Below are 57,671 nucleotides of genomic sequence, written 5' to 3'. Positions count from 1 at the left end.
GGCGGCCGAGCAACTGGCCGCCGGGGACCGCTCGCTGGTGTACACGTACTACTCGGAGCTGGACGGCGCCGGGCACCGCTACGGCGTCGCCTCCGACACCTGGCGCGGCCAGCTCATGACCGTCGACCGGCTCGTCCAGCGCCTCGCCGAGCAGCTGCCCCCGCGCAGCGCCCTCTACGTCACCGCCGACCACGGCATGGTCGACGTGCCGTTCGACGAGCAGCACCGCATCGACTTCGACGAGGACTGGGAGCTGCGCGCCGGCGTGGCCCTGCTGGGCGGCGAGGGCCGGGCCCGGCACGTGTACGCGGTCCCCGGCGCCGAGAGCGACGTCCTGACCGTCTGGCGCGAGGTGCTCGGCGAGCAGTTCTGGGTGGCCTCGCGGGACGAGGCGATCGCGGCCGGCTGGTTCGGCCCGCAGGTCGACGAGCGCGTGTACCCGCGGATCGGGGACGTGATCGCCGCCGCGCACGACGACGTCCTGATCATCGCCTCCGAGCGGGAGCCCAAGGAGTCGGCGCTGGTCGGCAACCACGGCTCGATGACCCCTGCCGAGCAGCTCGTCCCGCTGCTCGAAGTACGCTCCTGAAGCGCTCCACCCTCCCGACGACTCACCGAAAGGTGCTCAACCCCTCATGCCCGAGCTGGTGTTCTTCTCCGGAACGATGGACTGCGGGAAGTCGACGCTGGCTCTGCAGATCGAGCACAACCGCTCCGCGCGCGGACTGGCCGGCATGATCTTCACCCGGGACGACCGGGCGGGCGAGGGCAAGCTGTCCTCCCGGCTGGGCCTGGTCACCGACGCGGTGGAGGTCGAGGACGGCCAGGACCTGTACGCCTACCTCGTGGACCACCTGTCGCAGGGCGGCCGGGCCGACTACGTGATCGCGGACGAGGCGCAGTTCCTCGCGCCCGAGCAGATCGACCAGCTCGCGCGCGTGGTGGACGATCTCGGTCTGGACGTGTTCGCCTTCGGCATCACCACCGACTTCCGCTCCAAGCTGTTCCCGGGCTCGCAGCGGCTGGTGGAGCTGGCCGACCGGATCGAGGTGCTCCAGGTGGAGGCGCTGTGCTGGTGCGGCGCCCGGGCCACGCACAACGCCCGCACGATAGGCGGTGAGATGGTGGTCGAGGGCGCCCAGGTGGTCGTCGGCGACGTCAACCAGTCCGCGGGCGAGATCGGCTACGAGGTGCTGTGCCGCCGCCACCACCGGCGCCGGATGACCGCCGCGTCGGCCCGTGCGGCGGCCCTGTCCCCGGACGTCCTGCCCGTCCCGGCCTCCTAGAGGCCTCTCAGCGCGGGTCCTGGACCACCGAGAACTCGGCGCCCTCCGGGTCCGCCACCGTCGCCACCCGCCCGTGCGGGCTGTCGTGGGCCGGCCGGAGGATCCGCCCGCCCAGCCCGGTGACCTGCCGCAGCGTCGCACCGATGTCGGCGACCTCGAAGTACGTCCGCCAGTACGGCCCCCGGTCCCGGGGCAGGACGTGGCCCACACCGTGGAGCCCGGCCACCGGCCGGCCGTCCAGGCGCAGGGTCAGGTAGTCGAAGTCGGCGGAGACCACCGGCTCCTCCTCGTAACCGAACACGCTCGTGTAGAACTTGGCGACGCTCTCCGTCTCGAAGGTGACCAGTTCGTTCCAGACGGGCGTGCCGGGCACGCCGCTGATCGCCGTGCCGAAGTGCGCGGAGCCCTGCCAGATCCCGAACACCGCACCGGAGGGATCGGCGGCGATCGCCATCCGCCCGGCCTCGGCGGCGTCGAGCGGGCCGACGGCCACCGTGCCGCCGCACAGCCGTACCGTGTCGGCGGTCCGGTCCACGTCGTCCGAGGCGAGGTACGGCGTCCAGGCGACCGGCAGCCGGCGGTCCGGCGGCAGCTGGCCCATGCCCGCCACCTCCCGCCCGTCCAGCAGCGCCCGCACGTACGGGCCGAGCTGCTGCGGGCCCGGCCGGAACTCCCAGCCGAACAGCTCACCGTAGAACTCCTCGGTGGCGTCCAGCCCGTGCACCATCAGGCTCACCCAGTTGGGCGTGCCGGGCGCGCGCCGCGCGTGCGGACCGGCCGACTCCCGTGCCTCGGTCATCGATCACTCTCTCCCCGGCCCCTCGCGGTGGCCGTGTCGCTTCCGCTCCCCGGAAGGGGTGTCCACGCCGCCGGCGCGTACGCCCGTGCCGGTGCCCGCATCCTCCGGCGGTGCCGCGGGGCCGTACCGCGCCACTCGGCCGTCACTCCGGGAGGATGCCCGATCTGCCGTCTTTCGCCGCTTCCTGACGATGGCCGACGGGTGCCCGTCGGATGTACAGCCCGTGCTCGGTCCAGTACGCCCGGTGATCGAGCGTGTCCGGCCGAGCAGAGTAGCCGGACCTGGACGCCGCGGCCACCCCTGGCGTATGGATGGACGCCATGACAGCCATCATCACCGCATCCGATCTTGCACACGAGCTGACCGGGGACAACCCGCCCACGCTGCTGGACGTGCGCTGGCAGCTGAGCGTGGCGAAGGCGGCGGGCGCGCCGGCCTTCGACGGCCGGGCCGCGTACGCGGCCGGGCACATCCCCGGCGCGGTCTTCGTCGACCTGGACCGGGAGCTGGCCGCCGCGCCCGGCGCGCGGGGCCGGCATCCGCTGCCCGACCTGGCGGAGTTCGGTGCGGCGATGCGCCGCGCCGGCGTGTCGGCGGGGCGGCCGGTCGTCGTGTACGACGGCGGGCAGGGCTGGGCCGCCGCGCGCGCGTGGTGGCTGCTGCGCTGGACGGGTCACCCGGACGTGCGGGTGCTCGACGGCGGGTTGCCGTCCTGGCGGGGCGAGCTGTCCGTGCAGACTCCGGAGCCGGCCGAGGGCGACTTCGCACCGGCGCCCGGGACCGGCCTGCTGGACGCGGACGACGCCGCGGCGCTGGCCCGTACGGGTGTGCTGCTCGACGCCCGCGCGGGGGAGCGGTACCGCGGTGAGGTGGAGCCGATCGACCGGGTCGGCGGCCATATCCCGGGCGCGGTGTCGGCGCCGACGACGGAGAACGTGGGCCCCGACGGCCGCTTCCTGCCCGCGGCGGAGCTGAGGGACCGTTTCAAGGCCCTGGGGGTGTCCGAGGACACCGAGGTGGGCGTGTACTGCGGTTCGGGCGTCTCCGCCGCCCACGAGGTGCTCGCGCTGGCGGTGGCGGGCATCCCGGCGGCCCTGTACGTGGGTTCGTGGTCGGAGTGGTCCTCGGACCCGGCGCGACCGGTGGCCGTGGGGGCGGATCCGCAGTAGCGGACGGTCCGAAGAGGGGGCACGCGCGCGTGCCCCCTCCCGTATCCGTACGGCGGCCTACTCCTGCTTCTTGCGGCGGGTGCCGAACACGATCTCGTCCCAGCTCGGCACGGCGGCCCGGCGGCCGGGGCGGACGCCGTCGGCCTCGGCCTGCCGGTCGGTCGCGCCGACGAGCCGGTCGCGGTGGCTGCTGACGGAGCGCGGCATGAGGACGTCCGCGTAGGCGGAGCCGGCGGACGCGGCCGGCGCCGGCGGCTCCTCGGCGGCGGGCTCGTCGTCGGGGTCCTCCGAGGGCTCCGCCGGTCGTTCCGGGACCACCAGGTCGCCCCGGAAGCTCGGTACGGCCTCCAACAGGCTGGTCAGCGAGTCGCGCTCACTCGTGCCGTCCTCGTCCGGTTCCGACGACTGCGCGGGCAGGCCGGGCCGGTCGCGGTCGACCCGTTCGAGCGCGCGGTCCATCGAGCGCTCGCGCGGCAGCCGGGCGATGCGCGGGACGAACGGGAAGCTCGGCTCCGGCACGGCGAGGTCGTCGGACTCGCCGATCAGCGAGCGCGCCTCCTCGTCCACGGCCTGCACGAGCCGCCGGGGCGGGTCGTACGTCCAGCTCGCCGAGTGCGGTTCGCCCGCGACCCGGTAGACGAGGAGCACCTCCCAGGTGCCGTCGTCGCGGCGCCAGGAGTCCCACTGCACGGTGTCCTTCTCGGCGCCGCGCAGCAGCAGCCGCTCCTGCACGGTCTCGCCGAGCAGCGGGCCGGAGTTCTCGCCGGGGCGGCGGACCGGGGTCTTGCGGGCCCGCTCGGCCATGAAGGCGCGCTCGGCGAGCACCGGGCCCTCGAACCGCCGTACCCGGTCGACGGGGATGCCGGCGAGCTGGGCGACCTCTTCCGCGGTGGCACCGGCCCGTATCCGCGCCTGGATGTCACGCGGGCGGAGATGGCTCTCGACCTCGATCTCGATCTGGCCGAGACGGGGACGGTCGCCGCGCACGGCGGCGCGCAGGCGTTCGTCGATCGGAAGCGTGTACTCCGTAGAGTCGGCAGCCTTCAGCACCAGCCGTGTGCCGTCATTCGAGACGGCCACGACACGCAGTTCGGGCATGGGGACCTCCCGGGTGGTGCCTGCCGACGTCACGTGCGTCGCTGCTTCCGCTAGTCGAGTGTGGCCTGCCCGGGTGCAGCCTGCCACAACCTTGCCGAGTTGCCCGGCGTGTCGGGCGCGGGCCCGGGACCGCCGTTATGGCACGGTTACCTGTTCGCAACGCTAAGTGACCAACTCCGTCACCCTGTGCAACTAGCCCCCTCCCGGCGATCCTGCAAGGTCGCGGGCACCCTGGTGGGAGACCGGACCCAGGGCTCGCAACAGTACTCCATTCGGACCACGTGCGTGGATCGGCGCGCCGCCCAACTTCTGGCAAGGGCGGGGACTTGGCCCTCCGCAACCGGTTTTACCGATCATGAACGTGGCCGACTTCACGCAATCACCAGAAACGGAACCAAAGGTTTCGCCCGCCTACGCCCCCAGCACCCTCCGCAGGTAGGCGTTCTGGAACACCCGGTCCGGGTCCAGACGGTCCCGCAGTGCGGTGAACTCGCCGAAGCGCGGGTACGCCCGGGCGAAGTACTCGGCGTCCCGCGTGTGCACCTTGCCCCAGTGCGGGCGCCCCTCGTGCGCGGTGAAGATGCGCTCGGCGGCGGTGAAGTACGCCTGATAGGGCGTGCCCCGGAACATGTGCACGGCGATGTAGGCGCTGTCCCGGCCGGAGGCGGTGGACAGGGTGATGTCGTCGGCCGGGGCGGTGCGCACCTCGACCGGGAAGCCGACCCGCAGACCGGAGCGGTCGACCATGGCCTTCAGTTCGCGCAGCGTGGCGACGAGCGCCGCGCGCGGGACGGCGTACTCCATCTCCACGAAGCGCACCCGGCGCGGCGAGGTGAAGACCTTGTACGGGATGTCCGTGTACGTGCGCGCGGACAGGGCCCTGCTGGACAGGCGCGCGATCGCCGGAACGGTCGCGGGGGCCGCCCGGCCGACCCACTGGGCCACCTGGAAGACGCCGTTGGAGAGGAACTCGTCCTCGAACCATCCGGCGACCTGCCCCACCGGCTGCGCGGGGCCGGCGCTGCGGTTGTTGCGCTTGGTGTTGGTGCTGCCGGTGTGCGGGAACCAGTAGAACTCGAAGTGCTCGTTCTCGGCCCACAGTTGGTCGAACTCGGCGAGGACCCGCTCGAAGGGCATGGGCTCCTCGCGCGCGGTGAGCAGGAAGAGCGGCTCCACGGCGAAGGTGAGGGCGGTGACGATCCCCAGGGCGCCGAGGCCGATGCGGGCCGCGGCGAACACCTCCGGGTTCTCCTTCTCGGAGCAGGTGAGCAGCGAGCCGTCGGCCGTGACGAGTTCCAGGCCCTTGATCTGCGCGGCGATGGAGGCGGACGTGCGGCCCGTGCCGTGCGTGCCGGTGCTGGTGGCCCCCGAGACGGTCTGCTCCATGATGTCGCCCATGTTGGTGAGCGAGAGGCCCTCGCGCGCGAGGGCGGCGTTGAGTCTCTTGAGCGGGGTGCCCGCCTCCACCGTGACCGTCATGGACGCCCGGTCGATGGTGCGTATACCGGTCAACAGGTGAGGGCGTATCAACACGCCGTCGGTGGCGGCGATCGAGGTGAAGGAGTGCCCGGTCCCGACCGCCTTCACCGTCAGGCCGTCCTCCCGCGCCCGGCGCACCGCCGCGGCCAGCTCCTCCACCGAGGCCGGCGCGACCTGCCGGGCGGGCCGGGCGGAGACGTTCCCGCCCCAGTTACGCCAGGTGCCGTTCTTCCCGCTCGCTGTGCTGCTCAACGGTGCCTCCCCGACCCGCGGCCGGCCTGCGCAGCCGGCGGTACCCGAGGAAACCGACCGCGACCGCGACGGCTCCGGACACGGCCGGAACCCCGTACCCGGCCCGTGCTCCGGCCGCGTCGATCACCCAGCCGGCCACGGAGGAGCCGGCCGCGATGCCGACGGCGAGGCCGGTGCTCACCCAGGTCATGCCTTCGGTGAGCTGCGCGCGCGGTACGTGCTCTTCGATGAGGGACATCGTCGTGATCATCGTCGGTGCGATGGACAGCCCCGCAACGAACAGCGCCACGGCCAGAAGCGGCAGGTTTCCGACCAGTAGGAGGGGGATCATACTCACGGCCATCCCCGCCACGCCCAGCAGCCAACGGCGTTCCGGCGCACCGCTGAAGCGCAGCAGTCCGAAGACCACGCCGGCCACGCAGGAGCCGGCCGCGTACAGCGCCAGGACCACGCTTGCGGCGCCCTTGTGGCCGCGCTCGTCGGCGAAGGCGACGGTGACCACGTCCACGGCACCGAAGATCGCGCCGGTCGCCATGAAGGTGGCCACCAGCACCTGGAGTCCCCGCGCGCGCAGGGCGCTGCCGCCGCCGTGCCGCTCGCGCGGGTGCGGCGCGGGCTCGGTGGCGCGCTGGGCGGTCAGCCAGAAGACGCCGGCCGCTAGGAAGCAGGCGGCCAGCAGCGGACCCGCCTCCGGGAACCAGGCCGTGGACAGGCCGATGGAGATGATCGGCCCGAAGATGAAGCAGACCTCGTCCACGACCGACTCGAACGAGTAGGCGGTGTGCAGCTTCGGGGTGCCCCGGTACAGCGCCGCCCAGCGGGCCCGGATCATCGCGCCCAGACTCGGCACCGTGCCGATGCCGGCCGCGCAGACGAACAGCACCCAGTCCGGCCCCCGCAGGTGGGCGGCGAGCAGCAGCCCGGCCGCCGCGGCCAGCGCCACCAGGGTCGCGGGGCGCAGCACCCGGCGCTGCCCGTGCCGGTCCACGAGCCGGGAGATCTGCGGGCCCACCGCGGCGGCGGACAGCGCCATGGCGGCCGACAGGGCGCCCGCGAGGCCGTACCGCCCGGTGAGCTGGGAGACCATCGTGACCACGCCGATGCCCATCATCGACAGCGGCATCCGGCCGATGAGTCCCGCGGCGGAGAAGGCCTTGGTGCCCGGCTCGGCGAACAGGGCTCTGTAGGGGCTGGGCACGTGGTCTCCGGAGCGACTCGGTAAGGCGCGATTGCGGCTGATACAGCTTACGAGTTAGGGCACCCTAATTGCACCCGGTGCGACACCCGAAGAAACCGGTATGAACCATCTGGAATCCGATTCCTCGCCCCGCTGTTTCCGCGCTGTCGGTGCCGGGTGGCAGGATCGACTCATGCCAGACGCGCTCGATGCCACCCCGTACGACGCCCTCCTCCTGCTCTCCTTCGGCGGCCCCGAAGGCCCGGACGACGTGGTCCCGTTCCTGGAGAACGTCACGCGGGGGCGCGGCATCCCCAAGGAACGCCTCAAGGAAGTCGGGCAGCACTACTTCCTGTTCGGCGGGGTCAGCCCCATCAACGACCAGAACCGCGCCCTGCTGGACGCCCTGCGCAAGGACTTCGCCGACCACGGGCTGAACCTGCCGGTCTACTGGGGCAACCGCAACTGGGCGCCGTACCTGACCGACACCCTGCGCGAGATGGTCGCCGACGGCCGCCGCCGCGTCCTCGTCCTCACCACCAGCGCCTACGCCTCCTACTCGGGCTGCCGCCAGTACCGGGAGAACCTCGCCGACGCGCTGGCCGCCCTGGAGGCCGAGGGCCTGGAGCTGCCGCGGATCGACAAGCTGCGGCACTACTTCAACCACCCCGGCTTCGTCGAGCCCATGACCGACGGCGTGCTGCGGGCCCTGGAGGACCTCCCCGAGGACGTCCGCCCGGGCGCCCACCTGGCCTTCACCACCCACTCCATCCCGACCTCCGCGGCCGACACCTCCGGCCCGGTCGAGGCCCACGGCGAGGGCGGTGCCTACGTCGAGCAGCACCTGGACGTGGCCCGGCTGATCGCCGACGCCGTCCGCGAGCGCACCGGCGTCGACCACCCCTGGCGGCTCGTCTACCAGTCCCGCTCCGGCGCCCCGCACATCCCGTGGCTGGAGCCCGACATCTGCGACCACCTGGAGGAGCGGCACGCGGCCGGCGTGCCCGCCGTGGTCATGGCCCCCATCGGCTTCGTCTCCGACCACATGGAGGTCCTCTACGACCTCGACACCGAGGCGAAGGCCAAGGCCGAGGAGCTGGGCCTGCCGGTGCGCCGCTCGGCCACCGTGGGTGCCGACCCGCGGTTCGCCGCGGCCGTCCGCGAGCTGGTCGTCGAGCGGGCCGCCGTGGAGCGCGGCCAGGAGGTCACCCCGTGCGCCCTGGGCGCGCTGGGCCCGAGCCACAACCTCTGCCCGGTCGGCTGCTGCCCCGCCCGTGCGCCCCGCCCGGCCGCCGCCGGTGCCGACAGCCCCTACGCGTGAGGAGACCCGTGACCGACGCCCTGCACCGGGACCTGCTCGCCCTCGCCCGGGAGGCCGCCGGCCGCGCCGGCGCGCTGCTGCGCGACGGCCGCCCCGCCGACCTGGCCGTGGCCAGGACGAAGTCCAGCCCCATCGACGTCGTCACCGAGATGGACATCGCGGCGGAGAAGCTGATCACCGACCTGATCTCCGGGCGGCGCCCGCACGACGGCTTCCTCGGCGAGGAGGGCGCCTCCGTCGAGGGCACGAGCGGCATCCGCTGGGTGATCGACCCGCTCGACGGCACCGTCAACTACCTGTACGGACTGCCGACCTGGGCGGTGTCGGTCGCCGCCGAACAGGACGGCGAGACCGTCGTCGGAGTGGTCGCCGCCCCGATGCGCGGCGAGACGTACCACGCCGTGCGCGGTGGTGGCGCGTGGGCGACCGGCGCATGGGAGGGCGAGCGGGCGCTCGCCTGCCGTCCCGCGCCCCCGCTGGACCAGGCCCTGGTCTCCACCGGATTCAACTACGTCACCGAGGTCCGCACCCACCAGGCCGGGGTGGCCGCCCGGCTCGTCCCGCTGCTGCGGGACATCCGGCGCAGCGGCTCGGCGGCGGTCGACCTGTGCGACGTGGCCTGCGGCCGGCTCGACGGGTACTACGAGCGGGGTCTGCACGCGTGGGACGTCGCGGCCGGGGACCTGATCGCCCGGGAGGCGGGCGCGCTGACCGGCGGGCGGCCCGGAGAGCGCCCCTCGGGGGACCTGACCGTGGCGGGGACGCCCGGGGTGTTCGAGCCCCTCCAGCGGCTGCTGGAGGACTTCGGCGCCTGGCACGACTGACCGGGGCACCGGCGGCCGCACGCACAGGGACCCCGGCGCTGGATTCGCCGGGGTCCCTTCGTGCGTTCGTGCGCTTACGGGCCGATCAGACGCGTGACGCGCCGACCTCCACACCGTGTTCGGCGGCGAGGCGTCGCAGGTCGTCGAGCTCTGCCTGCTCCACCTCGACGAGGAAGTCGTCGCCCTCGTCACGAGCCCGCGACAGGTCGGTCTCGGTCGCCCTTATGCGCTGCAGAAGTCCTGCGGTGAAAGCGTCCATGCTGCGCCCCCTCGTCCAGGGTCGTGGGTCGGTGGCACGGGGGTGTGCCGTAGGAAGGGGCGATCACGTCTCTCGCAGGTGCCCAGCGCTGCCCGGCCGGGCGGCGACGGTGCCGGACACCCACGCCCGCTCTGCCAAGCGGATGGCGTGGTACCGCATGGTGCTGCGGCACATGCAGAGCGTGATCGCGGGGTGTAAAGCCGTCCTCCCCCCGCTCCCTTCCGCGGAAACCTCAACCGGCGCAGAATTTCGCGTATTCCCGCCCCGGCACCCCTTCCCCCGGCCCGGACCCCGCCTTACAGCCGACTTATGGCCGAAAAGGGCAGGATGGGGGTCACACCCACGGACATCCCTGCCCGCACGCGCCCACGCGCGCTACGCGGGTGGACATGAGGAAGGACAAGCGACGTGCGCGTACTCGTCGTCGAGGACGAGCAACTGCTCGCCGATGCGGTGGCCACCGGACTGCGCCGGGAGGCCATGGCCGTCGACGTCGTGTACGACGGTGCGGCCGCCCTGGAACGCATCGGCGTCAACGACTACGACGTGGTCGTCCTCGACCGCGACCTCCCGCTCGTGCACGGCGACGACGTGTGCCGCAGGATCGTCGAACTGGGCATGCCCACGCGCGTGCTGATGCTCACCGCCTCCGGTGACGTCAGCGACCGCGTCGAGGGCCTGGAGATCGGCGCCGACGACTATCTGCCCAAGCCGTTCGCCTTCAGCGAGCTGATCGCCCGGGTGCGCGCCCTCGGCCGCCGCACCAGCGTGCCCCTGCCGCCGGTCCTGGAGCGCGCCGGCATCAAGCTCGACCCCAACCGCCGCGAGGTCTTCCGGGACGGCAAGGAGGTCCAGCTCGCCCCCAAGGAGTTCGCGGTGCTGGAGGTGCTCATGCGCAGCGAGGGGGCCGTGGTCTCGGCGGAGCAGCTGCTGGAGAAGGCCTGGGACGAGAACACCGACCCCTTCACCAACGTGGTGCGGGTGACGGTGATGACCCTGCGCCGCAAGCTGGGCGAGCCGCCCGTCATCGTCACCGTCCCCGGCTCCGGCTACCGGATCTGATCCCCCGTGGCCACGACACCCGCCCCGCCCCAGGCTCCCCCGAAGCCCACCTGGGACCCCAGGAGGCCGCAGCCGCCCTTCCCCTGGCTGCGCCCGACCATCCGCATACGGCTGACGCTGCTGTACGGCGGCATGTTCCTGATCGCCGGCATCCTGCTGCTGTCGATCATCTACCTGCTCGCCGCCCAGGCCATCAGCACCGGCAACCAGCCGCTGTTCAAGATCGTCAGCGGTTCGGCGATCAAGGTCACCAGCGACAACTGCCCCGCGGTCACCGCGATCAACTCCGGTCCGGTGCCGCTGTCGGACTTCAACGACGCGATCGCCCACTGTGTGGACCAGCAGCGCCAGGGGGCCCTGGACAACCTGCTGAGCCGCTCCCTGCTGGCTCTGCTGGGCCTCGCCGTGATCGCCTTCGCGTTCGGCTACGCGATGGCCGGCCGCGTGCTGTCCCCGCTCGGCCGGATCACCCGCACCGCCCGCCAGGTGGCCGGCTCGGACCTGTCCCGCCGGATCGAGCTGGACGGCCCGGACGACGAGCTGAAGGAGCTGGCGGACACCTTCGACGACATGCTGGAGCGGCTGCAGCGGGCCTTCACCGCCCAGCAGCGCTTCGTCGGCAACGCCTCGCACGAGCTGCGCACCCCGCTCGCGATCAACAGAACGCTCCTCGAGGTGCACCTGTCGGATCCGAACGCGCCGGTGGAACTCCAGCAGCTCGGCAAGACGCTGCTCGCCACCAACGAGCGCAGTGAACAGCTGGTCGAGGGGCTGCTGCTGCTCGCCCGCAGTGACAACCAGATCGTCGAGCGCAAGCCGGTCGACCTGGCCGAGGTCGCCACGCAGGCCATCGACCAGGTGCACGCCGAGGCGGAGGCCAAGGGTGTCTCGATCCGCGGTGAGCGCAAGCCGGCCGTGGTGCAGGGCAACGGCGTGCTGCTGGAGAGGATCGCGCTGAACCTCGTCCAGAACGCCGTGCGGTACAACGTTCCGGAGAAGGGCTGGGTCGAGGTGACCACCGAGATCCGGCACGGGCAGGCGGTGCTCACGGTCACGAACACGGGACCGGTGGTCCCGGCGTACGAGATCGACAACCTCTTCGAGCCGTTCCGGCGGCTGCGTACCGAGCGCACCGGCAGTGACAAGGGGGTGGGTCTCGGTCTGTCGATCGTCCGGTCCGTGGCCCGGGCGCACGGCGGACACATCCTGGCCGAGCCCCGCGAGGGCGGTGGTCTGGTGATGCGCGTCACCTTCCCGGTGTGACCGAAAACGACACACGCGGAGGATGTTCGCTTTACGCGGAAATTTTTGACCGCGAGTCGGGGTTCTTCCTGTGTGATCGATCACACGGGCGGAATTCCGGCCATGTACGCACAGTGATCATGACAGAAGGTGGAAAGCCGGGAAAGTCCTGGTTTTCAGGGCTCTTGATCACGGGAAGTACACGGGGAGGCGCCTTTGAGGTGCGGCATTCGGACCGTGTACGGTCCTCACCGCCATCCAAGCCGATCACTCTTGAGGGGTCGGGTTGGGTGTCGATTGAGTAACAGACCTTGATGTGAGGCAAAATCTCCGCCTCAGGTCGGGCACAAGTCCGGCCTCTCACGCGTTACGTGCGCTGGAGACACCGCAGACACCCAGAGGGGGAGAGCGATATGGCAACCGATTACGACACTCCACGCAAGACCGACGACGACGTCGACTCGGACAGTCTTGAAGAGCTGAAGGCCAGGCGGAACGACAAGTCCACCTCGTCGGTGGACGTCGACGAGTTCGAGGCCGCCGAGGGCCTCGAACTGCCCGGCGCCGACCTCTCCAACGAGGAGCTGGCCGTCCGGGTGCTGCCCAAGCAGCAGGACGAGTTCACCTGCATGAGCTGCTTCCTGGTGCACCACCGCAGCCAGCTGGCCCGGGAGAAGAACGGTCAGCCGATCTGCCGCGACTGCGACTGAGGACGGGTCGGCCATGTCCGGCTCGACCCCTCCTCGGAAGCGCCGCTTCCCCCTGTGGAAAGCGGACCAAGGGCCGGTCGACGGCCCGCACGGCACGCGTGACGACGAGCGGGGCTCATCAGGAGCGGGAGCCTCGCTCGGGCCGGCGCCCGACCGGGACGACCTGCCGGCGCCGGCACGGCACCCCGCACCCGTCGCCCGGCGCCGGGCGACGGCGATCCGCGAGAAGGCCCGGGAACTGACCCGGGAAGGCGCCCTCAGGGGCGGCAGCCGGGCCCGCGCGGGGCTGGCGTACCTCGCGGACCGCATCATCGAGATCGCCCCGCGCATCCCCGTACGCGACCTCGCGACCCTGCGCAGGCAGTTCCCCGGGCTCGGACCCGAGGAGATCGCCGACAGACTGGTGGCGGGCGCGGCGGCCGGCACCTCCACGGTCGGAGCCGGGGTCGGAGCGGCGGCGATGCTGCCGGTGCCGCCGGCCATGCCGACCGAGCTGGCCGCCGAGATCACCGGGGTCGCCGCGATCGAGCTGAAGCTGATCGCCGAACTGCACGAGGTCTACGGGGTCCGCCCGCCGGGCGGCCTCAGGGACCGCACCGCCGCGTATCTGTCCTCCTGGTCGGAGGAGCGCGGGATCGACGTGATGAAGCCGTCGACGTACGACACGGCCCTGGGCGGCCGGATGAAGCGCCAACTGCGCCAGCAGATCATGAAGCGGATGGTCCGCAACCTGCCCAACCTGATGCCGTTCATGGTGGGAGCCGCGGTCGGGGCGGTCATGAACCGCCGGGACACCCGAAGACTCGCAGCCCGCGTCCGGGGCGACCTGCGCAGGATCCAGGTGCCCTGGGACTCCCTCCCGGAGCTGCCGCCTCTGGAGAAGCCGGCCGACCCCGTCGCGCCGCGCGAGCTGCCCGGCGAGCTGTAGGGCCTCAGGCGTGCGCCGTCCGCGCCGCCTCGATGGCTGCGGCCAGCCGCTCCGGCTCCCGCGTCGACAGGTACAGGTACGGCGTCGGGTCCTGCGGGTCCGTGACCTCCACCCGCAGCGCCGTAGGGATGTAGGCGCGCAGCAGCAGGAAGGCGCGGGTGTCGGCCTTGTACGTCCGCCAGGCGCGGGCCTCCTCCGCGTCCAGCACCTCCGCCGCGCCCAGCGCGGCCACCGGGATCTTCGCCTCGCCCGCGATCAGGGAGTCGCCCACGACCCGGATGCGCGGGGAACCGTACGCGCTGGCCACCACGGCCGCGGCCGCCGTACCGCCGACCAGGCCGCCGAGCAGCGGCAGGGTGCCGAAGGGCAGCAGGATCAGGGCGAACGAGACGCCCACCAGGAAGCTGATCAGCCACCACGAGCGGGGGGCGGTGAGGCGTTCTTCGTAGGGGCTGGCGGAGAGCTGCATGGAGCCAAGCTTGGCACGGGATCCGTACACCACCGGAGTCGGGGCGCTCGGCGCGAAGCGCTGTCGAGCGGGGCGGTGGTGGGTGACGGGTGGGCGGGTAAGGTCTGCGGCTGTGAGTGGTAGTTCCCCAGCTCTTCAGCCTCCCGCCGACGCGGGCACACCGGTACGGCACCCCGACGCGCCCGCGCCCGGGGAGCTTCTCGGCGCCCACTACGAACACTGTTTCGGATGCGGGCCCGGGCAGCCGCACGGACTGCACCTGGAGGCCCGTGCCGGCGAGGGCGTCTCGCTGACCGCCGAGTTCACGGTGCAGCCCGCCCACCAGGGCGCCCCCGGCCTCGCGCACGGGGGAGTGCTCGCCACCGCCCTGGACGAGACCCTCGGCTCGCTGAACTGGCTGCTGCGGACCATCGCCGTCACCGGGCGGCTGGAGACGGACTTCGTGCGGCCCGTGCCCGTCGGCACCACGCTGTATCTGGAGGCCGAGGTCACGGCCGTCGCCGGGCGGAAGATCTACTCCACCGCCACCGGGCGCCTCGGCGGCCCCGACGGGCCGCTCGCCGTGCGCGCCGACGCCCTCTTCATCGAGGTCAAGGTCGACCACTTCATCGACCACGGCCGCGAGGAGGAGATCCAGGCCGCCATGAGCGACCCCGACCGGATCCGGCGCGCCCGCGCCTTCGAGGTGAACCCGTGAGCCGTGACCCGCTGAACGTGCAGATCCGGCGTGTCGACCCGGACGTACCGCTTCCGGCGTACGAGCATCCCGGGGACGCCGGAGCCGATCTGCGCACCACCGAGGCGTGCGAGCTGAAGCCCGGCGAGCGGGCCGTCCTGCCCACGGGGGTGTCGATCGCCCTGCCCGAGGGGTACGCGGCCTTCGTGCATCCGCGTTCCGGCCTCGCCGCCCGCTGCGGTGTCGCCCTCGTGAATGCCCCGGGGACGGTGGATGCCGGGTACCGTGGGGAGATCAAGGTGATCGTGGTGAACCTCGACCCGCGCGAGAGCGTGCGGTTCGAGTGCTTCGACCGGATTGCCCAACTGGTCGTCCAGCAGGTCGAGAGGGTCCGCTTCCAGGAGGTCGCGGAGCTTCCCGGCTCGGCGCGGGCCGAAGGGGGCTTCGGGTCCACCGGCGGTCATGCCGCGGTGGGCGGCGAGAGCGGCACAAGCGGTCAGGCCGCCGAGGGCGGTCCGACGGGTGGGAATCGATACGCTTCGGTCGTATCCGACCGGGAAGGACAGTGACGTGTTCGGACGTCGCAAGAAGAAGGGTGCCGCCGAGGACGCGGCCGGCGAGGCCGAGCAGGTCGTCGACAGCGTCGACACCGAGGCGGACGAGGAGGAGGCCGGGCACGAGCGCGTCCGGCTGGAGCCCGGGCCCCGGCCCGACGGTCCGTGGGACAGCAGCGAGGTGCGCGACCCGGCCGAGGGTCGCGTGGACCTCGGCGGTCTGTTCGTGCCGGGCGTCGACGGCATGGAGCTGCGGGTCGAGGTCGCCGGTGACGCCATCGTCGCCGCGACCGTCGTGCTGCGCGACAGCGCCATCCAGCTCCAGGCGTTCGCCGCGCCCAAGCGCGAGGGCATCTGGGGCGAGGTCCGCGAGGAGATCGCGTCCGGCATCACCCAGCAGGGTGGCATCGTCGACGAGGTCGAGGGCCCGCTCGGGTGGGAGCTGCGCGCCCAGGTGCCGGTGCAGCTGCCCGACGGCACCGGTGGCTTCCAGGTCGTACGGTTCGTCGGCGTGGACGGCCCGCGCTGGTTCCTGCGCGGTGTGATCTCCGGCCAGGGCGCGGTGCAGCCGCAGGCGGCCGGGCTCCTGGAGCAGATCTTCCGGGACACCGTCGTGGTCCGCGGCGAGGGTCCGATGGCCCCGCGCGACCCGATCGTCCTGAAGCTGCCCAACGACGCGCAGATGGTCCCCGAGGGGGTCCAGCAGGAGGAGGGTTCGCGCTTCTCCGGCGGGATGGGGCAGTTGCAGCGGGGGCCCGAGATCACCGAGGTCCGCTGACGGCTTAGGCAGCGACACACGGGCCGCACCCCTCAGGGGTGCGGCCCGTTTCCTTGCGCGGTGCGCGCCGTCGGGGGTGCCCGGCCGTTGCCGGGTGCGGGTCTGCCGTGGTCGCTCGCGCAGTTCCCCGCGCCCCTTACGGGGCGTGACCCCGACCGGTGGTACTGATGCGCGGTCCACCCGCGAGCGGGAGGAGCGGGTCGCGCTGCCGCTCTCCCTCGTGGGGCTCGCCGGCCACGCGGCACAGCGGCCCGGGGAGCTGTCCGGCGGCCGGCAGCAGTGGGTCGCCATCGCCCGGGCCCTCGCCAACCGGCCGGCGCTGCTCATCGCCGACGAGCCGACCGGCCGGCTCGACGCCGAGACCGGGCACGCCGTCATGGAGCTGCTGCGGGCCGTCGTCCACAGCGAGCAGTCCTCCACGCTCGGCCTCGCTCGCGCGGGGGGACCCCCTCCGCCCTGGTCGCCACGCACGACACACCCTGCTGGACCTGGCCGACCGGGTGCTGGAGCTGCGCGACGGCAAGATCACCGAGCACTGAGCCCCGGTCGGCCGCGCCGCCCGTCAGGGTCGCGTCAAAGTTGCCCGCCGTCGGCACTCCCGTCCAAGGTCACGGTGATCGCCGGCCGTAAGGTCGACGCTGCGCAGGCAACAGGCGCGGGAAGACAATGGGGCCATGGCACGCGGCAAGCTTCGGATCTACCTCGGCGCGGCGCCGGGCGTGGGCAAGACCTACGCCATGCTCGCCGAGGCGCACCGCCGGGTGGAGCGGGGCACCGACTGCGTGGTCGCGTTCGTGGAGCACCACGGCCGGCCGCGCACCGAGGTGCTGCTGCACGGCCTGGAGCAGGTGCCGCGCCGGCAGCTGGAGCACCGCGGGGCCGTCTTCGGCGAGATGGACGTCGAGGCCGTGCTGCGCCGGAGGCCCGCCGTGGCCCTCGTGGACGAGCTGGCCCACGTCAACGTCCCCGGCTCCCGCAACACCAAGCGCTGGCAGGACGTCGAGGAGCTGCTCGCCACCGGCATCGACGTGGTTTCCACCGTCAACATCCAGCACCTGGAGTCACTCGGCGACGTCGTGGAGTCGATCACCGGGGTGCGCCAGCGCGAGACCGTCCCCGACGAGGTCGTCCGCCGGGCCGACCAGATCGAGCTGGTCGACATGTCACCGGAGGCGCTGCGGCGCCGCATGGCGCACGGCAACATCTACCAGCCGGACAAGGTCGACGCGGCCCTGTCCAACTACTTCCGCCCCGGCAACCTCACCGCCCTGCGCGAGCTGGCGCTGCTGTGGGTGGCCGACCGGGTCGACGAGTACCTGAACGCGTACCGCAGCGAGCACCGGGTCTCGAAGATATGGGGCTCCCGGGAGCGGATCGTGGTCGGCCTGACCGGCGGTCCCGAGGGACGCACCCTGATCCGGCGTGCCGCGCGGCTCGCCGAGAAGGGCGCCGGCGGCGAGGTCCTCGCCGTCTACATCGCCCGCAGCGACGGGCTGACCTCGGCCTCCCCGAAGGAACTGGCCGTCCAGCGCACCCTCGTGGAGGACCTCGGCGGCACCTTCCACCACGTCGTCGGCGACGACATCCCGGCCGCCCTGCTCGACTTCGCGCGCGGGGTGAACGCCACCCAGATCGTGCTCGGCTCCTCGCGCCGCAAGGCCTGGCAGTACGTCTTCGGGCCCGGCGTCGGCGCCACGGTGGCCCGGGACTCCGGCCCGGACCTGGACGTGCACATCGTCACCCACGAGGAGGTCGCCAAGGGCCGGGGACTGCCCGTGGCCCGCGGCGGCCGGCTCGGGCGGGCCCGGATCGCCTGGGGCTGGGCGGTGGGCCTCGTCGGCCCGGCGGTCCTCGCGGTGCTGCTGAACACCGTCGACCTCGGCCTCGCCAACGACATGCTGCTGTTCCTGGCCGTCACCGTCGCCGCGGCCCTGCTCGGCGGCCTGCTGCCCGCGCTGGCCTCGGCGGCCTTCGGCTCGCTGCTGCTGAACTACTTCTACACCCCGCCGCTGCACCGGCTGACCGTCGCCGACCCCAAGAACATCGTCGCCATCGCGATCTTCTTCGGGGTCGGCATGTCGGTCGCCTCGGTGGTCGACCTCGCCGCCCGGCGCACCCACCAGGCCGCCCGGCTGCGCGCCGAGTCCGAGATCCTGTCCTTCCTCGCCGGGAACGTCCTGCGCGGCGAGACCAGCCTGGAGGAACTGCTGGAACGGGTCCGGGAGACCTTCGCCATGGAGTCCGCCGCCCTGCTGGAGCGCGAGAGCGACGTGGCGCCCTGGACCTGCGCGGGCCGCGCCGGCCTCGGGCCGCCGCTGGAGCGCCCCGAGGACGCCGACGTCGACATGCCGGTCGGCGACCACATGGCGCTCGCGCTCACCGGCCGGGTGCTGCCCGCCGAGGACCGCCGGGTGCTGGCCGCGTTCGCCGCCCAGGCCGCCGTCGTACTGGACCGCAGGAGGCTCCGCGAGGAGGCCGACCGGGCCCGCGCGCTCGCCGAGGGCAACCGCATCCGCACCGCGCTGCTGGCCGCCGTCAGCCACGACCTGCGCACCCCGCTGGCCGGCATCAAGGCCGCCGTGTCGTCCCTGCGCTCCGAGGACGTGGCCTGGTCCGAGGAGGACCGGGCGGAGCTGCTGGAGGGCATCGAGGAGGGCGCGGACCGGCTCGACCACCTCGTCGGCAACCTGCTCGACATGTCCCGCCTCCAGACGGGTACGGTCACGCCGCTGATCCGCGAGATCGACGTGGACGAGGTCGTACCGATGGCCCTGGGCGGCGTACCCGAGGACAGCGTCTGGCTGGACGTGCCCGAGACGCTGCCGATGGTCGCCGTCGACCCGGGGCTGCTGGAGCGGTCGGTGGCCAACCTGGTGGAGAACGCCGTCAAGTACAGCCCGCGCGGGCGGCGCGTCCTGGTGGCCGCGAGCGCCATCGCCGACCGTGTCGAGGTGCGCGTGGTGGACCGTGGACCGGGCGTGCCGGACGAGGCGAAGGATCGTATCTTCGAGCCGTTCCAGCGGTACGGTGACGCTCCGCGCGGTGCCGGTGTCGGGCTCGGCCTGGCCGTCGCCCGGGGCTTCGCCGAGGCCATGGGCGGCACCCTCACCGCGGAGGACACGCCGGGGGGCGGGCTCACCATGGTGCTCACCCTCCGCGCGGCCGGAGCACGCCCCGAGCCCCTCCCCGCCGGGGCAGGCGGCGCAGAACCAGAAAGGCAGACCCTATGCTGAGCCCGAATGGGGGGACCCCCCGCACCCCCACGAGGGTGCTCGTGGTCGACGACGAGCCGCAGATCGTGCGCGCCCTCGTGATCAACCTCAAGGCGCGCAAGTACGAGGTCGACGCGGCCCCCGACGGCACGACCGCGCTCGAACTCGCCGCCTCCCGCCACCCCGACGTCGTCGTCCTCGACCTGGGTCTGCCCGACATGGACGGCGTCGAGGTGATCAAGGGACTGCGCGGCTGGACCCGGGTGCCGATCCTGGTGCTGTCCGCCCGGCACTCCTCCGACGAGAAGGTCCAGGCGCTGGACGCGGGCGCCGACGACTACGTGACCAAGCCGTTCGGCATGGACGAGTTGCTGGCCCGGCTGCGGGCCGCGGTCCGCCGGGCCGAGCCGGCCGGGCCGGGCGAGGACGACCTGACGACCGTCGAGACCGCGGGCTTCACCGTCGACCTCGCCGCCAAGAAGGTCAACCGCGGCGGCAGGGACGTGCGGCTCACCCCGACCGAGTGGCACCTGCTGGAGGTGCTGGTCCGCAACACCGGCCGGCTGGTCGGCCAGAAGCAGCTGCTGCAGGAGGTCTGGGGGCCGTCGTACGGGACCGAGACCAACTACCTGCGGGTGTACATGGCCCAGTTGCGGCGCAAACTGGAGTCGGACCCCTCGCACCCCCGGCACTTCATCACCGAACCGGGGATGGGCTACCGGTTCGAGAAGTAGGGCCGCCGACCCGGGACCAGCGGGCTTACGGTCCTGTCGGTGGTCCCCGGTACGCTTCAGATATGACTGCTGTTCCTCGTTCCGAAAAGCCGGCCGGCCGGTTCCGGCGCATGCTCGACCGGCTCTCCTCGTCGCAGGAGGACCTGGAGTCCGAGGAGCTGCGCGAGGACGCCGAGACGGCCGGCTGTACGAAGATCGGCGACTGTCGGGACCGGCAGATCGTCACCGTTACTGGTACCTTGCGCACGGTCACCCTGCGACCGCGCGCCGGAGTCCCGGCCCTGGAGGCCGAGCTGTTCGACGGCTCCGCCGCGCTGGACGTGGTCTGGCTCGGCAGGCGCTCCATCGTGGGCATAGAACCGGGGCGCAAGCTCATCGCATCGGGCCGGATCTCGATGAGCCGGGGCCGCCGGGTGCTGTTCAACCCGAAATACGAACTGCGACCCCTCGGACGGGAGTAGCCGGTGACGTCCCTCGACAAGCCGACCGAAGACACCGACCAGACTCAGCCCGACGACGCCCGCGCGGTGACCGAGGCGGCGCTGTTCGAGGCCTTCGGCGGAGTCCGCGGCATGGTCGAGACGGTCCTTCCGGGCCTGCTCTTCGTCACGATCTTCACGGTCGACAAGGACCTGCACCTCTCCGCGATCGCCGCGCTGGCGGTCTCCCTCGTGCTGGTCGTGGTCCGGCTGGCCATGAAGGACACCGTCAAGCACGCCTTCAGCGGTGTCTTCGGTGTGGTCTTCGGCGTGGTGTTCGCGATGTTCACCGGCAATGCCAAGGACTTCTACCTCCCCGGCATGCTCTACACGCTGGGCATGGCGCTGGCCTACATCGTGACGACCCTGGCGGGCGTTCCCCTGATCGGCCTCATCCTCGGCCCGATCTTCAAGGAGAACCTCTCCTGGCGCACCCGCAACCCCGGCCGCAAGAAGGCCTACGCCAAGGCCAGCTGGGCCTGGGGCCTGATCCTGCTCGCCAAGTGCGCGATCCTCTTCCCGCTGTACTGGTGGGCCGACACCGCGCAGCTCGGCTGGGTCCTGGTCACCCTGAAGATCCCGCCGTTCCTGCTGGCGGTCTGGCTGACCTGGGTCTTCCTCGCGAAGGCGCCCGCGCCGATCGACGTCTTCGCGGAGCTGGAGGCCGAGGAGAAGGCCGAGAAGGAGCGCCAGGCCGCGCAGGCCGCGGAGAGCGGCGAGACGACCGGCGGACGGCACCGCCGGGAGGCGTGAGCGGTCCGTCGTACGACGCGGAAAGGGCGCCCCCGGTCAGTCAGGGGCGCCCTTTTCACGTGCGGTCGGTCCTCGCCGGTCAGTCCTCGCGCCGCACCGACAGCAGATCCTCCAGTTGCTCCTCCCGGGCCTGCGCGGCCACGAACAGCAGCTCGTCGCCCGGCTCCAGGGAGTCCTCCTTGGAGGGGGTCAGCACACGGGTGCCTCGGATGATCGTGACCAGGGAGGTGTCCTCGGGCCACTCCACGTCGCCGACCTGGGTGCCGGCCAGGGCCGACTCCTCCGGCAGGGTCAGCTCGACGAGGTTGGCGTCGCCGTGGCTGAAGCGGAGCAGCCGGACCAGGTCGCCGACGCTCACCGCCTCCTCGACCAGGGCGGACATCAGGCGCGGGGTGGAGACGGCGACGTCCACGCCCCAGGCCTCGTTGAACAGCCACTCGTTCTTGGGGTTGTTGACGCGGGCGACGACGCGCGGGACGCCGTACTCCGTCTTCGCGAGCAGCGAGACGACCAGGTTCACCTTGTCGTCGCCGGTCGCGGCGATCACGACGTTGCAGCGCTGCAGCGCCGCCTCGTCCAGGGAGGTGATCTCGCAGGCGTCGGCCAGCAGCCACTCCGCCTGCGGGACGCGCTCGACCGAGATGGCGGTCGGCGCCTTGTCGATCAGCAGGACCTCGTGGCCGTTCTCCAGCAGCTCGCCCGCGATCGAGCGGCCGACCGCGCCGGCCCCGGCAATGGCGACCCTCATCAGTGACCGCCCTCCTCTTCCGGGCCACCGGCGAACGCCGCCTCGACCTTGTCCACGTCGTCCGTACGCATCATCACGTGCACGAGGTCGCCCTCCTGCAGCACCGTCTGCGAGGTGGGCAGGATCGCCTCGCCCAGCCGGGTCAGGAACGCCACCCGGACGCCCGTCTCCTCCTGCAGCTTGCTGATCTTGTGGCCCACCCACTTCGGGGAGGCGTGCACCTCGGCGAGCTGCACCCCGCCGGTGGGGTCGCGCCACAACGGCTCGGCCCCGGACGGAAGCAGCCGGCGCAGCATCTGGTCGGCGGTCCAGCGGACCGTGGCCACCGTCGGGATGCCCAGGCGCTGGTAGACCTCGGCGCGGCGGGGGTCGTAGATGCGGGCGGCCACGTTCTCCACACCGAACATCTCGCGCGCCACGCGCGCGGAGATGATGTTGGAGTTGTCCCCGCTGGAGACCGCGGCGAAGGCGCCGGCCTCCTCGATGCCCGCCTCGCGCAGGGTGTCCTGGTCGAAGCCGACGCCGGTGACCCGGCGGCCCCCGAAGCCCGGGCCCAGCCGGCGGAAGGCGGTGGGGTCCTGGTCGATCACGGCGACCGTGTGTCCCTGTTGCTCCAGGGTCTGGGCGAGAGCGGAACCCACTCTCCCGCAGCCCATGATGACGATGTGCACGACCGTCCTTCCGGTGTCCAAAAGTTACTGCTCAGCATCAGGGTCTCAGACCGACGCCCAAAGCTACACACGGGCGCCACGCGGCCGGCACCCCCGTGCCGGGGCCGGTCGCAGGCGCCGGCGAGTGATACTGCGCACGCTGCACAGGGTCAGGATTCCGAGGCCGCCGAGGGCGAGCAGCGCCCCGATCAGCTCCGCGGTCGCGGGCATGGAACCTCCGAAGTGCGATGACAGGCCGGGTTTGCCATCTAGTCACGGGGGGCACATGGACCACGGATTCCGCAGTTCCATGCGCCCTTGATTTCACTCGGGAGGCATATCCAGCACGCCGGGTGGGCGGGTGCCAGTTCGAAGGCTTACGATCCTCTCTCGTGTCCAAACTGACCGACGTGCCCAAACGGATCCTGATCGGGCGCGCACTGCGCAGTGACCGGCTGGGGGAAACGCTCCTGCCGAAGCGCATCGCACTCCCCGTCTTCGCCTCCGACCCGCTGTCCTCCGTCGCCTACGCGCCGGGGGAGGTCCTGCTGGTCCTCTCCATCGCGGGCGTGTCGGCGTACCACTTCAGCCCCTGGATCGCGGTCGCGGTCGTGGTGCTGATGTTCACCGTGGTCGCCTCCTACCGGCAGAACGTGCACGCCTATCCGAGCGGTGGCGGCGACTACGAGGTCGCGACCACCAACCTCGGCCCCAAGGCCGGCCTCACCGTGGCCAGCGCGCTGCTCGTCGACTACGTCCTCACCGTCGCCGTCTCCATCGCCTCCGGCATCGAGAACCTCGGCTCCGCGATCCCCTTCGTGGTCGAGCACAAGGTGTTCTGCGCCGCCGCCGTGATCGTGCTGCTGACGCTGATGAACCTGCGGGGCGTGAAGGAGTCCGGAAAGCTCTTCGCGATCCCGACGTTCGTCTTCGTCGGCGGCGTCTTCATCATGATCGCGTGGGGCGCCTTCCGCGGCCTCGTCCTCGGCGACACCATGCGGGCCCCGACGGCCGACTACCACATCAAGGCCGAGCACCAGGGCCTCGCCGGCTTCGCGCTGGTCTTCCTGCTGCTGCGCGCCTTCTCCTCCGGCTGTGCGGCCCTCACCGGCGTCGAGGCGATCTCCAACGGCGTCCCGGCCTTCCGCAAGCCCAAGTCCAAGAACGCGGCGACCACCCTGGCGATGATGGGCCTGCTGGCCGTCACCATGTTCTGCGGCATCATCGCGCTCGCCATGGTCACCAAGGTCCGCATGGCCGAGCACCCGGCCAGCGACCTGCTGCGCGGCGGCGTCCCGGTCGGCTCCGGCTACGTCCAGAACCCGGTGATCTCCCAGGTCGCCGAGGCGGTCTTCGGCAAGGGCAGCTTCCTGTTCGTCCTGCTCGCCGCCGCCACCGCGCTGGTGCTGTTCCTGGCCGCCAACACCGCGTACAACGGCTTCCCGCTGCTCGGCTCGATCCTCGCCCAGGACCGCTACCTGCCGCGCCAGCTGCACACCCGCGGCGACCGGCTCGCCTTCTCCAACGGCATCGTGCTGCTCGCGGGCGCCGCGATGCTGCTGGTGTTCATCTACGGCGCGGACTCCACCCGCCTGATCCAGCTGTACATCGTCGGCGTGTTCGTGTCCTTCACGCTCAGCCAGACCGGCATGGTCCGGCACTGGAACCGCCACCTCGCGGCCGAAAAGGACCCGGCCAAGCGCAGCCACATGATCCGCTCCCGCGCGATCAACGCGTTCGGCGCCTTCTTCACCGGCCTGGTGCTCGTCGTCGTCCTGGTCACCAAGTTCACGCACGGCGCCTGGGTGGCCCTGCTCGGCATGTGCATCTTCTACGCGACGATGACCGCGATCCGGAAGCACTACGACCGGGTCGCCGACGAGATCGCCGCGCCCGAGGGCCCGAGCGACGACATGGTCCGCCCGTCCCGCGTGCACTCGGTCGTCCTGATCTCCAAGATCCACCGTCCCACGCTGCGCGCCCTGGCCTACGCCAAGCTGATGCGCTCGGACACCCTGGAGGCGCTGACCGTCAACGTCGACCCGGCCGAGACCAAGGTGCTGCGCGAGGAGTGGGAGCGGCGCGGGATCGACGTACCGCTGAAGGTCCTGGACTCGCCGTACCGCGAGATCACCCGGCCGATCATCGAGTACGTCAAGAGCCTGCGCAAGGAGTCCCCGCGCGACGCGGTCTCCGTGATCATCCCCGAGTACGTGGTCGGCCACTGGTACGAGCACCTGCTGCACAACCAGAGCGCCCTGCGCCTGAAGGGCCGCCTGCTGTTCACGCCGGGTGTCATGGTGACCTCGGTGCCGTACCAGCTGCAGTCCTCCGAGGCGGCCAAGCTGCGGGCCCGCAGGCGGCAGGAGTGGAACGCCCCCGGTGCGGTCCGTCGTGGCCCGGCGGTGGAGCGGCCGAAGGAGCCCTCGGCCAAGGACTGAGGCGGGGCGGGGAGGCCGTAGACTGGTGGGCTGTTGTCGGGCCCGCCGGTGCGGGCCGCCCCCGCTGCCGATCTGGAGTCACCCCACCATGCCCGCAGAACCGAAGAAGTCGCTGGTGGGGGAGGAGTACGAGGTCGAGATCGGCCCCGTCGCCCACGGCGGCCACTGCATCGCCCGTACGGCCGAGGGACAGGTGCTGTTCGTCCGGCACGCGCTGCCCGGCGAGCGGGTGGTGGCCCGGGTGACCGAGGGGGAGGAAGGCGCCCGCTTCCTGCGCGCGGACGCCGTACGGATCCTGGAGGCGTCCAAGGACCGCATCGAGGCCCCCTGCCCGTTCGCCGGCCCCGGCCGCTGCGGCGGCTGCGACTGGCAGCACGCCAAGCCGGGCGCCCAGCGCCGGCTGAAGGCCGACGTCATCGCCGAGCAGCTCCAGCGGCTCGCCGGCCTCACCCCCGAGGAGGCCGGCTGGGACGGCACGGTGGTCCCGGCCGAGGGCGACAAGCTGCCCGCCGGCCAGGTCCCGCAGTGGCGCACCCGCGTCCAGTACGCCGTCGACGCCGAGGGCCACGCCGGTCTGCGCCGGCACCGCTCGCACGAGGTCGAGCGCATCGACCACTGCATGATCGCGGCGGCGGGCGTGAGCGAGCTGGGCATCGAGAAGCGGGACTGGACCGGCATGGCCTCCGTCGACGCGATCGCCGCGACGGGGTCCCAGGACCGCATGGTCATCCTGGAGCCGCGCCCCGGCGCCCGGCTGCCCCTCGTCGAGCTCGACAGGCCCGTCTCCGTCATGCGCGTCGACGAGCGGGACGGCGGCATCCACCGCGTCCACGGCCGCGCGTTCGTGCGCGAGCGCGCCGACGACCGCACCTACCGGGTCGGCAGCGGCGGCTTCTGGCAGGTCCACCCGAAGGCGGCCGACACGCTCGTCACGGCGGTGATGCAGGGCCTCCTGCCCCGCAAGGGCGAGATGGCCCTCGACCTCTACTGCGGCGTCGGCCTCTTCGCCGGCGCCCTCGCCGACCGCCTCGGCGAGCAGGGCGCGGTCCTCGGCATCGAGTCCGGCAAGCGGGCCGTGGAGGACGCCCGGCACAACCTGGCCGACTTCCCGCGGGTCCGCATCGAGCAGGGCAAGGTCGAGTCGGTCCTGCCGCGCACCGGCATCACCGAGGTCGACCTCATCGTCCTCGACCCGCCCCGCGCGGGAGCCGGCCGCAAGACGGTCACCCACCTCGCGTCCCTGGGCGCCCGCCGCATCGCCTACGTCGCCTGCGACCCCGCGGCGCTCGCCCGGGACCTGGGGTACTTCCGGGAGGGCGGGTACCGGGTGCGGACGCTGCGGGCGTTCGATCTGTTCCCGATGACGCATCACGTGGAGTGCGTGGCGATTCTGGAGCCCAGCACAAAGAGCCTGTGACCTGCGGGTTCCTCCGAATGTTCGAGTGCGGCAGGGTGTGCTCGATCTGTTTTTCGAAACCCATCGTGTGGAGCCTGTCGTAGGCTCGCGCCACGTGTCTCACCTGCGGCTCCGTGTAGCGGGGCGCGGGTTGGGAGCCCTTTCCTCGCATTCGCGAGGGCGGTCGGGAAAGCGTCTTGACGCTCGTTCGACGCTGATTCTGGCGGAGCGTCATGGCGCTCGCTCGCCGGCTATCGAACCCAGGTGGAGCATCCCGCTGATGCCTACGGAACCGCTCCGTCGTCTCGGCAGCCAAGGCACAGTGGCCATAGGCGGGGACCCGCCCCGAAACGGTGTCACCTGCCGCCGTGCTCCGTCTCCACCCACGAGCTGTCGAGGAACGGGCTGGGCCTGCCGTGCCAGAAGACATCCACGCTGTCGCGTGCCCGGGTCGCGGCCACGAAGAGCAGGGACCTGGCGCGCTGCATCTCGTGCCGGTAGCGGGTGGGCTCGCGGTTACGCAGCCGGCTCACGTCCTCACGCGGAACGAGCCCGTCCGTCACGCCCGCGATGATCATCCGCTGGTACTCCAGCCCCTTGAACCGGAACATCGTGCCGATGTGCACGCCGACGGAGCCGTTCGGCCCGTCGGAGCGGATCTCGACGGAGTCGATGCCGTGCAGCTTCAGCGTGTACGCCATCTCGGTCGCCATCTGATTGGTCGGGACGCACACCGCGATCCGCTCGTGCGGGACGGCGGTGTCCGGGTCCGCGTCCCACTCCTTGATCAGAGCGGCCACACCCTCCCGCTCGGCTTCCCAGTCCGGGAAGGCGTGTCCGGCCGGGAGGCCGCCGTTGAGCACGGACCGGTAGCCGGCGAGGGTCTCCGTGCCGCCGTCGAGATCGTCGTACGTCATCTCGCCCAAGACCCCCAGGGCCGAGCGTAGGATCTGCCGTGTCGTTCGGTAGCTGAGGGTCAGCTTCGCGGACCGGCCGCGGATGTTGACGCCCAGACTGCCGAGCGTGACCTGGTTCTTGTAGATGCGCTGGTGGGTGTCGCCCACCAGGAACAGGTCGTCCGGCGTACGGGGGGCCATGGCGCGCAGCATCTTCCAGTGGGCGGGGCGCAGGTCCTGGGCCTCGTCCACCACGATGTGGCGGTACCGGTAGCGCAGCCGGCCGCCGGAGCCGTCCTGCAGGTGGATGTTGTCGAGGCCGCCCGCTTCCTCCCGCTGCCGTGCGATGTTTAGGATGCGCTGTTCGCGACCCATCTCCAGGCGTGCCGCACGCTCCGCCACTTGGTCCCAGGTCTGCCGTCCGAGGCGGTCGAGACGCTGGGTGAAGCGTTCGGCGAGCTGCCAGATCTCGGCCCGCTCGCTACGGCCGATGCTCTTGCCGCGCCCGGCCCGCCGGGCGCGGAAGTAGTCGGTGCGGTTGCCGACGGCCTGGCCGAGGATGACCTGCGTCCACTCCTCGTGCAGGAACTCCGGGTCCCAGGTGTCCTCGCCCAGTTCGTCGAGCATGGCCCGCCACTCGCGTACGGCCTGACCGTCGTCGATGGCCTGCTTGCCGTTGCCGGGTTCGGCCTCGCGGACGACGCGCCGACTCAGCCGGGAAGGGCGACTGGAGGGAATTATCCGCAACTGGTGGAGGGATGCCTATAGGGAGACCAACCAGACGGAGCGACTTGATCTGCTGAATCGCATCGGCCGCTTGGCTCCTCAGACAGCCCCTTCTGAACTCTGGGAATCCCTCGCAGCCGATGGTTGGGCCCGCAGCCGACCGCCGGTATCGGAGCAAGCACTGTTCCTCCGTGGTGCAGTACGCCAAAGTCCAGCGACCGCCCGGACGGTGGGCGAGGGACTTGCAGCGCATGGCCTTACCGGATGGCTGTCTCTTGGTGTGGCGTCGGACATGCACCCGGGGGCCGTCATCGCAGCACTGCTGAAGATCGCTGACCGGTCCGATCTCGCCCATGAGGTCGCGATGTCGATCGCGGGATCGCCCGGACTCGGCAGGCTGAGCACCACTGACCTCGTCCGTATCGTGCCTCTCCTCTCCTACGCCTCGCCGCAGGCGCTGGCGAGGGCCGCAGCCGCTGTCGAAGGCCACCTCCTCGACATCTGCCACCAGACCTGGAGCACCGACGACCAGTCACTCGCCCGGGACGTCGGTTGGCTGGCTTTCTGGCTCCACGAAGCCGGCAGTCCGGTGGACCTCCCAGAGATGCCTCTGGCAGCGCGGCGGATTCACGACCTGCCGACTCAGACATGGGCGGCAGGTTGGTTCAGGCCGCGTCCCTGGGTCGACGCACTGATCGACAAGTGGGACGAGCGGAACCTCGAACCCCCGCTGGCACCGGCTGATGCGAGCCGTTCCCTTGCTGTGCTCATCCGCACCGGCCGAGGACCGGTGCATGGCGATGAGCGTCGTTGGCGGCATGCGTTCCAGGCCGAGCCCGCCGAACTACTCCCCCTACTTCACCAGCTTCAGACCAAACCAGAAGTCCGGAGGGCGTTTTCCGGCGAACTCGCGGCCCTGCGAACTCGCCTCCGCACAGCGGCATGGGCGGCGGCCCCATCTGCTCAAGCCGTGCTGCTCCTTGCCTAGGTGAGCACGAGTCCCGAGGTCGACCGCCGCAAGACCGGTAGCAAACACCACCTGATCTGCGACGGCAACGGCACTCCGTTCCAAGTTGTCACCACCGCGGCGAACGTCGACGACGTCACCCAGACCCTGACCCTCGTCGACGCCGTCCCACCCGTCGCCGGCCGCGTCGGCCATCCCCGCAAGCGGCCCGACGCCCTGCTCGGCGACAAGGGCTACGACAGCGAACCCAATCGCCGTGAACTGTGCAAACGCGGCATCGTCCCTGTCATCTCCCGACGCGGCCACCCCGGCATCCACGGCCTGGCCAAACTCCGCTACGTCGTGGAGCAGACCTTCGCCCTGCTCCACCAGTTCAAACGACTTGCCGTCCGCTGGGAACGACGTCTCGACCTCCACGACGCCTTCGTCTCGCTGGGCGGCAGACTTATCTGCTGGCGACGCCTCAAGAAAGCCACCACATGATCAGGTAACGAGCTCTCAGGGGCACTACTTACGGCACGGTGCTTGGCGACATCGAGGCCGGGCGCGTCGTGGATGTGCTCCCGGGACATGTCTCGGACAACTACACGACGTCACTTCTGTTCCGTGCGGATCACAGTCATGCGATGGGCGGAGTCGACGGGGTGGTGAGGCGTACTGAACGAGATGATCGTTAGTGGTCCGCCGTCCCGCGGGCCGCGCAGGCCGTGCTCGTAAACCGCCGGGATGAACACAGACTGCCCCGCACGCAACGGGTGGTCCACGCCGTCTATATACACCGAACCAGTCCCCGACTGCACGTACAGCAGATGGTCACCCTCGTGGATGTGGGGCGGAAACGCGCTTCCCGGCTGCAGTACGAGTCGGTCGACGCCCATGGTGACGCCCAGGGACGACACCGCGCGGGCTCCGCTGGCGCCCTCTATGCCGATGACGTCGACACCGAGGTCGTCAATCACCTGATGTTGCTGCGCGGCCGCGAGATCGACCAAGTGCTGTGCGACGTCGAACAGATTGCTCATGTCAGCTCTTTCCTATGATGTGTATTGACTGTTCGGTGGTGCGCTGCGAGTGGTGGTTCAAAGTGATGCGGCGAGGTTCAGGACCCGCTCGGTGAGCGAGCCAAGGACCGCTTCGGCAAAGTCGGCCGGCACCACACCGTCCTGCCACAGCAGGTGGAGGCTGATCTGGTCGGGGAACCGGTCGACCTTCAGGACGAAGGGTCGGCCGCGTCGCTTCAGACCCTCGGCACGGATGCGATCGTCTGCGGGCGGCCGCGCCGGAAGGGGTCCGAGCAGTGCGGGCGGTCCTCCGCCGTCCCGCGGGACGGTGAGATCCTGGTAGTTCAGCCAGACGCCAGTCAGCACGGAAGCATGCGTGCCGGCGTAGATTTCGTGCTTGAGCTCCTCCACACGCAGCCGGTCCACGTTCGCGGCTATCGCTCCGCGCAGTTGCATCGGGTACAGGGCGCGCGCGGCGTCGGCCAGGTTCATCCCCGGCGTCCGCTCGACGGTCACGGGTCCGCGCAGGAAGAGAGTGCTGACTGACCGCCGGTGGCCGGGGCTCAGCCGGTTGGTGAAGTGCGCCTGCAGGCCCACTCGGAAGGCACCGGCCACGTCGCACAGGGCATGGCCCAGAGCGGTGAGGAAGAGCGTGGAGACAGGCACACGCAAAGCCGCGGAGCCCCGGTCGGCGGCCTGCAAGAGCCGGGTCGAGCCCATGACGCAGGACCGGTACGTCGGTGGCGGATCCCCGGCTCGGGCCGGGGCACCCACGTGGGGTACATCAGCTGCCCGCAGGCCGGACAGCTGATCGCGCCAAAGGGCGAGGGCCCGCTCCAGGTGGGCGCGTCCCGCCGAGGACCGTTCCCACCGGGCAACCTCCCTTGGCTGCATGGGTAGTTCGGTCGCTCCGAAAGCCTCCTCAGGGGCCTGCCCGCGCCGGGCGGCGGTCAGGAACCGGGCGAGGTCGTTCCGTAGCACCTCAATGCCCCAGCCGTCGACGGCGGCATGGTCGGCGACGACACCGATTTCGGTGACGGCACCCCGGTCCTCCGCGACAAGCACTTTCAGAGGCCACTGCCGCTTGACGTCGAAGTCAGTGCGGCGCAGCGAGCGGAACCTCTGAGCGCCTTCGTCGGCCGGGGTGAACTCGAGCAGCGGTTCCAGGTCGGCCGGTGACGTCGGCGCGGGCGCCACCCACTGCACGTCTCGTGGTCCGTCACCAGGGACGAGGAGGGTGCGCAGCGCCTCATGCCGGGTGATGAGTGCGCGAACCGCCGCACGCACCTGGTCGCGGGTGCTGCCCGTGGCAGCCACGCCGGTGACCAGGTTGTAGACATGGGAGTCCGTACGGTGCAGGGAGGGCGGCTGATCAATCCGCCAGCCCACCTGCCAGTCCAACTGGGGCCAGTTGACGGGCTCTTCACGCCAACCGGGTCCGGGGTCGGTCACCGCCACCCCCTGACATGGGCCTGGTACAGCTGCGTGTGTTGCACGTGAGTGGCCGTCAGCTCATGGTGGAGGAGATTCCGCCCCGTCACGGAGAACGCGATGACATCGGGTGTGGATCCAGCAAATAACTCCCGCAATGCAACCGTCTTTGGGTTTCCGCCAGACACCTTCATAATATGGATGGGGTATCCTTTCTGCACCAACGGCCGCTCTCCGAAGCCGCCCTGAGATAATCGGCGACCAATGGCATGGAGAATCGAGGGGAATCCCAAACTGATTGCTGCACGACAATCATCAAGTGCACAACAGGGTCGGAATTTTACTGAGTAGCGTCGTTCATATTCTCCAGCCCAGGGCCGTGAGCGCCGGGACAGCCGTGCGGCAGCGCAGCCGTTGAAGGGCGGGATGAATGACGTGGAGACGGCCGGGACCGGGCGGACGTTGAGAGCCCGCGCGGGCGACACAGACTAAGAAGAGGGGAACAGCGCGGAGGAGCAACTTAAACATAGAGGGGACAAAGCCCCGCGTCGCATCGAGCGAAGTCGACGTACACGCGCCTCACCAGGAACTTCCTGACGCCCGTCACGATCATGACGCGACAATACCGCGACATTAGGCAACCGGTCAACCATGTATCACTCCGTCATATCTGGTCGAGTACTGCACCATCAGCCACTCCTGATCTGTCATCAAGCCGAGTGCAGCCGGGCTTTATCCGCTTTGACGGACATCGCCGGCAGCCACGCGGTGACGGCGGCCGCGTCATGCCCGTCGAGCTGAACGAGAACCGTGAAACGAGTGGAGCACTCGAGGACCGTCGCGATCTGGGTCACGCCGCGGCCCAGCGTCACCCTCGGGTCTGTCCAGCGAACGGCTCTGTCCCGTAATCAGTGGTGTCTCAGGCGTAGGCCTCCTCCTGCATCGCATACAGCCGGGCGTACTCGCCGCCCAGCGCCATCAGCCGTTGGTGGTCGCCGTCCTCGATGACAGATCCCTGGGACAGGACGAGAATCTTGTCGGCCATCCGCACCGTGGAAAAGCGGTGGGAGACGATGATGGTGATCGTCCCACTGCGTCGGGCAAGTTCCCGGGCCAACTCGACCTGGCGTTGGAAGACCTCGTACTCGCTGCGCGCGTCCAGCGCCGCAGTGGGTTCGTCGAGCACGACCAGCAGTGGAAAGCGACGCATGCAGGTCCGCGCGAGGGCGAGCTTCTGCCACTGCCCGCCGGAGAGCTCAACGCCACCGAAGACCGGGTCGAGCTGCGTCATCAGCCCATCGTCCAGACGCTCGACAACGCGGGTCGCGCCGCCCTGAGCCACCGCGCGGCGAACCTCATGGAGGTCGTCGACAGCGGGCAGGTCACCCACGCCGACGGCCTCGTGGGCGAGCGTGGGGTAATGGACGAAGTCCTGGAAGCCGCAGGTGAGGCGCGTGCGCCAGGCAACCGGGTCGAGCTTCTGGAGGGAGTCGTGCTCGACGCTGATCCGACCGCTCGTCGGTGCGTACATCCCGGTCAGGAGTTTGATGAGCGAGGTCTTGCCGGAGCCGTGCGAACCCACAAGTGCCACCAGGGAGCCCGCGGGCAGTTCGGCAGATATGTCGCGCAGCACCGGCACCTTGGTACCGGGGTAGCTGAACGAGACCCGGTCGAGCTCGATTCCGTGGCTGAGCGCAGCTGGTACGGGCAGGGTCGCCGAGGGCGCGGATTCCGCGGCGACGCCACGCAGCCACCAGTAGGCGTCGGCGATGTGGATTCCCGCCATGAACTGCGCGACCTGAGCAACGACGTTCTGCAACATTCCCTGTTGCTGGCGAGCGACGGTGAGCAGCATGATCAGATCCCCGACCGAGGCGCTGCCGTGGCGCAGGCGCACAGCGGTGAACCCCAGTGCCACGGTGAACCCGGCCAGGAAGACCAGCCAGCCGACTGCCAGCAGCGCCCCGGCACGCCACATGCCGCTGCCGACGGTGCGGGAGGCGGTGTGCCAGCGCCGCTGGTAGGCGTTCAGGATCATCGGGCCGGCACCGGTCACCCGAAGTTCCGTGGCCACGGTGGGATCGAAGAAGACCTGGAGCAGGTCGTCAGCGGTGCGTTGGGCCTCGGCGGCGCGCAGGCGGGCGCTGCGGATGCGGGCCTGTCCGACGCGGTTGAGCCAGAGGGTCGGCAGGCAGAGCAGCACGGTTGGCAGCAGGATCGGGGACACGGTGGCAAGCACGAGCAGGGTCGTACCGAGGCCCAGCACAGTGGCCACGGTCTCCGCCGCGGAGAAGACGGCGTTCGAGAGCTCGGCGCCCCTGCCCGTCACGGCGTCGATTCGATCCAGGCTGCGCGGGTCCTCCAGGTGGTGAACGGTGGGGATGCCGGATGTCATATCCAGGACTTCGCCGTCCAGGATGAGGCCCGCGCGTTCGCATACGTCGCGGCGCAGGAGGTTACGTGCCCCGGGCATCTGGGAGCTCAGCGAGAACAGGGCGGCTGCCAGGACCGCGTCACGCAGGGCCGCGGTGTGCTGGTCGGCGGCGACCGCGTCGGCGAAGTTCCGCAGGGCCAGTGCGAAGGCCGGCTGGCCGAACACGTCGAGGACCAGGGTCGCCACGATCAGCCAGCAACGCAGTGGACTGGTACGCCAGTTGAGGCGGAGCAAAAAAACCCACTGCCTGGTTCGGGTACTCACTGCCTGCCCTCCTCTACCGGGGGCACGGCGGCAAACTGCTGAGACTGCAACTCAAAGAGCTCCGCGTAGATTCGACGCTCCCAGAGAAGTTCCTCATGAGTGCCCAGTTCCTGGATCCGCCCGTCCTGGAGCACCGCTATCCGGTCGGCCAGTCTGACGGTCGCCAGCCGGTGCGAGATAAGGATCACGGTGGCCCCCCGCGCAGCGGCGATCAACCGGTTGAAGATCCGGCCCTCGGCCTCGGCGTCCAGGTGCGCGGTCGGCTCGTCCAGGATGAGAAGGGTTCGGCCGGCCCGAAGCGCGAAGACGGCTCGGGCCAGGGCTATGCGCTGCCACTGGCCACCGGACAGCTCGCTCCCTCCGGAGCGCTTGCGTGACAGCGGGGTGTCCCAGGACTGCGGCAGGCTGCTGACCAAGTCGTCCAAGTCGAGGTCGTCGACGACCTGCTCGAAGAAGGCGTCGTCCCCCGCGTGCTCAGGTGCACCGATCTCGATGTTCTGGCGCACCGAGAGGTCCAGTCGGAGGAATTCCTGGGTGACCACAGCGATCTGGCTTCGCCAGTGCGCGGCGGGTACGTCGGCAAGGTCTTGGCCGCCGACCGTGATTCGCCCCGCACCCGGTGCCAGCGCGCGGGTGAGCAGCTTCGTCGTCGTAGTCTTACCGGCGCCGTTGACTCCGACGATGGCGAGCACTTCGCCCGCCCGGACTTCGAGGTCGAGCCCGTTGAGCACGGGCTGCCCGCTGCCCGGGTAGCTGAAGGACAGCTCGTGGAACCGGACGGTGGGCGGCGTCTTGGGCCGATCGCGCGGTGGGGGAATGGCAGGGGAGCTCTCCCCGATGCGGTTCCGTTCACGGCGCAGCCGGTCAGCCGCCTGCGCCATCGGCATCCCGTGTTCGACGTCGAAGCTTCCGTACCCCAGGCTGCCCAGCCACATCGCGGCCAGCAGGGCGCTGACGTCCTGGGCGACCGTCCCCGGATCGTGGGATGCCGAACCTGAGGCGATCGCATTCAGGCCCAGGAACATGGCGACGATCCCGGCCAGCAGGGACCTCCAGTTCTCGGAGAACTTTCTGCGGCGTTGCTCCCAGATCGGCTGGGTCTGAGCCAGATAGGAGGTCCGGTGGCGGTCGGTGACCCAGTCACCCAGGCCGAAGACCCGGATCTCCTTGGCGTTCTGCACGCTGCTCGCGAACTGCGCCCAGAACCGGTGCCGCTTGGTCAGCGCCGCGGAGCGGACGATCAACCAGTTCAGGTCCACGTAGATGCGCTTCTGCGACCAGCGGCGGGTCAGAAGTACCACCAGGCAGGCCACCACCAGCCAAGGCTGCGAGGGCGCGAGCAGCCCCAGGCAGGCCAAGCAACCCGCGAGTTGGCAAAGCTGGCCCAGATAGGACACGGCGGCCCGGCCCGGGGTGTACCCCTGCATGTCGCTGGATGCCAGGGCGAAGGTTCCCATCAGGTCCGCACGGTCCAGGTGGACGGTCTGTGTAGGCGACAAGGCCAACTCTGCGACCTGGTAGCGGAGACGCCCGTCGATGTGGCGGCTGGCCGCGTGAGCGATCGGATCGATGGCGAGCACCGCCAACTGCTGGACGAGCATCGCCAGGGCGAACACCGCCACCGAGGTCCCGAGCGCGTGCCACGCTCCGAGGTGGGTCCCGGCCGAGCGAGCGCGCGTGATCAGGTCCCGAGAGGCGATCGCCGAGAGGGCAGGAAGCGCGTTCAGCGTGACGAAGGCGCTGACCAACAAGGCGAAGAGGGAAGGGGGCAGGTTCTTCAGGAGCCGAAGCAGCGAGACCGCCCCTGAAGTGTGCAGACGCGACATGCGGTCCTCGGGGTGGGTGTGGGGTCAGTCAGAGGACGACCACGGGCTGGGCGACCGGGTGCGCCGCCCTCATGGGGTGGTGGTCGCCGTCGTGAACAGCGGCAGGTGCAGCAGACTCGTCACGTCCGGGCGGGGTTCGCCCTCCGTAGCGACGGCAAGGGCCTGGACGACCCTTCCGCCGGCGGCGTGTACCAGGGATCGCACCGCGTCCAACGTGCCCCCGCTGCTGACCACCTCGTCGATGACGGCCACGTTTTTTCCGTGGAGGCTGCCGCAGTCGTCCTCGCCCAGGAACAGCGCCTGGGCCTGGCTGGTTCCGATGGTCCGTACGGGGACGGACAGCGGGTTCACCATGTTCGGGCGGGCCTTCTTGCGCGCCACCACGTACGGCAGCGCCAGCCTCTCGGCCAGCAAGTGCGCAAGGAGTATCCCGCCCGCCTCGGGGCCCAGGATGATGTCGACCTCGTCGGACACCTGCTGGGCCAGGAGGCCGACCGCCGCCGATACCAGCGGCGGGTCGCCGTAGAGCTTCAGGAAGGCGATGCTGACGTCAGGGGCGACCGCCACGATCGGCAGTCGGCGGGTCAAGGCGCCGATGGTGACGGGGTAAGTGGTCACGGGTCAGGGCTCCTCGCGTCGTGTGTCGGCGCCTGGTCGGCGCTTGTCGAATGAGTCGTGGAGTGCTCGGATGCGTGGCAGCGAGACTTCGCGACCGGGCAGCATCCGACTGCCGATCACCAGGCGGTCCGCCCCGGCGGACACCAGCCGAGGGGCCGTGTCCTGGTCCACGGCACCGTCTGCCTCGACCGCGGACAGGATCCCGCGGTCGCGCAGTCGCCTCGCGTGGGCGATCCTCTCCAGCGCGGCCTCTTGGAAGGGCCGACCCGCGCCGCCGGGAACGACTGACATCACGGTGACGGTTTTCACGCCGAGCAGTTCGACCAATTCCTGGTCGATCGGCTCGTCTGCGTTGATCACCAGTCCCAGGGACACGCCGTCCGGGAGCGCCCGCTGGAACTCAGCCAGCCTGCCCCGGTCGACGGTCCGCTGGTGGACCGAGATCTGATCGACCAGGCGGAACATCGGATGCCCGAGCAGGCGCTCCGGCCTCGCGTACATGATGTGCACGTCCAGCGGCAGGGCCGACACCGATCGCAGATCACTGATGATCTGTATCGGAAGCCCGAACTCCCCGCCGAAGCCCGGATCAGCGATGTCGACGTGCAGGCGTCGCACGCCCGCGTCCTCCAGTTGCGGCACCTGGGCGCGCAGATCTGCCAGGTTCATGCAGATGACCGAAGCGGACAGGGTCGGTCGTGGCACGGGGACGGGCGTGGGGAGGGGGACGGGCAGGCTGGCCGTCGCAGTCGTGGCCCTGGCCGCTACGGCGGGGAGTGACGGCGCGTTCCGGCGGCCCAACCGCAGAAACGCGTCCACCAGGTCGGCCAGGACATAGGGCACGGCGGGCAGCACGGCCAGGTTGTCGAGTTCCGGTTTGGACCCGGCGGCGTCGGAGGCGCGCAAGCTTCGCAGATCACCTCCGGACAGCAGCTTCTGCAGCCGCTGGCTGCCGAACATGGTGGGACGCAGATGTGTCGAGACCGCGTGCACCGCCACGTTTTCGCACCGCTCGTGCACTGCCTGCGCGGTCGCCATCAGCGTGCCGGCGCTGGTGATGAGGTCGTCGACGATGATCGCCGTGCGAGCCGTGTTCAGCGCCGCGGAGTCGGAGAGCGCGAGGGAGACGTGCTCCGGGCCCAGGCGTTTCTTGACCGCCGCGACCACGGGCACCCCGTGTGCCCTGGCCAGATCCCTGACCGCGGGTTCGATGCCTGCGTCCGGCGCCACCAGGACGGCGCCGTCGCCCACGAGCGGTCGCAGCAGATCGTCCACCAGGCCGTCCACCGGGAGGAAAGTCAGCCGCGCCCCGGCGAACGAGGCGTCCAGCAGCGCCGCGTTCCCGGACCTCAGGGTGATCACATCCTCGATGCCTGCCGCACCCGCCAGGTCCGACACCAGAGCTGCCATCAGCGGCCTTCGTTGCTCGGGGACGTGCCGATCCTGCCGGGAGTAGGCCAGGTGCGGCAGGAAGACGGCCACGTAGGCCGCGCCGTGGTCCCGGTAGGAGCGGGCCGCCGCCAGGAGCGCCATCATCTCCCTGCTGGGATCGGCGCCGAAGTTCGTGGCGCACTGCAGCAGCAGAACATGACAACCGGTCGGATCGTCAGCGAGGTCCACACAGAGCTCGCCGTCGGGGAAGACCCCGTCGATGCTCCGCTGAAGCCGGACATTGCCGACCGAGCCGCGCAGGCGTTCGACGATCAGCTCAGCCGCTTCGGGAAAGGCCGACTCGAAGGACGAGCAGGTAGCCACGATCACATCAGGAGGGGGGAGGTCATGAGGGCTCACGAGGCCGCGCCTCGGGATCCCGGGCGGCCGCTGCCCGGCAGAGCCGCAGACATCTCGGCCACCGTCGTCAGCAGCTCGACAGGCTCCAGCCGACCGTCGCCGGGCTGCGCAGACGACGCGTCGGCCGCGCCGCGCAGCTGGAAGCGCTCGCCGGTGGCCTGGTCGACGATGGTCGCGCTCCTTTTGACGATCGGCCCACGGAGCATCAACGTGAGTGTCGGTCGGTAAGCGGTGAGTGAGTGCACCGCGTCCGGCCCCATGACGTAGCCGCTTCCCTCCTGCTCGACCCGGATGCTCTCGGCAGCGCGCTCGGCCGGCGAGGCGTCGGGGTCCAGAGCGGTCCGCCGGTAGCCGCGGTGGACGTAGGCTCCGCTGAGGATCCGGGTCGCGAAGGCGAAGCGGTGGTCATGCGGGCGGTCCTGGTAGCCCGGGGTGAACAGGTGTAACCGCAGCCTGATCGCGTCGGCCGGTGACCGCCAGACGACCAGTTTGCGCATGGAGTAGACCCGCCCGGCCAGTTCGGGCAGTCCTGGGGTGTCCGCCAGGGCGGCCAGCAGCTTCCGGAGGGGTTGGCAGTCGTCCTGCACGAGCGCATCGAACAGTGTGTCGGACCGCTCCCGCACCTGGTCCAGATCGTCCCAGGCCAGTGACTCCAGGCCGGCAAACGATGAGAGGGCCTCCATCTGACGCGTCGCCATCAGCACGCCTCGCTTTCTGGCCCCGCCGGGCCAACACCGGTGTCGGGACCAGGCGGAAGGCCGAGGACTGAGGCGATCTGGTCCGCGATGGCCTCGGGCGCATGAGTGCCGTCGAGTCGGAAGAGTTCCGAGTCGCGCTCGAACAGCTCGCGGATGGACTCCTGGCACAGTCGGTGGTCGCGCAGCCGGATAGCGGCGCGCAGATCGTCATCGTCGGCACGGCGGCGCATCGTGGCCCCGCACGCGCCGCACAGCTCACCTTGGCGGACGGGAGGGGAGGGGCGGCCGCATGCCTCGCAGGCGGTACGAGTCGCGGTCCGAGAACGGGACAGCTCGTCGGAGATCTCGACCTCGATCAGTCCGCCGAGCGTGATGGAACTCGCCTTCAACACGGCGTCGAGGTCGTGGAACTGCTGGGGGCTGCGCGGGTATCCCTCGATGATGATCTGCCGCTGCCCGGCTGACAGCCGCAGCAGTGAAATCTCCAGCAGCCGCCGGACCTCGGCATCCTCCGCGAGCTCCCCGGTCTCGAACGGGCGCCTCATCGCCACCACCTCGGGGTGCCCCTCGGCGATCAGGGCCAATGCCTGGCTCTTGACGCCGAAGTGCGCGAGTCGGGGGTGGCGGGCGAGGAGGCTGTTGACGGCGCTTGTCTTGCCCGCGCCCGGTACGCCGGTCAGCACATACGCCACTCGGCGGGACACGGCTGACGGGCCGTCCAGGGGGTGCGTCGTCGTGTATGGGGTCGTCATCAGGTCTGTGCCGCCTCTTGGAGAAGTTCCCAGGCCTTCGCGAGCACGTCGGGGTCCGCGTTCACCAGACCGGAGGCGAGATGCTGGTCGAGCACGCGCAAGGTCGCGTACAGCGCCCGCTCCGGGGTTTCCAGGATCCGACTGGCCAGGTGGTACAGCTCGTTGTGCTCAGAGCCCACGGACACGGCGTCCGGATAGCGTTCGCTGACGAGCTGGGCGAGGGCGTCGGGTCCCTCCTGAACGAGGAAGACCGTGATCGGGTCCGCGTAGTAGTGGTCCATGACCGCGGCCCACGAGGGCAGATCGCCCAGGCGGCGGATCCGGTCGGGAGCGTTTCCTTCGAGGATCTTCACGGCCCCGTCGTCCTCGAAGATCATGGCCAGGCCGTCCAGTTGGCGCACCACCGGACCGTTGTAGGTGCGTGCCGGGATGTGCCGCCCGGCAGCGGTGGCGAAGCGCTTCCCGAACTCCTCGGACCGCGATTCGTCCGGCATCCCCACCGGAAGCCGGTCAAGCTTCCGCTTGGTGATGCGGCCGTCCAGGATGAGGTTCTTGTAGTAGATGAGGATGTCCCTGCCGTCCGGCAGGCGGATGGTCTGCTGGTAGTCCTCGATCTCACTGAGCTCGCCGCCCAGGAGCGCTGCCAGGTCGCTCATGGTCCGATCGCCGTCGAGCAGCACCGAACGGACGTAGAAGCCGATGTCCTGGTATTCGTCGCCGCTGAGGACCGTGATCAGGTTCGCGGCCGGCTCAAGGCCTATGCGCGCGGCGTGGAACCAGTCGACACTGATCCGCACGGTGAAAGAGACGGGTTGGGGAGCCGGGGTGCGGCCCCGCCACGCGGCCGCGAGCTCAGCCACCGTGTCACGGGCGGCCTCAAGGTCACCGGCGAAGTGGGCACTGGTGATGAGCTCGATCTCCTCCAGCGCGGAGGAAGAGACCTCCGCGATGAAGCGCTTGCAGAACTCGGGCTCCATCATGGGTTCGCCGCCCCCTGACAGGACCGCCTTCCACACCTGCGAGTCCCGCAGCATCGTCAACAGCTCGTCCCGGAAACGGGTGATGCGCGGCCGGGCCAGATCCCGGACGTTCGGCGGCGCGGCGAAGTTGCAGTGGCCGCAGCCCACCGGGCAGATCGCCGTCGGCCAGACATAGGCGGTGGAAGCCGTACGCGGCTCGTCGATCCGGTAGGCGCCCAGCGAGCCCAGGACCAGGTCCCGTGCCTGCCGGAACTGATCGGCCCGTGGGTCGTCGGTGGGCTTGCGGTTGGTAAAGCTGACTTGCTGCATGGGGACTGCTACCTGTCTTCAGATCGGATTGTTGCTACGCGAAGCCGTCTGACTGCCGGTCGCCCTGCGGTACATCACCCCCTCGGACCAGACGGTCGGGATGCGCCCCCACTCCATGGCGCTGCGCAGGTCGGGGAAGAAGCCTCGTCCGCTGAGGTTCGCGCTGGTGTTGCAGAGCAGAGGGATCGAGCTGATCCGGTGGTACTCGGTGAGGATCTCGAAGACCACCGGGTCATCGGTGCTGTTGACGGTCTGCAGCCGGGCGGTGCCGTCCAGGTGACACACCGCAGGCACCCGGTCGCGCCACTGCGGGCGCACATCGTGGTCGAACAGCATGTACGGGTCCGGCGTCCCCGGCTCGAAGACCTGCTCGGCGCTCGCCTCCAGGCAGATCGGCGCCACCGGCCGGTACCCCTCACGACCCTTGAGCTGGTTGAGGCGCCCCTTCATGTCCGCTGCCACGGCGGGGGCGAGGATGCTGCGGTGACCCAGGGCCCGGGGACCGAGTTCGGCCCGGCCATGGAGCACCAGGACCGGATCGCCGAGCCGGTGAAGGTACTCGGCCAGCTCGGCAGGGGAGCACGGCTGCGCCTCCCAGCCGACCGGGATCCCGGAATCCACCAGAGCGGGGCCGGCGAACACGGACCAGTCGAGTGCTTTCCCCTCGCCGCTGCGCAGCAGCTCACAGCAGGCGGCGCCGAGGGCACTGCCCGCATCGTTGGGGAACGGCGGGATCCAGACCTCCTGAACGACTCCCGAGGCCCGGATGTCACGGTTCCATTTGATGTTGAGCGCGCATCCCCCGACGAGGCACAGGTTCGCCGAGCGGCTTCCGTCCTGCCGGATTCGGTCTACGAGCCGTGCGACGAGCTTCTGGCCCAGGAACGCGTGGATGGAGGCCAACATGTCGTCCGGAGCGACGAGTTCGCGTGGGAGGCCCTCGCACATCAGCTCCAGAATGCGCCGCCCCGCGCCCTCGCCCAGTTGGTCGTCGGCCAGCGGACCAGGACCCAGGACCGTGTACTCGGCCGCCTGATACAGCTCCTCGAGCGTGTCCACGACCTTCTCCACCGGGGACCCGTGCGCGATATAGGCCATGATCTTGCCCGGCAGCGTTCCCGAGGCTGTCTGCGTCGACTCGAAGCCCTGCTCGAACGGCGGGAAAAGCCGCGAGAGGGAATGGTATGTGTCGCCCAGCAGGTGAAACAGCGGGCCCAGATTCTCGGCCTTTCCAGTGACCGGGTCGTAGTAGTACAGGAACGGGAACATCGCCCCGTCCCAGCACAGCACGTAGGAGGCCTCCCGGGAGGCGGCGAACGGACTGGAGCAGTAGGCCGACGCCATATGGCCCGCGTAGTGGGCGTAACTGGTGTACTCCAGATCCATCAGGCGGAAGTGGTAGGGTCGCAGCAGGTCGTCGTCCAGAATTCCGCGCCGATAGGGGCCCAGGTTGATAGCGACCTCCTGACCTCCCCACATCCTTGTCCGGGGGGTCTTCCGCCAACCGTCCAGCACGAACCGGTCGACCTGGCCCAGCGTGTATCCGTACTGGCCGAGCAGCGAACTCACCACGTCGAGATCGTCGACGCGCTGGTGCCTTGGGTTGTTCCCGATCTTCTCCATCTCGATGCTGAACACGAGGCGACCATGGTCGATGAGCGCCACGCCGCCGTCGTGGGTGATCTTTACTCCGCAGATTATCAAGGGTCCTCCTGAGTTCTGTTCAGTTGTCCGCTGTACTCAGGGCTTCCATGACCTCGTCGTACCAGCCGATATGGTCAGCCGAATCGGCGCTGGACAGGTACCATCCGTCGCCTTGTGCGAGTCCGATTTCTCCGGCAGTTCGACGCAGCGAAAGGACGCTGTCCGCCCATGAGCGAGTGGCGCTCTCCCGCGATGCCGCGAGCTCGATTCCGAGCTCCCCGTGAAGAAAAAGGCGGACCATTTCGATCTGAGTCAGGAGGTCCGGCACTTCGGTGGGCGCAGGCTTTTCGAGCAATTCCTGTGCCGTTGCCGCGTTCGCCCGGCTGATGCGCCGCAGGTGCTGCAGGAGCAGCCCTGACCGCTCAGGCTGGTCGCCCGTCGCGATCGGCTGAATACCGGCGCGTCGCAGATAGAGCTCCAGGCTGGAGACGATCATGTCCTGCAGCGAGCACCACGCCAATTCGATCTGGGCGGAATCGATGGCTCCTTCGATATCGAATTGAAGGGACATGATCTCGCGCTGTACGTCTGTCTCTTGCTGCAGCTCACGGAGCCAAGCGACGAGGTCCCTCGGTTCAGAGTTCACGAAACTCCAATCCTCAGCATGTCTGCTGAATGAAGCCGGTGGAGCGCAGTTTCGACGTCTGCGACCAGAGCGCAGCGGCAACCTCACTGCCGGGTACGGACAGGGCCGCGGCGATGTCGTCCGTGGCTTCGCCCCAGCTGATCCCTGCACCCAGCCGCTCGCAAAGCAGAGATGTCAGGTGATCGGTTCGGACGATCCTGCGCCTGGGGTCGATCAGGAAGTTGACATCGGAGCCGCCTCGGTAGGCGACACCGTCGCCCAGGACTCCGGACTTCTCAGTGACCGCCCGCAGCGCTTCCGGGGGTAGTTCGACGCGATCACGCAGCCGTGCGAGCCGATCGGCCGACGAGCCGCTCGGGCGTATCCAGTCGTCCACCAGTTCGTGGAACGCCTTGGAACCTCGTCCGTGCCGGCGCGCCGCCTTCTCGCCGAGCCATTTCAGGGACGGATAGCCTTCGCCCTCGTCGGCCAGGGTGCTTGTGGAGATCCAGGCACTACCGGTGCGGAGGAGGAACTTTGCCTGTTCGTCCTGGTGGCAGGCGAGGGCGGTGGCGGCACGGGCCAGGTGCTCGAACGCTCGAAAGCGGGCCCATCGGGCGAACTGCTCCCTGGCCGTTTCGACGCGAAAGAGCGCCAGTACCTCAGCCGCCGGCTCGCTGACCAGGACCGGCAGGCCGATGGAGAGGCGGTAGTAGCGGTCGTAGTCGGCGAGCTTCCGATCGCCGGCGGCACCCCAGGAGAACTCGGCGACATGGGAGCTGAGGCGGGTGAGCGCGCCCAGCGTCATGAACTCGCAGTCCACGTAGCGGGACTTGCGGATTCCGATCGCGGTGCCTTGTCCCCGGACCTCCTCATCGAGGACGGCGTAGAGATCGATGTCGGAGTTCTTGTTCCCGAATCCCTCCACGATGGAACCGGTCGCGATGCACGAGGCGCCGTTGGGGAGACTGGAGCAGATGCGCGATATCTCGGCTTTGATTTCCTGTGGGAAATGGTTGTCTGTCACCGTAGTTGTCATTTCCGGACTCGCCAACGCTCGCCGGCCTCTCTGTCTTTCATCGCAAGGCGTCCTGCGTGGTGCCGAGGAAGCGTACGTAGTGGGACGGAATCTAACTCTCCCATCTGTTCCTGTACGCCGAATGACTCTGGTTCGTCCGCCAGAGCGAGGCGCATCCCGAAGTGACTTGATCAGAAAGCACGTTGCCGCTTACGGCGGGGGCACGTCAAGGCACCTGAGAGGATCTTTGCAACGCTCTACATTAAGTTTCCGTTGCCAATCGGACCCTGGTGTTCCGGTTGGCTCCAGTGAGGTTAATCGAGGCCATGACCCGGGACTTCTCTATCGAGCGCGGCAAGGTGATCACGATTTATCCGGATTGCACGGCAGCTGCAGACGGTGACCCGGTCACGCGTTTGGGGATAACGCTGACCGAATAGTGCCTTATGCCAAATCTTTATTGACGCTGCGTCGGCAGTTCCAGTAAAGTCCGAGGACCGAGTCGTGGGCGGAGGATCTTCGTCCGCACCACCTCCGTTGCGACTGCTGCTGATGCAGCCGGCCGCTGTCCACGACCCGCGGTGCTGGTGCCTCCAGGTCGCAACCGCACCCCCCGGTTGACGGGGAAGTGGCAGGCGGCGTTCACCTGAACGGTCACCTCTCCGGTGGTGCGCCGCCCTTCTGCGCGTGGGGCTGCGGTCGTTCTGCGTACCGACATCGGAGATAGCTGGCTTGAGCCTCGTTGTCGAACCTTCTGACCATTGGACCCGGTCTCGCGCTCCTACCTGCCTCGGGCGGGAAGGCGGGAGGCCTGATCCCAGCCGTATGCCGCTGACCGGACGGGGAGTTGGGGACTTTGTTAGGTGCTGCCCCTGCGAATCTCGCAGAACTGCTCAAGGCACGACAGTCAGCCGAAGGCGCCTATGTCTCGGTGACCGCGACCGGGACTCGGCGGCTCGCGTACAGCCAGCTGTACGAACGGGCCGGTGCGATGGCGACATGGCTGGCGCAGGAGACGGGCGATCGTCCGCAAGACAGGGAGGCACATGCGATTGTCCTCACCCTCGCGGATCCCCTGGAGTTCATCACCGCGTTCTTCGCCGTAGCCCTGATCGGTGCGGTTCCGGTGCCCGGGCCCACGCGCGTGGACGCGCGCCCAGGGCACAAAACCCGGCTGGTGAACATCGTGAAGGCGTCACGACCAGCGTTCGTCATCGCCGATGACGATCGGTCAGGTGCTCTTCGAGAGGCGTTGGACCAGTGCGATGTCACGATCCTTACGATCGGGCAGGCAGCGACCCGCCAGGAGATCGACCCGGCGGCCTTTCGGATACATCCCTCCTGCTACGAGCAGTACACCTCCGGCTCCGTTTCCGTGCCCAAGCCGATCGTCATCTCCCAGGAGAACGTGCTCGCCCAGCTGCGGCAGGCTGCCGAGGCATTCGGCGAGACACACGACAGCGTCTCAGTGAACTGGGTACCGCTGTACCACGACATGGGACTGGTCACCAGCGTCCTTCGTCCGCTGTGGTCGGACTACACCTCCGTGCTCCTGGACGCGTTCCACTTCGTCAGGGAACCCCACATATGGCCGGCGGCCCTCACGGATTGGCGTGCGACTCACACCTCCGCGCCCGACTTCGGATACGCCCTCTGCGCTCGTAAGGTCACAGACGTCAGCTCGTACGATCTCAGTGCGCTGCGGGTGGCCAGGAACGCGGGGGAACCGGTCCGGCCCGCCACCCTGCACGCGTTCACCGACAGGTTCACGTCGGCCGGGTTTCGGTTCGGCGCATTCAAGCCTTCGTACGGCCTCGCTGAGGCCACGTTGACGGTCACCGCGTGTCGGCCGGAGGATCCGCCGAAGGTCATCGAATTCTCGGTCACCTCGCTGCGCAGCGGCCGAGCGGCTCCAGCGCACGACGGCGCTCAGGCGACTGCCCTGGTCTCCTGCGGCCCCCCGCTCAGAGATACGGAAGTCACCATCCGCGACGAATCCGGTTCCGTTCTCGACGGCGACGGGCAGATCGGGGAGGTCCACATCGCCGGCCCCCAGGTCGCCGCGGACCGGGCTGCCCAGACTCGCGCCGCGGAGCACCCGGGTCTCGGCACAGGTGACTTGGGCTTTCGCTGGCGGGGTGAGCTGGTCCTGCTGGGCCGCAGCCGGGACAGGTTCCAGGTCCGGGGAGAGAACTTCTATCCCGCTGAGATCGAGGATGCGGTGGTGGCGGCGGACGATCGGCTGCGGCCTGGGCGAGCGGCCGTCATCGCGCTGCCAGGTGCGCCGCATGAGTCTCCATCGACGGTGGTCCTCGCGGAGGTCGCCAGAGAGCACACGGCTCTCCGCCAGGAAGCGGCCGCTGAGATCGCCCGAAGCATCACCAGAACCGTCAGCAGAGACTTCGGGCTCTCGCTCCGTGAGGTGGCCGTGCTTCCGGCCGGGACGCTGCCGGTGACAACGAGCGGCAAGATCCGCCGCGAACGGTGCCGCTCGCTCCTGGAGCAAGGACTGCTGACTTCACCTCGTCACAGCGGAGCAGGAGGCCCTGACCGGGCGTCAAACGTTGGTTGAACACGTGAGGACTGAATCGGATGAGCCAACAGATCGTTGATCGCGTCGTGTCCATGGCCGAGGAGGTGTTCCAGCGGACGGTGACTCCCGCGGACAGCTTCTTCGACCTCGGTGGCGACTCCCTGATGGCGTTGGAACTCTGTCTGCAGATCGAGAACTGGGTCGGTCAACCGGTCGATATGGGAGAGCTGGTGGGAGCCGGAAGCCTTGAGGAATTCGCCGCGTCCGTCAGCGCCCTGTTGGGTGCGGGATGAACGCCGCGGGAGGCGGTATGTCGGGCGAGAACTACCGCAGGTTCGAAGAGATCGTGACGGCGAACTGCCCGATGGCTGAGGCCGGAAAGCCGTTGAGCCCGGATGTCGACCTGGTCGAGCTGGGCATGGACTCACTCCAGATCGTATCCACGATGCTGCAGCTCGAGGAGGCGTTCGAGGTCACGCTCCCCGGGGAGCACATGACATTGGAGACCTTCACCACCCCCGGTCACCTTTGGGCGTTCGTCGAACTGGCGCTGGGAGATCGAAGTGGCGGGCAGCTACGAACGTGAGCGGAGCGAACCCATGACTGAAGCCAGTCACAAACACGTTGTCGAGTGCGCGCTCACGATCCCGGATCGATACCGCGCTTTCACCCGGAGCACGGATGACGCATGGACCGCTCATCGGATCCCGGAACACGTCCTGCTCGACCTGTTGGCTCTTGGCCTGCCGCATCGGGTCTCGGGTTCGGGGCCCAGGTTCGATGATCGGGACCTGGTGAACCTGTCCCTCCAGCTCCGCCTTCCCTCTCCGCAGCTGAGGATGCTCAGATTTCTTGGGGAGTGTCTGAGCGACACCATCGGCCAACGTGTCGTCCGCACAGTCATGGTGGCGGCGAGGTGCCCCGATCTGGACAGCGATCACGCGTGCGAGGTGCGCTTCGCGCCGTCGCTGATGCGGTACCGGACCGACCGGCCGGCGGCCGGCCTCACAAGCGACCGGATCAGCGTGGAGGTCGAACTTCCCAGCGGGCCGCCCGAATTCGTGACCGAGGCAAGCTTGCTGCCGTTGATCGAGGTCGCAAGGGAATTGGAGTTCTATCACGTACCGCGCGGATTCGGATCGGACGGGGAGTTCTCACGCACCACCGGACTTGCCGACTGCGTGCTTGCCACGGCGCATCTGGTCAACTCGGCGCGGGCCTTGGGTATCGACGCCAGACCCGTGGCGGGGATGTTCGTGGCGAGACCCTTTTCACTGCCGCACGCCTGGATCAGCGTCCCCTTCGAGAGCGGCCGCCGGATGATCGATCCGTTCTTCATCAGCACCCTGGCGCGCTGGGGGGTCCTGGACGCCGACGCCTGGCCGGCATCCAGGATCCCGAAGGGGGTTCTCTTTGAGTGCATCCGCTTTCGGGAGCCGTTGGTCACGCACAACGGGAGCATGATCACGCCTTCGTTGGTGACCCGATGAGCCAGGTGCCAAGCGGAGTTGAGCTTTCGGAGCTTCCGGGCATGGAACAGGAAGGTCCCGCCGAAGCGCCCTGTGTCCTTCGCGGAACAAGGCGCGACACTGACTCGGTCGGCTTGTGCCGCATCATCGCCGAGCAGCGGGACCGGCAGCCGAACGCCGTGGCGGTGCGACACGGCGACCGTATGACCAGCTACGACGAACTCGTACGATCGGTGAGCCGCTGTTCTCAGGCCCTGCGGGCCGCCGGCTGTGCGCCTGGGGACAGCGTCGTAGTCGTGGGCCCGCGCGGCGTGCTCACGATCGCCCTCCTGCTGGCCACAGAGAACATCGGTGCGGTCTACGTGCCGATCGATCCGAGCTGGCCGAATCTCTTCGCCGCCGACGTCATCCGCAATGCCGCACCGGCTGCCGCCGTCCTGCACGGGATGGACGACGCGTCGACGGAACGCTGGACACTTCTGCTGCGCCAACTCGACGTACCGATCGTGGGGGATGCGAACCATGGAGCGCTGAAGCCGGGAGCGGCGGACAGCATTGTCCGCGAGGGGCATCTCCACGAAACGAGATACGTCATACACACGTCTGGCAGCAGCGGGGTGCCCAAGGGCGTGATGGTTCAGCATCAGGGCCTGGTGAACCATCTGCTGGCGATCATTGACGAGCTCAAGCTGACCCCCCTCGACGTCGTCGGTTTCACCGCCCCGCCGAGCCATGTGATCTCGGTGTGGCAGATGCTTTCAGCCTTGCTTGTCGGCGCATCGGTCGCGATCGTCGATGAGCTGGATGTGAAGATCCCGCGCCGACTGATCTCGCGCGCCCAGTCCCAGGGCGTGACCATCCTGGAGCTGATTCCGACGGCCATAAGAGGAGGCCTTCAGGAGCTGCGAAGCGGACGGGCGAGTACCGGCCGGCTGGATGCGCTCAGATGTCTGATCTCCACGGGCGGCCCCCTTGAGACCGCGCTGGCCGCACAAGCCCTCGAGACCCTTCCTCACGTCTCGCTCATCAACGCGTACGGGATGACCGAATGCTCGGACGACGTCGCCTTTCACCGGGTCGTCCCCGCCGACATCACGGCGGGGGAGATTCCGGCCGGTCGGCCGATACCCAATGTGGATCTCCACCTACTCGTCTGCGAGGAGGGCTCATGGAGGGCGGCCAGGGAGGGCGAGCTCGGGGAGCTGTTCGTCGGAGGCGTCGCCGTGTCCACCGGATACCGAGGCGCGCCCGCGGGTGACCCGTTCTTCCGTAGTCCGTTCAGCCGTCCTGGTGAGCCTGGAAGGCTGTACCGGACGGGCGACGTCGCGTTGTTCCGGAATGGGGCGGTCTTCTGCAGGGGACGCGCGGACAGGCACGTGAAGATCGCAGGAGTGAGCGTGGACCTCAATCATGTGGAAGCGGTGCTCAGACAGCACCCTGCCGTGGAGGACTGCGGGGTCGTCGCCGTGCGGAAAGCAGCCGGACACGCGCAGCTGGTCGCTCATTGCACCCTCGGGTCACCGGCTCCCTGGCGTGATCTTCAGAGGTTCGCGACAGCCCGAATGCCTGTGGCGTTCACGCCGAGGGAGTGGCATGTCGAGCAGTCCCTGCCTCTGACCAGCAGCGGGAAGGTGGACTACCGCGCGCTCGCCGAGCGCGATTCCTCGGCCGCCGACTGGCGGTGACCAGCGCGGCGGGGTGGTGGAAGCGGGCGGGGGTGACTCTGTGTCCCTCGTCAAGGCGCGCAGCTTCGGTTTGGGATTTGGGCAAAGCCAGCCTCCGCAGACTCTGAACTGCTGCACGTGAAGCGCCGAGACTGGCACGCCGCCCTGCAGCGCCTCGACCACCGAGTTGTGCTCGTAGACCAGTTCGGAGCCGGCCTTGCCGCCGCGCCGTGTGCTGCCCCGGGACTTGTTCCCGGCGGTGGTAGGGCCTGGCAGCTGCATTCGCCATCCGATTCTTCTTGTGGCCCTTGCGCTCAGAGGCGGGGGCGTCGGCCCCCTGCCCTCCAGCGCCTTCCGGCCGGGGCACCGGTTCCAAACGACGGGCCTTTCTCGGAGCCGGGGTTGCGGGGCGGTTCCTGCGCTGGTTGTTGCCAGCCGTCGGTACGGTCCCGCTTCGCTTTCGAACGTTCTGGCGAGCAACCTCAGCTGAGGGTCCAGCGGGAGCTGTCGGCGCGGTCCTCGATGGTGATGCCTGCCTGCGTCAGCCGATCCCGGATGGCGTCCGCGGTGACGTAGTCCTTGCGTTCCCGCGCGGCCTGGCGCTGCTCCAGCACCAGCTGGACCAGGGCGTCGACGATGCCATTCAGGTCCTCTCCCTGCTGTGGTCCGGCCCACTGGGGGTCCAGCGGGTCGAGGCCGAGCACTCCGAGCATCGCACGGACCTCCGCGAGGCGCGCGACCACGCTCTCCTTGTCGTCCGCCGCGAGCGCGGCGTTGCCCTGCCGGACCGCGGTGTGGACGACGGCCAGCGCCTGCGGCACGCCGAAGTCATCGTCCATCGCCTCGGCGAACGCCGGGGGCACGTGTGGCGCCGGTTCGACCGTGCCGTGCTGCTCGGTGACCCGCTGGACGAAGCCCTCGATCCGGTTGTACCCGGTCTCGGCCTCGTACAGGGCCTCCTCGCTGTACTCGATCGTCGAGCGGTAGTGCGGGGTGCCCAGGTAGTAGCGGAGCACGATCGGCCGCCAGCGCTGCACCATCTCCGACACCAGCACCGAGTTGCCCAGCGACTTACTCATCTTCTCGCCGCGCAGGGTGACCCAGGCATTGTGCAGCCAGTACTGGGCGAAGTCGTCTCCGAACGCCTTGGACTGGGCGATCTCGTTCTCGTGGTGCGGGAAGATCAACTCCCGCCCGCCGCCGTGGATGTCGAAGACCCGGCCGAGGTACTTGTGCGTCATCGCCGAGCACTCCAGGTGCCAGCCGGGACGGCCCCGGCCCCACGGGGTCTCCCAGCTCGGCTCCCCCGGCCTGGCCGCCTTCCACATGGCGAAGTCGCGCGGGTCCCGCTTGCCGGTCTCGCCCTCGCTCTCCGGCTGCAGCAGGTTGTCCAACTGCTGGTGCGAGAGCGCGAGGTAGTCCGGGTAGGAGGTGACGCTGAAGTAGACGTTGCCCTCAGACTCGTAGGCGAAGCCGCGCGCGATCAGGTCTCGCATCATCTCGATCATCTCGGTCACGTGCCCGGCAGCTCTTGGCTCGCCGGTGGGCGGCAGGCAGCCCAGCGCGGAGTAACCGGCGTTGAACGCACGCTCGTTGGCGTAGCCAATCTGCCACCAGGGCAGCCCGGTCTCCCGCGACTTCGCGATGATCTTGTCATCGATGTCGGTTACGTTCCGCACGAAGGTCACGTCGTAGCCCCGGTAGGCGAACCACCGACGCATGATGTCGAAGTTCAGCCCGGAGCGGATGTGCCCGATATGCGGCGGGGCCTGCACGGTCGCTCCGCACAGGTAGATCGAGACACAGCCCGGTGTGATTGGGACGAAATCACGGACGTGGCCGGCGTAGGTGTCGTACAAGCGAATGCTCACGAGTAAAGGATAGTGGGAGCGAGGGGGCGCCCAATAATCGCCCGCGCCTCCGCCGTACATTCTGTCAGCACACCAGCGCTGCCGCGATGGCACCCCCCTCCCTTACTGCCTGGATATATGGTGGTCCTGGAGGTGTGCGATTGCGCTGCGGAGGGGGTAGCGGGATGTGGTCGGGGCCTGTGTGCTGGGCGGGGTGACTGGTGGGGCGGGATGTGGCTTGTCGCGTCGGCCTCATCTGCCGCGAAGCGTGAGAATGCTTGTTGGCCGTGACGCTCGTTTGACGCTGCGAGCTTCCGCACGCGGGACAAGGGGCGGATAAACCGCCTCTGACCTGGTAATTTTCGTGACTCGTCCAGGATGACATCTTTCCTATGACGCATCACGTGGAGTGCGTGGCGATTCTGGAGCCGGCCGAAAAGGGCCGCTGAACTGCCACCGGTACGCGGTATCCGACCGTGAGACTCACCTTCGACGACGGCTGGCGCGCCACGGTGACGGACGCACCGCTGTCCATCGCCCCCCGCTTCACGGGCACCTCGGTGGCCGTCGTCGACTATGCGGACGTGAAGGAGCGTGAGCAGTTCCTGCTGGCCACCTTCGGCAGCCGGGACTGGCTGTGGGACGCACCCGACGTCTTGCGGTTCGACTCCGGCAGCCGGGCGCTTGTCGGGGTCGAGTTCCCCATGCCGTACGTGTCGCAGTACGCCGGCACGTACGGCCGCCTTCCCGTCCTGCCCCCGGTTCGCCCGGGCGGGCTGCGGGCGGACGAGGTCCGGGACTTCCGGCACGAGATGTGCGCGGTGCTGTGCCGCGTTCCCGGGGATGCCGTGCTGACAGGTCTGCGCGATCTCGACGTACTGGACGAGCCGCTGGAGGCCCGTATCGGCATTGCTCCCGACGTGGCGCTGCTCGTCCAGCACGGCGCGGTCGTCGGGTGGACCCTCACCGATCCCGCGCGCCGTCTGACGACGGCCTACGCCGCTCCCGATCCCGCCCCGCCGTCCCCGGCCACCCGCAGGCTGCTGAGTGCCTGCCTGGATCTGGTCACTGATCCGCTGCTGGACGAGGTGCAGGACCACGAGCCGGCGGCCCTGGCCCGACTCCGGGAGGTCCACGAGGCTCTCCGTGCCCAGCGCGAGGACCGGCACCGCGTCGACGTGCTGCTCTCGCTCATCGGCAACCTGGTGGAGGACTACGGGAATCGGTGACCTCCGATGGAAATCGCTGTCGGCGCCGGCCCGAAGCCGTCCTGCCGTTTCCGCGGGGGGCTTAGCGTCGTGCCGTGACCACTGCTGACTACACGACGTACCGGTACCGCACCGCCGTCCCCGAGGACGCCGACGCCATCGAGGCCCTGGACGGGTCCTTCACCACCCGCACCGTCTTCCGGGTGACCGCCGGGGACGACGGGTTCGCGCTGCGGGAGGTCGCCGTGGACCCGCCCCTGACCAAGGCGTTCCCCGGGGGCGAGTCGGACGACGGCGGGGACGGGGGCGGGGACGGGGAATCCCGCACGTTCGTCGCCCACGGGGCCGCCGGTGACCTGGCCGGGTTCGTCACCGTCTCGTACTCCGGATGGAACCGTCGTCTAGTCGTCGAGGACGTCGAGGTCGCCCCGGAGCACCGTGGCCGAGGGGTGGGCCGTGCGCTGATGGGGCTCGCGGCGGAGTACGCCCGCGAGCGGGGCGCCGGGCACCTCTGGCTGGAGGTCACCAACATCAACGCGCCGGCGATCCACGCGTACCGGCGGATGGGCTTCGCCTTCTGCGGACTGGACACGGCCCTCTACGACGGCACCCCCTCCGCGGGCGAGCAGGCGCTCTACATGAGCAAGCCCTGCCCCTGAGCCGACGACGGGCGTCCGGGGCCGGCCTCGGTCCGGACCGCGTGGTCCTCACCGCAGGCCTGCCGTCGGCCGGACTCCGGAGCGGAGACCGGCTTGGGCCGGTCTTGGGGAAAACGCAGGACTGACAGGCGGCCGCACGGCAATGAGCGTGGGGTGACACGCATCGCAATCGTCGTCCTGTTCCTCGTCGCCGGCGCGTCGGCGCTTCTGGCAGCGGTCGGCGTCTCCCCGTGGTGGTGGTTCGCCGCCGTGCCGCTCACCGCGACGGGACTGCTGGGGGCATGGGACCTGCTGCAGCGCCGGCACTCGGTGCTGCGCAACTATCCCGTGCTGGGGCATGCCCGCTTCCTGCTGGAGCGCATCCGTCCGGAGCTCCAGCAGTACTTCATCGAGCGCAACTTCGACGGCCGTCCGTTCGACAGGGACGTGCGCACCATCGTCTACGAGCGGGCCAAGGGCACCGACGCCGAGCAGCCCTACGGCACCGAACGGGACGTGTACCAGCCCGGCTACGAGTTCCTCGTACCGTCGATGGCCCCCTGCCCGGTGCCCGAGACCCCGCCTCGGGTGCGGGTGGGCGGACCGGACTGCAGCAGGCCGTACGACATGGCGCTGCTGAACGTGTCGGCGATGAGCTTCGGCTCGCTGTCCGCCAACGCGGTCCTTGCGCTCAACGCGGGTGCGAAGGCAGGGGGGTTCGCCCAGGACACCGGCGAGGGCGGCCTGTCGGAGTACCACCTCCGGCCGGGTGGCGACCTGATCTGGGAGATAGGCACCGGGTACTTCGGCTGCCGCACCCGGGACGGCGACTTCGACCCCGCCGAGTTCGCCGACAAGGCCGCGCACGAGCACGTCAAGTGCGTGTCCCTGAAACTCTCGCAGGGGGCCAAGCCGGGGATCGGCGGGGTGCTGCCGGGCGCGAAGGTCAATGCCGAGATCGCGCGGGTGCGGGACGTGCCCGAGGGACGGACGGTCATCTCGCCGCCGTACCACCGGGTCTTCGACACCCCGCGTGAACTGGTGCGGTTCATCGCGCGGATGCGGGACCTGGCGGGCGGCAAGCCGACCGGCTTCAAACTGTGCGTCGGCTCGCGCCGGCAGTTCCTCGCCGTGTGCAAGGCGATGCTGGAGGAGGGGACGGCGCCCGACTTCATCGTGGTGGACGGCGGCGAGGGCGGGACGGGTGCGGCCCCGCTGGAGTTCGCCGACCACGTCGGCGCCCCGCTCACCGAGGGCCTGCTCACCGTGCACAACGCCCTCGTCGGCACGGGCCTGCGCGACCGGATCAGGATCGGGGCGAGCGGCAAGATCGCCACCGGCACCGACCTGGTCAAACGCATGGTGCAGGGGGCGGACTACGGCAACGCGGCGCGGGCGATGATGTTCGCCGTCGGCTGCATCCAGGCCCAGCGGTGCCACACCAACACCTGCCCCACCGGGGTCACGACACAGGACCCCCGGCGGGCACGCGCCCTGGACGTCCGGGACAAGGCGCCCCGCGTGCAGCGCTTCCAGGAGGCGACGGTGGCCGGCGCGCTGCAGCTCATGGCGTCCATGGGCGTCACCGATCCCGCGGATCTGCGTCCGCACATGCTCCGCCAGCGCGTGGATCCCTTCACCGAGCGCTCCTACGAGGAGCTGTACGAGTGGCTGGAGCCGGGGCAGTTGCTCGCCGAGCCGCCGGCCTCCTGGGCGGCCGACTGGAAGGCCGCCGACCCCGGCCGTTTCGCCGTGTGAACGGTGCGAACGGCACCAACCGTGTGGAACCCGTGAACCGCGTGACCTGGAGGACTGAAGTGGCCCGTACCGTTGCCCGTGTCATCGTGGACGCGCTCGGCGAACTCGGCGTGCGCCAGGTGTTCGGCGTCGTCGGAGACGCGCTCAACCCCCTGACGGACGCCATCCGCACCACCGAGGACCTGGAGTGGGTGGGCTGCCGGCACGAGGAGGCGGCCGCCTTCGCCGCGAGCGCCCAGGCGCAGCTCACCGGAACCCTCGGCGTGTGCATGGGCACGGTCGGACCCGGTTCCGTCCACCTCCTCAACGGGCTGTACGACGCCGCCAAGAGCCACGCCCCGGTCCTGGCCATCGCCGGTCAGGTACCGCTCGCCGAACTGGGCAGCGACTACTTCCAGGAGGTCGACAACGACGCCCTCTTCAGCGACGTGGCCGTCTTCCGCGCGACCGTCACCTCGCCCGACCAGCTGCCGCAGATGCTGGAGACGGCGGTCCGTCACGCGCTGGGCCGCAGGGGGGTGGCCGTGCTCACCGTGCCGGGCGACCTGGGGGAGCGGGAACTGACCGCCGACCGGCCGGCCCGGTTCTCCCTGAACGCTCCGGTGAGCCGGCCGGAGGAACCGGCGGTCCGCCGCGCCGCCGCACTCCTCGACCGCTCCGAGCGCGTCACCCTGCTCGTCGGGGAGGGGGCCCGCGCCGCCCGCGAGGACGTCCTCGCCCTCGCCGACCGCCTGGCCGCACCGATGGTGCTGACGCTGAAGGCCAAGGCCGGCTTCGAGGGCGACACCAACCGCTTCCAGGTCGGCCAGACGGGGCTGATCGGCAACCCCGCCGCCGCGTCGGCCCTCCAGGACGCGGACACGCTGCTGCTGCTCGGCACCGACTTCCCTTACCGGGACTGGTATCCCGAGGGCCGGAAGGTGATCCAGGTCGACACCGAGGCCACCCACATCGGGCGCCGGGTACCGGTCGACGTCGGGCTGGTGGGGGACACCGGCGCCACCGTCCGCGATCTCCTGGACCACCTCGCCGCCCCGCCCGCGGGGACGGACGGCGCGCGGGACCGCGCGCACCTGGAGAAGGCACGCGAACGGTTCGACCAGTGGCGTGCCGGTCAGGCCCGGCTCGCCGACCCGTCGCACGACAAGGGCCTCGTGGGCCGCATCCGCTCCGCGCTGGACAACCGCACGCACGACATCCGCCCCGAGGCGCTGGCGGCCGCCGTGGACCGGATCGCCGCCGACGACGCCGTCTTCACCTCGGACACGGGCATGGCCACGGTGTGGCTCTCGCGGTTCGTCGAGATGCGCGGCGAGCGGCGGCTGATCGGCTCGTACAACCTGGGCTCGATGGCCAACGCCATGCCCCAGGCGCTGGGCGCGCAGGTCCTCGACCGCGAGCGCCAGGTGGTGGCCTTCTGCGGTGACGGCGGGCTGAGCATGCTCCTGGGTGACCTGATGACCCTGAAGACGTACCGGCTGCCCGTCAAGCTCGTCGTCTTCGACAACCGCCGGCTGGGCATGGTGAAACTCGAACAGGAGCAGGCCGGCCTGCCCGAGTTCGGCACGGTGCTCGACAATCCCGACTTCGCCGCCGTGGCCGAGGCCATGGGCGTCACCGGCATCCGCGTGACGGACCCGGACGAGGTGGACAGCGCCGTACGACGCGCTTTCCGCACCCCGGGCCCGGTCCTGCTCGACGTCCTCACCAACCCCGACGAGATCGCCGTACCGGCCAAGCCGACCGTCGAACAGGGCTGGGGTTTCGCGGTGGCCAAGGTGAAGGAAATCGTGCGAAGCCACGGAGAGACGGGCGGGAAATGAAAAAATCCGAGGCGTGCCGGCCGGTGACCGGGGTAGACGCGGCTTGCCGGACAAGGGACCGGCGCAGGCAGAACTGACCGACTGGGAGGGGCGCGTGATGGCGACGACGACCGTGCAGACCGCCGGGCGTACGGTGGACGTTCCGGAGATAGCCGACCCTTCTCAGGTGGCGCCGAGGGACGCGCGGGAGCTGTCGAAGGTGTTCTTCGACCGGCTGGCGGTGCTGGAGGAGGGGACGGCCGAGTACCAGTG

General features: G+C 69.8%; 51 protein-coding genes and 3 pseudogenes (1 of these 54 running past the window's edge). 31 read left to right on the top strand and 23 right to left on the bottom strand.

Annotated features, from left to right (window positions below; all coding sequences use genetic code 11):
• Together ABZ923_RS14390 and ABZ923_RS14385 are read left to right on the top strand one after the other, a co-directional pair.
• On the top strand, nt 1-589 hold the 3' end of the coding sequence (locus ABZ923_RS14390) for a nucleotide pyrophosphatase/phosphodiesterase family protein (protein ID WP_361470803.1). Its footprint begins 602 nt before the window's first position; 589 of the gene's 1,191 nt are visible here — the last part of the coding sequence; the start codon falls outside the window, past its left edge; the stop codon is at nt 587-589.
• Nucleotides 590-635: 46 nt separating this feature from the next.
• Complete coding sequence (locus tag ABZ923_RS14385) at nt 636-1,286, top strand: thymidine kinase (protein ID WP_361470801.1); 651 nt, start codon at nt 636-638, stop codon at nt 1,284-1,286.
• Nucleotides 1,287-1,293: 7 nt separating this feature from the next.
• On the opposite strand, the gene ABZ923_RS14380 is transcribed toward ABZ923_RS14385, so the two are convergent.
• On the bottom strand, nt 1,294-2,085 hold the full coding sequence (locus tag ABZ923_RS14380; protein ID WP_361470799.1) for a VOC family protein: 792 nt from the start codon (nt 2,083-2,085) through the stop codon (nt 1,294-1,296).
• A 320-nt stretch (nt 2,086-2,405) separates the two neighbouring features.
• On the opposite strand from ABZ923_RS14380, the gene ABZ923_RS14375 reads away from it, so the two are divergent.
• Nucleotides 2,406-3,254 (top strand): sulfurtransferase, encoded by an 849-nt coding sequence (locus tag ABZ923_RS14375; RefSeq protein WP_361470797.1) that lies wholly within the window; start codon nt 2,406-2,408, stop codon nt 3,252-3,254.
• Nucleotides 3,255-3,311: 57 nt separating this feature from the next.
• Here ABZ923_RS14375 and sepH read toward each other — a convergent pair whose 3' ends face one another.
• The 3 genes from sepH to ABZ923_RS14360 all read right to left on the bottom strand — a co-directional run bounded on the left by sepH (nt 3,312) and on the right by ABZ923_RS14360 (nt 7,281).
• A complete protein-coding gene (gene sepH / locus ABZ923_RS14370) occupies nt 3,312-4,352 on the bottom strand; it encodes a septation protein SepH (protein WP_361470795.1) in 1,041 nt (346 codons plus the stop codon).
• Between the two features lie 411 nt (nt 4,353-4,763).
• The gene (locus ABZ923_RS14365; RefSeq protein ID WP_361470793.1) at nt 4,764-6,083 is read right to left on the bottom strand and encodes a D-arabinono-1,4-lactone oxidase; all 1,320 of its coding nucleotides are present in this window, start codon (nt 6,081-6,083) and stop codon (nt 4,764-4,766) included.
• Nucleotides 6,043-7,281 carry an MFS transporter gene (locus ABZ923_RS14360; protein ID WP_361470791.1) on the bottom strand — a complete coding sequence of 413 codons (1,239 nt, stop codon included), beginning with the start codon at nt 7,279-7,281 and terminating at the stop codon, nt 6,043-6,045. Before ABZ923_RS14360 ends, ABZ923_RS14365 begins: the two co-directional genes overlap by 41 nt.
• 172 nt (nt 7,282-7,453) lie before the next feature.
• Between ABZ923_RS14360 and ABZ923_RS14355 the strand changes: the two genes are divergently transcribed.
• Together ABZ923_RS14355 and ABZ923_RS14350 are read left to right on the top strand one after the other, a co-directional pair.
• On the top strand, nt 7,454-8,581 hold the full coding sequence (locus ABZ923_RS14355; RefSeq protein WP_361470789.1) for a ferrochelatase: 1,128 nt from the start codon (nt 7,454-7,456) through the stop codon (nt 8,579-8,581).
• Nucleotides 8,582-8,589: 8 nt separating this feature from the next.
• The gene (locus tag ABZ923_RS14350) at nt 8,590-9,405 is read left to right on the top strand and encodes an inositol monophosphatase family protein (protein WP_361470788.1); all 816 of its coding nucleotides are present in this window, start codon (nt 8,590-8,592) and stop codon (nt 9,403-9,405) included.
• An 85-nt stretch (nt 9,406-9,490) separates the two neighbouring features.
• Here the strand turns inward: ABZ923_RS14350 and ABZ923_RS14345 are convergent, their stop codons facing one another.
• Complete coding sequence (locus tag ABZ923_RS14345) at nt 9,491-9,664, bottom strand: hypothetical protein (protein WP_165951500.1); 174 nt, start codon at nt 9,662-9,664, stop codon at nt 9,491-9,493.
• Nucleotides 9,665-10,072: 408 nt separating this feature from the next.
• Between ABZ923_RS14345 and ABZ923_RS14340 the strand changes: the two genes are divergently transcribed.
• From ABZ923_RS14340 to ABZ923_RS14325, 4 genes are all read left to right on the top strand, one after another.
• The gene (locus ABZ923_RS14340) at nt 10,073-10,726 is read left to right on the top strand and encodes a response regulator transcription factor (RefSeq protein WP_007387794.1); all 654 of its coding nucleotides are present in this window, start codon (nt 10,073-10,075) and stop codon (nt 10,724-10,726) included.
• 6 nt (nt 10,727-10,732) lie between these two features.
• Nucleotides 10,733-11,989: a HAMP domain-containing sensor histidine kinase gene (locus tag ABZ923_RS14335; protein WP_361470786.1), complete on the top strand. Its 1,257-nt coding sequence runs from the start codon at nt 10,733-10,735 to the stop codon at nt 11,987-11,989.
• Between the two features lie 392 nt (nt 11,990-12,381).
• A complete protein-coding gene (locus tag ABZ923_RS14330) occupies nt 12,382-12,678 on the top strand; it encodes a DUF4193 domain-containing protein (RefSeq protein WP_003997302.1) in 297 nt (98 codons plus the stop codon).
• Nucleotides 12,679-12,691: 13 nt separating this feature from the next.
• Nucleotides 12,692-13,606 carry a hypothetical protein gene (locus tag ABZ923_RS14325; protein WP_361470784.1) on the top strand — a complete coding sequence of 305 codons (915 nt, stop codon included), beginning with the start codon at nt 12,692-12,694 and terminating at the stop codon, nt 13,604-13,606.
• A 4-nt stretch (nt 13,607-13,610) separates the two neighbouring features.
• On the opposite strand, the gene ABZ923_RS14320 is transcribed toward ABZ923_RS14325, so the two are convergent.
• Nucleotides 13,611-14,075 (bottom strand): DUF3093 domain-containing protein, encoded by a 465-nt coding sequence (locus ABZ923_RS14320; protein WP_361470783.1) that lies wholly within the window; start codon nt 14,073-14,075, stop codon nt 13,611-13,613.
• A 112-nt stretch (nt 14,076-14,187) separates the two neighbouring features.
• Here ABZ923_RS14320 and ABZ923_RS14315 point away from each other — a divergent pair, with 112 nt between their 5' ends.
• From ABZ923_RS14315 to ABZ923_RS14280, 8 genes and pseudogenes are all read left to right on the top strand, one after another.
• Nucleotides 14,188-14,772, top strand: coding sequence for a PaaI family thioesterase (locus tag ABZ923_RS14315; protein WP_361470781.1), 585 nt, complete (start codon nt 14,188-14,190; stop codon nt 14,770-14,772).
• Nucleotides 14,769-15,320: a dUTP diphosphatase gene (gene dut, locus ABZ923_RS14310; RefSeq protein ID WP_361470780.1), complete on the top strand. Its 552-nt coding sequence runs from the start codon at nt 14,769-14,771 to the stop codon at nt 15,318-15,320. Before ABZ923_RS14315 ends, dut begins: the two co-directional genes overlap by 4 nt.
• A gap of 1 nt (nt 15,321) precedes the next feature.
• A complete protein-coding gene (locus ABZ923_RS14305; protein WP_361470778.1) occupies nt 15,322-16,083 on the top strand; it encodes a DUF3710 domain-containing protein in 762 nt (253 codons plus the stop codon).
• 181 nt (nt 16,084-16,264) lie between these two features.
• Nucleotides 16,265-16,607: pseudogene (locus ABZ923_RS14300) on the top strand (ATP-binding cassette domain-containing protein); the annotation flags it as partial.
• A 150-nt stretch (nt 16,608-16,757) separates the two neighbouring features.
• On the top strand, nt 16,758-19,316 hold the full coding sequence (locus ABZ923_RS14295) for a sensor histidine kinase KdpD (RefSeq protein WP_361470777.1): 2,559 nt from the start codon (nt 16,758-16,760) through the stop codon (nt 19,314-19,316).
• Nucleotides 19,310-20,029, top strand: a complete 720-nt coding sequence (locus ABZ923_RS14290; RefSeq protein WP_361470775.1) for a response regulator — start codon at nt 19,310-19,312, stop codon at nt 20,027-20,029. The genes ABZ923_RS14295 and ABZ923_RS14290 overlap by 7 nt, the downstream gene beginning before the upstream one ends.
• Nucleotides 20,030-20,091: 62 nt before the next feature.
• Nucleotides 20,092-20,490, top strand: coding sequence for an OB-fold nucleic acid binding domain-containing protein (locus tag ABZ923_RS14285; protein WP_078894191.1), 399 nt, complete (start codon nt 20,092-20,094; stop codon nt 20,488-20,490).
• Between the two features lie 3 nt (nt 20,491-20,493).
• A complete protein-coding gene (locus ABZ923_RS14280; RefSeq protein ID WP_361470772.1) occupies nt 20,494-21,261 on the top strand; it encodes a DUF3159 domain-containing protein in 768 nt (255 codons plus the stop codon).
• Nucleotides 21,262-21,340: 79 nt separating this feature from the next.
• Here the strand turns inward: ABZ923_RS14280 and ABZ923_RS14275 are convergent, their stop codons facing one another.
• A complete protein-coding gene (locus ABZ923_RS14275; RefSeq protein WP_189305043.1) occupies nt 21,341-22,009 on the bottom strand; it encodes a TrkA family potassium uptake protein in 669 nt (222 codons plus the stop codon).
• Nucleotides 22,009-22,680 carry a TrkA family potassium uptake protein gene (locus tag ABZ923_RS14270; RefSeq protein WP_014675526.1) on the bottom strand — a complete coding sequence of 224 codons (672 nt, stop codon included), beginning with the start codon at nt 22,678-22,680 and terminating at the stop codon, nt 22,009-22,011. The genes ABZ923_RS14275 and ABZ923_RS14270 overlap by 1 nt, the downstream gene beginning before the upstream one ends.
• A gap of 371 nt (nt 22,681-23,051) precedes the next feature.
• On the opposite strand from ABZ923_RS14270, the gene ABZ923_RS14265 reads away from it, so the two are divergent.
• Complete coding sequence (locus ABZ923_RS14265) at nt 23,052-25,100, top strand: APC family permease (RefSeq protein ID WP_361470770.1); 2,049 nt, start codon at nt 23,052-23,054, stop codon at nt 25,098-25,100.
• A gap of 88 nt (nt 25,101-25,188) precedes the next feature.
• Entirely contained in the window at nt 25,189-26,517 is a 1,329-nt protein-coding gene (locus ABZ923_RS14260) for a TRAM domain-containing protein (protein WP_361470768.1), read from the top strand.
• Nucleotides 26,518-26,852: 335 nt separating this feature from the next.
• On the opposite strand, the pseudogene ABZ923_RS14255 reads toward ABZ923_RS14260, so the two are convergent.
• Nucleotides 26,853-28,109 (bottom strand): annotated as a pseudogene (locus ABZ923_RS14255) (3'-5' exonuclease); the annotation flags it as partial.
• 238 nt (nt 28,110-28,347) lie between these two features.
• Between ABZ923_RS14255 and ABZ923_RS14250 the strand changes: the two are divergent.
• Both ABZ923_RS14250 and ABZ923_RS14245 read left to right on the top strand, forming a co-directional pair.
• A complete protein-coding gene (locus ABZ923_RS14250; protein WP_361470767.1) occupies nt 28,348-29,106 on the top strand; it encodes a hypothetical protein in 759 nt (252 codons plus the stop codon).
• Nucleotides 29,107-29,568: a transposase gene (locus tag ABZ923_RS14245; RefSeq protein WP_361470765.1), complete on the top strand. Its 462-nt coding sequence runs from the start codon at nt 29,107-29,109 to the stop codon at nt 29,566-29,568. It abuts the gene before it with no gap.
• 110 nt (nt 29,569-29,678) lie between these two features.
• On the opposite strand, the gene ABZ923_RS14240 is transcribed toward ABZ923_RS14245, so the two are convergent.
• The 13 genes from ABZ923_RS14240 to ABZ923_RS14180 all read right to left on the bottom strand — a co-directional run bounded on the left by ABZ923_RS14240 (nt 29,679) and on the right by ABZ923_RS14180 (nt 44,485).
• On the bottom strand, nt 29,679-30,107 hold the full coding sequence (locus ABZ923_RS14240) for a cupin domain-containing protein (RefSeq protein ID WP_361470764.1): 429 nt from the start codon (nt 30,105-30,107) through the stop codon (nt 29,679-29,681).
• A 57-nt stretch (nt 30,108-30,164) separates the two neighbouring features.
• Nucleotides 30,165-31,538, bottom strand: a complete 1,374-nt coding sequence (locus ABZ923_RS14235; protein ID WP_361470762.1) for a condensation domain-containing protein — start codon at nt 31,536-31,538, stop codon at nt 30,165-30,167.
• Nucleotides 31,539-32,227: 689 nt separating this feature from the next.
• Nucleotides 32,228-32,371 carry a hypothetical protein gene (locus ABZ923_RS14230; RefSeq protein ID WP_361470760.1) on the bottom strand — a complete coding sequence of 48 codons (144 nt, stop codon included), beginning with the start codon at nt 32,369-32,371 and terminating at the stop codon, nt 32,228-32,230.
• A gap of 65 nt (nt 32,372-32,436) precedes the next feature.
• On the bottom strand, nt 32,437-34,215 hold the full coding sequence (locus tag ABZ923_RS14225) for an ABC transporter ATP-binding protein (RefSeq protein WP_361470759.1): 1,779 nt from the start codon (nt 34,213-34,215) through the stop codon (nt 32,437-32,439).
• On the bottom strand, nt 34,212-36,041 hold the full coding sequence (locus ABZ923_RS14220; RefSeq protein ID WP_361470757.1) for an ABC transporter ATP-binding protein: 1,830 nt from the start codon (nt 36,039-36,041) through the stop codon (nt 34,212-34,214). The genes ABZ923_RS14225 and ABZ923_RS14220 overlap by 4 nt, the downstream gene beginning before the upstream one ends.
• Before the next feature lie 69 nt (nt 36,042-36,110).
• Entirely contained in the window at nt 36,111-36,659 is a 549-nt protein-coding gene (locus ABZ923_RS14215) for a phosphoribosyltransferase family protein (RefSeq protein WP_361470755.1), read from the bottom strand.
• Between the two features lie 3 nt (nt 36,660-36,662).
• Nucleotides 36,663-38,414, bottom strand: a complete 1,752-nt coding sequence (locus tag ABZ923_RS14210) for a ribose-phosphate pyrophosphokinase-like domain-containing protein (protein ID WP_361470753.1) — start codon at nt 38,412-38,414, stop codon at nt 36,663-36,665.
• A gap of 32 nt (nt 38,415-38,446) precedes the next feature.
• A complete protein-coding gene (locus ABZ923_RS14205; protein ID WP_361470751.1) occupies nt 38,447-39,154 on the bottom strand; it encodes a hypothetical protein in 708 nt (235 codons plus the stop codon).
• Nucleotides 39,148-39,840: a nucleoside monophosphate kinase gene (locus ABZ923_RS14200; RefSeq protein WP_361470749.1), complete on the bottom strand. Its 693-nt coding sequence runs from the start codon at nt 39,838-39,840 to the stop codon at nt 39,148-39,150. Before ABZ923_RS14200 ends, ABZ923_RS14205 begins: the two co-directional genes overlap by 7 nt.
• A 59-nt stretch (nt 39,841-39,899) precedes the next feature.
• The gene (locus ABZ923_RS14195; RefSeq protein ID WP_361470747.1) at nt 39,900-41,189 is read right to left on the bottom strand and encodes a radical SAM protein; all 1,290 of its coding nucleotides are present in this window, start codon (nt 41,187-41,189) and stop codon (nt 39,900-39,902) included.
• A gap of 18 nt (nt 41,190-41,207) precedes the next feature.
• Nucleotides 41,208-42,893: a carbamoyltransferase N-terminal domain-containing protein gene (locus ABZ923_RS14190; RefSeq protein ID WP_361470745.1), complete on the bottom strand. Its 1,686-nt coding sequence runs from the start codon at nt 42,891-42,893 to the stop codon at nt 41,208-41,210.
• Between the two features lie 19 nt (nt 42,894-42,912).
• Nucleotides 42,913-43,479 carry a hypothetical protein gene (locus ABZ923_RS14185; RefSeq protein ID WP_361470743.1) on the bottom strand — a complete coding sequence of 189 codons (567 nt, stop codon included), beginning with the start codon at nt 43,477-43,479 and terminating at the stop codon, nt 42,913-42,915.
• A gap of 13 nt (nt 43,480-43,492) precedes the next feature.
• On the bottom strand, nt 43,493-44,485 hold the full coding sequence (locus tag ABZ923_RS14180; protein ID WP_361470741.1) for a nucleotidyltransferase domain-containing protein: 993 nt from the start codon (nt 44,483-44,485) through the stop codon (nt 43,493-43,495).
• A 922-nt stretch (nt 44,486-45,407) separates the two neighbouring features.
• Here ABZ923_RS14180 and ABZ923_RS14175 point away from each other — a divergent pair.
• Genes ABZ923_RS14175 through ABZ923_RS14155 form a run of 5 tightly spaced genes read left to right on the top strand, consistent with a single transcriptional unit; the run spans nt 45,408 to nt 50,163 of the window.
• Complete coding sequence (locus ABZ923_RS14175; RefSeq protein WP_361470739.1) at nt 45,408-47,048, top strand: AMP-binding protein; 1,641 nt, start codon at nt 45,408-45,410, stop codon at nt 47,046-47,048.
• Nucleotides 47,049-47,068: 20 nt separating this feature from the next.
• Nucleotides 47,069-47,302 carry an acyl carrier protein gene (locus tag ABZ923_RS14170; protein ID WP_361470738.1) on the top strand — a complete coding sequence of 78 codons (234 nt, stop codon included), beginning with the start codon at nt 47,069-47,071 and terminating at the stop codon, nt 47,300-47,302.
• Between the two features lie 17 nt (nt 47,303-47,319).
• Entirely contained in the window at nt 47,320-47,595 is a 276-nt protein-coding gene (locus ABZ923_RS14165; protein WP_361470736.1) for an acyl carrier protein, read from the top strand.
• A gap of 13 nt (nt 47,596-47,608) precedes the next feature.
• Complete coding sequence (locus ABZ923_RS14160) at nt 47,609-48,499, top strand: hypothetical protein (protein WP_361470734.1); 891 nt, start codon at nt 47,609-47,611, stop codon at nt 48,497-48,499.
• Entirely contained in the window at nt 48,496-50,163 is a 1,668-nt protein-coding gene (locus tag ABZ923_RS14155) for an AMP-binding protein (protein ID WP_361470732.1), read from the top strand. Before ABZ923_RS14160 ends, ABZ923_RS14155 begins: the two co-directional genes overlap by 4 nt.
• 461 nt (nt 50,164-50,624) lie before the next feature.
• Here the strand turns inward: ABZ923_RS14155 and cysS are convergent, their stop codons facing one another.
• The gene (gene cysS, locus ABZ923_RS14150) at nt 50,625-52,013 is read right to left on the bottom strand and encodes a cysteine--tRNA ligase (protein WP_361470730.1); all 1,389 of its coding nucleotides are present in this window, start codon (nt 52,011-52,013) and stop codon (nt 50,625-50,627) included.
• Between the two features lie 455 nt (nt 52,014-52,468).
• Here cysS and ABZ923_RS14145 point away from each other — a divergent pair, with 455 nt between their 5' ends.
• The 5 genes and pseudogenes from ABZ923_RS14145 to ABZ923_RS14125 all read left to right on the top strand — a co-directional run.
• Nucleotides 52,469-53,221, top strand: a complete 753-nt coding sequence (locus ABZ923_RS14145; protein WP_361470728.1) for a hypothetical protein — start codon at nt 52,469-52,471, stop codon at nt 53,219-53,221.
• Between the two features lie 74 nt (nt 53,222-53,295).
• Nucleotides 53,296-53,859 (top strand): GNAT family N-acetyltransferase, encoded by a 564-nt coding sequence (locus ABZ923_RS14140; RefSeq protein WP_361470726.1) that lies wholly within the window; start codon nt 53,296-53,298, stop codon nt 53,857-53,859.
• A gap of 153 nt (nt 53,860-54,012) precedes the next feature.
• Nucleotides 54,013-55,596, top strand: coding sequence for a glutamate synthase-related protein (locus ABZ923_RS14135; protein ID WP_361470724.1), 1,584 nt, complete (start codon nt 54,013-54,015; stop codon nt 55,594-55,596).
• A gap of 59 nt (nt 55,597-55,655) precedes the next feature.
• Nucleotides 55,656-57,419, top strand: a complete 1,764-nt coding sequence (locus ABZ923_RS14130) for a thiamine pyrophosphate-dependent enzyme (RefSeq protein WP_361470723.1) — start codon at nt 55,656-55,658, stop codon at nt 57,417-57,419.
• Between the two features lie 97 nt (nt 57,420-57,516).
• A pseudogene (locus ABZ923_RS14125) lies at nt 57,517-57,671 on the top strand (RNA polymerase sigma factor SigF); the annotation flags it as partial.

It is taken from the genome of Streptomyces sp. NPDC046881 (genome assembly GCF_040645015.1).
In the GTDB taxonomy this organism is placed as follows: Bacteria; Actinomycetota; Actinomycetes; order Streptomycetales; family Streptomycetaceae; genus Streptomyces.
The sequence above is the reverse complement of the archived record's forward strand: the minus strand, read 5'-3'. Positions and strand labels throughout refer to the sequence as shown.

Excerpts from the sequence above, each read along its gene's own strand:
- ABZ923_RS14385 (WP_361470801.1), top strand. The coding sequence starts at position 636 with ATGCCCGAGCTGGTGTTCTTCTCCGGAACGATGGACTGCGGGAAGTCG.
- ABZ923_RS14380 (WP_361470799.1), bottom strand. The coding sequence starts at position 2,085 with ATGACCGAGGCACGGGAGTCGGCCGGTCCGCACGCGCGGCGCGCGCCC.
- ABZ923_RS14375 (WP_361470797.1), top strand. The coding sequence starts at position 2,406 with ATGACAGCCATCATCACCGCATCCGATCTTGCACACGAGCTGACCGGG.
- sepH (WP_361470795.1), bottom strand. The coding sequence starts at position 4,352 with ATGCCCGAACTGCGTGTCGTGGCCGTCTCGAATGACGGCACACGGCTG.
- ABZ923_RS14355 (WP_361470789.1), top strand. The coding sequence starts at position 7,454 with ATGCCAGACGCGCTCGATGCCACCCCGTACGACGCCCTCCTCCTGCTC.
- ABZ923_RS14345 (WP_165951500.1), bottom strand. The coding sequence starts at position 9,664 with ATGGACGCTTTCACCGCAGGACTTCTGCAGCGCATAAGGGCGACCGAG.
- ABZ923_RS14330 (WP_003997302.1), top strand. The coding sequence starts at position 12,382 with ATGGCAACCGATTACGACACTCCACGCAAGACCGACGACGACGTCGAC.
- ABZ923_RS14325 (WP_361470784.1), top strand. The coding sequence starts at position 12,692 with ATGTCCGGCTCGACCCCTCCTCGGAAGCGCCGCTTCCCCCTGTGGAAA.
- ABZ923_RS14320 (WP_361470783.1), bottom strand. The coding sequence starts at position 14,075 with ATGCAGCTCTCCGCCAGCCCCTACGAAGAACGCCTCACCGCCCCCCGC.
- ABZ923_RS14295 (WP_361470777.1), top strand. The coding sequence starts at position 16,758 with ATGGCACGCGGCAAGCTTCGGATCTACCTCGGCGCGGCGCCGGGCGTG.
- ABZ923_RS14290 (WP_361470775.1), top strand. The coding sequence starts at position 19,310 with ATGCTGAGCCCGAATGGGGGGACCCCCCGCACCCCCACGAGGGTGCTC.
- ABZ923_RS14285 (WP_078894191.1), top strand. The coding sequence starts at position 20,092 with ATGACTGCTGTTCCTCGTTCCGAAAAGCCGGCCGGCCGGTTCCGGCGC.
- ABZ923_RS14275 (WP_189305043.1), bottom strand. The coding sequence starts at position 22,009 with ATGAGGGTCGCCATTGCCGGGGCCGGCGCGGTCGGCCGCTCGATCGCG.
- ABZ923_RS14260 (WP_361470768.1), top strand. The coding sequence starts at position 25,189 with ATGCCCGCAGAACCGAAGAAGTCGCTGGTGGGGGAGGAGTACGAGGTC.
- ABZ923_RS14240 (WP_361470764.1), bottom strand. The coding sequence starts at position 30,107 with ATGAGCAATCTGTTCGACGTCGCACAGCACTTGGTCGATCTCGCGGCC.
- ABZ923_RS14220 (WP_361470757.1), bottom strand. The coding sequence starts at position 36,041 with ATGTCGCGTCTGCACACTTCAGGGGCGGTCTCGCTGCTTCGGCTCCTG.
- ABZ923_RS14195 (WP_361470747.1), bottom strand. The coding sequence starts at position 41,189 with ATGCAGCAAGTCAGCTTTACCAACCGCAAGCCCACCGACGACCCACGG.
- ABZ923_RS14170 (WP_361470738.1), top strand. The coding sequence starts at position 47,069 with ATGAGCCAACAGATCGTTGATCGCGTCGTGTCCATGGCCGAGGAGGTG.
- ABZ923_RS14165 (WP_361470736.1), top strand. The coding sequence starts at position 47,320 with ATGTCGGGCGAGAACTACCGCAGGTTCGAAGAGATCGTGACGGCGAAC.
- ABZ923_RS14160 (WP_361470734.1), top strand. The coding sequence starts at position 47,609 with ATGACTGAAGCCAGTCACAAACACGTTGTCGAGTGCGCGCTCACGATC.
- ABZ923_RS14155 (WP_361470732.1), top strand. The coding sequence starts at position 48,496 with ATGAGCCAGGTGCCAAGCGGAGTTGAGCTTTCGGAGCTTCCGGGCATG.